General features: G+C 64.7%; 54 protein-coding genes and 1 tRNA gene (1 of these 55 only partly in view). 38 read left to right on the top strand and 17 right to left on the bottom strand.

The window, feature by feature from the left end; translation table 11 throughout:
- Positions 1-181, top strand: the final stretch of a protein-coding gene (locus tag AC3WJD_RS02850; protein ID WP_492744332.1) for a TetR/AcrR family transcriptional regulator. The gene continues 707 nt to the left of window position 1, outside the view; only the last 181 of its 888 coding nucleotides appear in the window; its start codon lies beyond the left edge, outside the window; it ends in the stop codon at positions 179-181.
- Between the two features lie 494 nt (positions 182-675).
- On the opposite strand, the gene AC3WJD_RS02845 is transcribed toward AC3WJD_RS02850, so the two are convergent.
- From AC3WJD_RS02845 to AC3WJD_RS02830, 4 genes are all read right to left on the bottom strand, one after another.
- Positions 676-1,230, bottom strand: coding sequence for a DUF4136 domain-containing protein (locus tag AC3WJD_RS02845; RefSeq protein ID WP_492744331.1), 555 nt, complete (start codon positions 1,228-1,230; stop codon positions 676-678).
- A gap of 91 nt (positions 1,231-1,321) precedes the next feature.
- Positions 1,322-2,872 carry a DHA2 family efflux MFS transporter permease subunit gene (locus AC3WJD_RS02840; protein WP_492744329.1) on the bottom strand — a complete coding sequence of 517 codons (1,551 nt, stop codon included), beginning with the start codon at positions 2,870-2,872 and terminating at the stop codon, positions 1,322-1,324.
- Positions 2,873-2,891: 19 nt separating this feature from the next.
- A complete protein-coding gene (locus AC3WJD_RS02835) occupies positions 2,892-4,052 on the bottom strand; it encodes an HlyD family secretion protein (RefSeq protein ID WP_492744327.1) in 1,161 nt (386 codons plus the stop codon).
- Positions 4,053-4,075: 23 nt separating this feature from the next.
- Positions 4,076-5,506 carry an efflux transporter outer membrane subunit gene (locus AC3WJD_RS02830; RefSeq protein ID WP_492744326.1) on the bottom strand — a complete coding sequence of 477 codons (1,431 nt, stop codon included), beginning with the start codon at positions 5,504-5,506 and terminating at the stop codon, positions 4,076-4,078.
- Between the two features lie 79 nt (positions 5,507-5,585).
- Here AC3WJD_RS02830 and AC3WJD_RS02825 point away from each other — a divergent pair, with 79 nt between their 5' ends.
- The 6 genes from AC3WJD_RS02825 to AC3WJD_RS02800 all read left to right on the top strand — a co-directional run bounded on the left by AC3WJD_RS02825 (position 5,586) and on the right by AC3WJD_RS02800 (position 9,323).
- Positions 5,586-6,251 carry a TetR/AcrR family transcriptional regulator gene (locus tag AC3WJD_RS02825; protein WP_492744324.1) on the top strand — a complete coding sequence of 222 codons (666 nt, stop codon included), beginning with the start codon at positions 5,586-5,588 and terminating at the stop codon, positions 6,249-6,251.
- A 317-nt stretch (positions 6,252-6,568) separates the two neighbouring features.
- Positions 6,569-7,183, top strand: coding sequence for a cell wall hydrolase (locus AC3WJD_RS02820; RefSeq protein WP_492744323.1), 615 nt, complete (start codon positions 6,569-6,571; stop codon positions 7,181-7,183).
- Between the two features lie 176 nt (positions 7,184-7,359).
- Entirely contained in the window at positions 7,360-7,704 is a 345-nt protein-coding gene (locus AC3WJD_RS02815) for a hypothetical protein (protein ID WP_492744321.1), read from the top strand.
- Positions 7,705-7,818: 114 nt separating this feature from the next.
- Positions 7,819-8,346, top strand: a complete 528-nt coding sequence (locus tag AC3WJD_RS02810; protein WP_492744319.1) for a hypothetical protein — start codon at positions 7,819-7,821, stop codon at positions 8,344-8,346.
- A complete protein-coding gene (locus AC3WJD_RS02805) occupies positions 8,343-8,681 on the top strand; it encodes a MarR family transcriptional regulator (RefSeq protein ID WP_492744317.1) in 339 nt (112 codons plus the stop codon). The genes AC3WJD_RS02810 and AC3WJD_RS02805 overlap by 4 nt, the downstream gene beginning before the upstream one ends.
- A 33-nt stretch (positions 8,682-8,714) precedes the next feature.
- A complete protein-coding gene (locus AC3WJD_RS02800) occupies positions 8,715-9,323 on the top strand; it encodes a TetR/AcrR family transcriptional regulator (RefSeq protein WP_492744316.1) in 609 nt (202 codons plus the stop codon).
- Positions 9,324-9,580: 257 nt separating this feature from the next.
- Here AC3WJD_RS02800 and AC3WJD_RS02795 read toward each other — a convergent pair whose 3' ends face one another.
- Positions 9,581-10,021: a hypothetical protein gene (locus AC3WJD_RS02795; protein ID WP_492744314.1), complete on the bottom strand. Its 441-nt coding sequence runs from the start codon at positions 10,019-10,021 to the stop codon at positions 9,581-9,583.
- A gap of 219 nt (positions 10,022-10,240) precedes the next feature.
- Between AC3WJD_RS02795 and AC3WJD_RS02790 the strand changes: the two genes are divergently transcribed.
- The 8 genes from AC3WJD_RS02790 (at position 10,241) to AC3WJD_RS02755 (ending at position 19,023) form a co-directional block, all read left to right on the top strand.
- Complete coding sequence (locus tag AC3WJD_RS02790; protein WP_492744312.1) at positions 10,241-11,167, top strand: LysR family transcriptional regulator; 927 nt, start codon at positions 10,241-10,243, stop codon at positions 11,165-11,167.
- A gap of 90 nt (positions 11,168-11,257) precedes the next feature.
- On the top strand, positions 11,258-12,058 hold the full coding sequence (locus AC3WJD_RS02785; protein ID WP_492744310.1) for an SDR family NAD(P)-dependent oxidoreductase: 801 nt from the start codon (positions 11,258-11,260) through the stop codon (positions 12,056-12,058).
- 150 nt (positions 12,059-12,208) lie between these two features.
- Positions 12,209-12,610, top strand: coding sequence for a hypothetical protein (locus AC3WJD_RS02780; RefSeq protein WP_492744308.1), 402 nt, complete (start codon positions 12,209-12,211; stop codon positions 12,608-12,610).
- A 264-nt stretch (positions 12,611-12,874) separates the two neighbouring features.
- A complete protein-coding gene (locus tag AC3WJD_RS02775) occupies positions 12,875-13,483 on the top strand; it encodes an outer membrane protein (RefSeq protein ID WP_492744307.1) in 609 nt (202 codons plus the stop codon).
- 77 nt (positions 13,484-13,560) lie between these two features.
- On the top strand, positions 13,561-14,166 hold the full coding sequence (locus tag AC3WJD_RS02770) for an NADPH-dependent FMN reductase (protein WP_492744305.1): 606 nt from the start codon (positions 13,561-13,563) through the stop codon (positions 14,164-14,166).
- Between the two features lie 1,038 nt (positions 14,167-15,204).
- Complete coding sequence (locus AC3WJD_RS02765; protein ID WP_492744303.1) at positions 15,205-15,747, top strand: hypothetical protein; 543 nt, start codon at positions 15,205-15,207, stop codon at positions 15,745-15,747.
- 383 nt (positions 15,748-16,130) lie between these two features.
- Positions 16,131-17,330 carry a glycosyltransferase family 4 protein gene (locus tag AC3WJD_RS02760; protein ID WP_492744301.1) on the top strand — a complete coding sequence of 400 codons (1,200 nt, stop codon included), beginning with the start codon at positions 16,131-16,133 and terminating at the stop codon, positions 17,328-17,330.
- Between the two features lie 64 nt (positions 17,331-17,394).
- Positions 17,395-19,023, top strand: coding sequence for a glycosyltransferase family 39 protein (locus AC3WJD_RS02755; RefSeq protein WP_492744300.1), 1,629 nt, complete (start codon positions 17,395-17,397; stop codon positions 19,021-19,023).
- Here the strand turns inward: AC3WJD_RS02755 and AC3WJD_RS02750 are convergent.
- The gene (locus tag AC3WJD_RS02750) at positions 18,987-20,186 is read right to left on the bottom strand and encodes a glycosyltransferase family 4 protein (RefSeq protein WP_492744298.1); all 1,200 of its coding nucleotides are present in this window, start codon (positions 20,184-20,186) and stop codon (positions 18,987-18,989) included. The genes AC3WJD_RS02755 and AC3WJD_RS02750 overlap by 37 nt on opposite strands.
- A gap of 237 nt (positions 20,187-20,423) precedes the next feature.
- Here AC3WJD_RS02750 and rfbF point away from each other — a divergent pair, with 237 nt between their 5' ends.
- The 7 genes from rfbF to AC3WJD_RS02715 are packed head-to-tail and all read left to right on the top strand — an operon-like array spanning position 20,424 to position 28,203.
- Positions 20,424-21,221 carry a glucose-1-phosphate cytidylyltransferase gene (rfbF, locus tag AC3WJD_RS02745; protein ID WP_492744296.1) on the top strand — a complete coding sequence of 266 codons (798 nt, stop codon included), beginning with the start codon at positions 20,424-20,426 and terminating at the stop codon, positions 21,219-21,221.
- Positions 21,218-22,567, top strand: coding sequence for a UDP-glucose dehydrogenase family protein (locus AC3WJD_RS02740; RefSeq protein WP_492744295.1), 1,350 nt, complete (start codon positions 21,218-21,220; stop codon positions 22,565-22,567). The genes rfbF and AC3WJD_RS02740 overlap by 4 nt, the downstream gene beginning before the upstream one ends.
- 10 nt (positions 22,568-22,577) lie before the next feature.
- Entirely contained in the window at positions 22,578-23,708 is a 1,131-nt protein-coding gene (locus AC3WJD_RS02735) for an NAD-dependent epimerase/dehydratase family protein (protein ID WP_492744294.1), read from the top strand.
- A gap of 4 nt (positions 23,709-23,712) precedes the next feature.
- Positions 23,713-24,954, top strand: coding sequence for a DegT/DnrJ/EryC1/StrS family aminotransferase (locus AC3WJD_RS02730; protein ID WP_492744293.1), 1,242 nt, complete (start codon positions 23,713-23,715; stop codon positions 24,952-24,954).
- A 5-nt stretch (positions 24,955-24,959) separates the two neighbouring features.
- Complete coding sequence (locus AC3WJD_RS02725) at positions 24,960-26,228, top strand: methyltransferase domain-containing protein (RefSeq protein ID WP_492744291.1); 1,269 nt, start codon at positions 24,960-24,962, stop codon at positions 26,226-26,228.
- A gap of 16 nt (positions 26,229-26,244) precedes the next feature.
- Positions 26,245-27,195, top strand: a complete 951-nt coding sequence (locus tag AC3WJD_RS02720; protein WP_492744290.1) for an NAD-dependent epimerase/dehydratase family protein — start codon at positions 26,245-26,247, stop codon at positions 27,193-27,195.
- Between the two features lie 9 nt (positions 27,196-27,204).
- Complete coding sequence (locus tag AC3WJD_RS02715; RefSeq protein WP_492744289.1) at positions 27,205-28,203, top strand: glycosyltransferase family 2 protein; 999 nt, start codon at positions 27,205-27,207, stop codon at positions 28,201-28,203.
- A 23-nt stretch (positions 28,204-28,226) separates the two neighbouring features.
- Here the strand turns inward: AC3WJD_RS02715 and AC3WJD_RS02710 are convergent, their stop codons facing one another.
- The 7 genes from AC3WJD_RS02710 to AC3WJD_RS02680 form a co-directional block, all read right to left on the bottom strand.
- Entirely contained in the window at positions 28,227-29,546 is a 1,320-nt protein-coding gene (locus AC3WJD_RS02710) for a pectate lyase family protein (protein WP_492744287.1), read from the bottom strand.
- 205 nt (positions 29,547-29,751) lie between these two features.
- A complete protein-coding gene (locus tag AC3WJD_RS02705) occupies positions 29,752-30,921 on the bottom strand; it encodes an outer membrane beta-barrel protein (protein ID WP_492744285.1) in 1,170 nt (389 codons plus the stop codon).
- A gap of 104 nt (positions 30,922-31,025) precedes the next feature.
- Positions 31,026-31,586 carry a polysaccharide biosynthesis/export family protein gene (locus AC3WJD_RS02700; protein ID WP_492744283.1) on the bottom strand — a complete coding sequence of 187 codons (561 nt, stop codon included), beginning with the start codon at positions 31,584-31,586 and terminating at the stop codon, positions 31,026-31,028.
- 33 nt (positions 31,587-31,619) lie between these two features.
- Positions 31,620-32,903, bottom strand: a complete 1,284-nt coding sequence (locus AC3WJD_RS02695; RefSeq protein ID WP_492744281.1) for an O-antigen ligase family protein — start codon at positions 32,901-32,903, stop codon at positions 31,620-31,622.
- A gap of 8 nt (positions 32,904-32,911) precedes the next feature.
- Complete coding sequence (locus AC3WJD_RS02690; protein WP_492744279.1) at positions 32,912-33,772, bottom strand: sulfotransferase family protein; 861 nt, start codon at positions 33,770-33,772, stop codon at positions 32,912-32,914.
- A complete protein-coding gene (locus tag AC3WJD_RS02685) occupies positions 33,769-35,025 on the bottom strand; it encodes a DegT/DnrJ/EryC1/StrS family aminotransferase (protein ID WP_492744277.1) in 1,257 nt (418 codons plus the stop codon). Before AC3WJD_RS02685 ends, AC3WJD_RS02690 begins: the two co-directional genes overlap by 4 nt.
- A 2-nt stretch (positions 35,026-35,027) precedes the next feature.
- Positions 35,028-37,043: a polysaccharide biosynthesis protein gene (locus AC3WJD_RS02680; protein ID WP_492744350.1), complete on the bottom strand. Its 2,016-nt coding sequence runs from the start codon at positions 37,041-37,043 to the stop codon at positions 35,028-35,030.
- A 487-nt stretch (positions 37,044-37,530) separates the two neighbouring features.
- Here AC3WJD_RS02680 and AC3WJD_RS02675 point away from each other — a divergent pair, with 487 nt between their 5' ends.
- The 10 genes from AC3WJD_RS02675 to AC3WJD_RS02630 all read left to right on the top strand — a co-directional run bounded on the left by AC3WJD_RS02675 (position 37,531) and on the right by AC3WJD_RS02630 (position 50,175).
- The gene (locus AC3WJD_RS02675) at positions 37,531-38,730 is read left to right on the top strand and encodes a glycosyltransferase (RefSeq protein WP_492744275.1); all 1,200 of its coding nucleotides are present in this window, start codon (positions 37,531-37,533) and stop codon (positions 38,728-38,730) included.
- Entirely contained in the window at positions 38,727-40,475 is a 1,749-nt protein-coding gene (locus AC3WJD_RS02670) for a sugar transferase (RefSeq protein ID WP_492744273.1), read from the top strand. Before AC3WJD_RS02675 ends, AC3WJD_RS02670 begins: the two co-directional genes overlap by 4 nt.
- Complete coding sequence (locus AC3WJD_RS02665; protein ID WP_492744271.1) at positions 40,447-41,373, top strand: methionyl-tRNA formyltransferase; 927 nt, start codon at positions 40,447-40,449, stop codon at positions 41,371-41,373. Before AC3WJD_RS02670 ends, AC3WJD_RS02665 begins: the two co-directional genes overlap by 29 nt.
- Positions 41,366-42,043, top strand: coding sequence for a PIG-L deacetylase family protein (locus AC3WJD_RS02660; protein ID WP_492744269.1), 678 nt, complete (start codon positions 41,366-41,368; stop codon positions 42,041-42,043). The genes AC3WJD_RS02665 and AC3WJD_RS02660 overlap by 8 nt, the downstream gene beginning before the upstream one ends.
- A gap of 8 nt (positions 42,044-42,051) precedes the next feature.
- Positions 42,052-43,083: an ATP-grasp domain-containing protein gene (locus AC3WJD_RS02655; protein WP_492744267.1), complete on the top strand. Its 1,032-nt coding sequence runs from the start codon at positions 42,052-42,054 to the stop codon at positions 43,081-43,083.
- Positions 43,080-43,796 carry an HAD family hydrolase gene (locus AC3WJD_RS02650; RefSeq protein ID WP_492744265.1) on the top strand — a complete coding sequence of 239 codons (717 nt, stop codon included), beginning with the start codon at positions 43,080-43,082 and terminating at the stop codon, positions 43,794-43,796. Before AC3WJD_RS02655 ends, AC3WJD_RS02650 begins: the two co-directional genes overlap by 4 nt.
- Positions 43,797-44,117: 321 nt before the next feature.
- Complete coding sequence (locus tag AC3WJD_RS02645; protein ID WP_492744263.1) at positions 44,118-44,798, top strand: LuxR C-terminal-related transcriptional regulator; 681 nt, start codon at positions 44,118-44,120, stop codon at positions 44,796-44,798.
- Between the two features lie 232 nt (positions 44,799-45,030).
- Complete coding sequence (locus AC3WJD_RS02640; RefSeq protein ID WP_492744261.1) at positions 45,031-47,400, top strand: GumC family protein; 2,370 nt, start codon at positions 45,031-45,033, stop codon at positions 47,398-47,400.
- A gap of 77 nt (positions 47,401-47,477) precedes the next feature.
- Positions 47,478-49,478 carry an asparagine synthase (glutamine-hydrolyzing) gene (gene asnB, locus AC3WJD_RS02635; RefSeq protein ID WP_492744259.1) on the top strand — a complete coding sequence of 667 codons (2,001 nt, stop codon included), beginning with the start codon at positions 47,478-47,480 and terminating at the stop codon, positions 49,476-49,478.
- A 154-nt stretch (positions 49,479-49,632) separates the two neighbouring features.
- Complete coding sequence (locus tag AC3WJD_RS02630) at positions 49,633-50,175, top strand: retropepsin-like aspartic protease family protein (protein ID WP_492744257.1); 543 nt, start codon at positions 49,633-49,635, stop codon at positions 50,173-50,175.
- A gap of 7 nt (positions 50,176-50,182) precedes the next feature.
- Here AC3WJD_RS02630 and AC3WJD_RS02625 read toward each other — a convergent pair whose 3' ends face one another.
- Together AC3WJD_RS02625 and AC3WJD_RS02620 are read right to left on the bottom strand one after the other, a co-directional pair.
- Entirely contained in the window at positions 50,183-51,070 is an 888-nt protein-coding gene (locus AC3WJD_RS02625; RefSeq protein ID WP_492744256.1) for a peptidylprolyl isomerase, read from the bottom strand.
- A 97-nt stretch (positions 51,071-51,167) separates the two neighbouring features.
- The gene (locus AC3WJD_RS02620; protein ID WP_492744254.1) at positions 51,168-51,698 is read right to left on the bottom strand and encodes a hypothetical protein; all 531 of its coding nucleotides are present in this window, start codon (positions 51,696-51,698) and stop codon (positions 51,168-51,170) included.
- Between the two features lie 117 nt (positions 51,699-51,815).
- On the opposite strand from AC3WJD_RS02620, the gene AC3WJD_RS02615 reads away from it, so the two are divergent.
- Both AC3WJD_RS02615 and AC3WJD_RS02610 read left to right on the top strand, forming a co-directional pair.
- A tRNA-Ser gene (locus AC3WJD_RS02615) sits at positions 51,816-51,906 on the top strand.
- Between the two features lie 158 nt (positions 51,907-52,064).
- A complete protein-coding gene (locus tag AC3WJD_RS02610) occupies positions 52,065-53,189 on the top strand; it encodes a tyrosine-type recombinase/integrase (RefSeq protein ID WP_492744253.1) in 1,125 nt (374 codons plus the stop codon).
- 90 nt (positions 53,190-53,279) lie between these two features.
- Here AC3WJD_RS02610 and AC3WJD_RS02605 read toward each other — a convergent pair whose 3' ends face one another.
- Entirely contained in the window at positions 53,280-53,615 is a 336-nt protein-coding gene (locus AC3WJD_RS02605) for a hypothetical protein (protein ID WP_492744251.1), read from the bottom strand.
- Between the two features lie 5 nt (positions 53,616-53,620).
- On the opposite strand from AC3WJD_RS02605, the gene AC3WJD_RS02600 reads away from it, so the two are divergent.
- Both AC3WJD_RS02600 and AC3WJD_RS02595 read left to right on the top strand, forming a co-directional pair.
- A complete protein-coding gene (locus AC3WJD_RS02600; protein WP_492744249.1) occupies positions 53,621-53,779 on the top strand; it encodes a sigma factor-like helix-turn-helix DNA-binding protein in 159 nt (52 codons plus the stop codon).
- Positions 53,780-53,877: 98 nt separating this feature from the next.
- The gene (locus tag AC3WJD_RS02595; RefSeq protein ID WP_492744248.1) at positions 53,878-54,798 is read left to right on the top strand and encodes a HEPN domain-containing protein; all 921 of its coding nucleotides are present in this window, start codon (positions 53,878-53,880) and stop codon (positions 54,796-54,798) included.
- A gap of 17 nt (positions 54,799-54,815) precedes the next feature.
- Here the strand turns inward: AC3WJD_RS02595 and AC3WJD_RS02590 are convergent, their stop codons facing one another.
- Positions 54,816-55,175, bottom strand: coding sequence for a polyketide cyclase (locus AC3WJD_RS02590; RefSeq protein WP_492744246.1), 360 nt, complete (start codon positions 55,173-55,175; stop codon positions 54,816-54,818).
- 303 nt (positions 55,176-55,478) lie between these two features.
- Here AC3WJD_RS02590 and AC3WJD_RS02585 point away from each other — a divergent pair, with 303 nt between their 5' ends.
- Both AC3WJD_RS02585 and AC3WJD_RS02580 read left to right on the top strand, forming a co-directional pair.
- A complete protein-coding gene (locus AC3WJD_RS02585; RefSeq protein WP_492744244.1) occupies positions 55,479-56,102 on the top strand; it encodes a hypothetical protein in 624 nt (207 codons plus the stop codon).
- Between the two features lie 161 nt (positions 56,103-56,263).
- Complete coding sequence (locus AC3WJD_RS02580; RefSeq protein WP_492744242.1) at positions 56,264-56,887, top strand: hypothetical protein; 624 nt, start codon at positions 56,264-56,266, stop codon at positions 56,885-56,887.
- Positions 56,888-56,919 lie beyond the last annotated feature (32 nt).

The following is a 56,919-nucleotide window of genomic DNA, read 5'->3' as shown; positions in this document are numbered from 1 at the left end:
ACAGGCGCTTGTCGCGCGGTTGCTCGAACTCGAGCACGAGGCGATGGTGGTGCCCGTAACGCAGGAGATGCTGACGATGCTCCTGTCCGGGCTCGGTCTGCCGCACGAGGCGGCTGAACAAAAAGCGGTGCGGATGACGAATGTCATCTTCATGCTGAAAGCGGAGCAACTGGCTGCGTAGTGCGGCTTAGGTGACGCTAGATTGGGAAGCGTCGCATCGGCTGCCGGTGCAAGGCCTTCTCCAAACCCTAAACGCTCAACGACTTTGGCCCGCAGAAATAGCCGTCGGCATTTCTCGCGTCCTCCAGCGGTGCGTGCATGCATAGGCGCGGCTCGATGTCTCCCCGCTTTCTAAATTCCCCGGCTTGCGGCCAGCGGGGAGCCGGCCAGGGTGATCAGGAGAACGAGCTCGAGCACAACTGCGCTCAGCCCATCACCAGTGGCGACTTGCAGGACGGAGAACACACCCAACAGCACTGTCACGACGACCGAAAAAAGAAGGAATGCTCGCATTGTCGGCTCTCTCAAAATCCGTGGAATCGCCGGTGGCATGGCCGGCGAACCGCTAAGGTCAAATCAGAATCGATAGGCGATGTCCGTAAACGCGCGGTGCCGCCGTCGTCGCCATGTGCGCATTGACGTAATTCCAGTACCACGCGTTTGGGCAACGCGATCCTAGCGCAGCGGCAGAGACTTGGTCATCTCGCGCAGCAGCGCGGTCAGTTTCTTCTCCGACGCATCCTTGCCGGTGACGCGCTTCTTTGACGTGGCGCGCCACACCAGGCGCCCGGTCTGGCGCTCGACCAGATCGAGCACCAGGGTTCCTTGGGTATAGTGACGCGTGTCGAGGCTGTAGTTGCTGGGTGCCGCGCAGACCGGAAAGCTGCAGCCCGCTCGGTCAGAGGTCAATTTCCCCTCCGTCTCGGGCTGCATGACGATGGTATAGGCGACGACCAGGTCGGCATCGAGCGGATTGGCGATCTGCCGATAGCCCTTCGATGTCAGGGCGGACTCGGTGATTGTGCGCAGCCGGTCCGCCGTGATCTCATTGGCGATCGCGGGATCGGGCACGCCCAGTCCGATGGCGCGCATGGAGGCCCAGGCGAACGTCGAGCCCTGGGCAAGCGCGGGGGAGGATGACTGGACCACCTCCACCTTGGCTGCGGCGGGAACGCCGCCGGCGACGCCGGCCAAAGCCGCGGCCGCGGCAATCCATTTGAATAGAGTCATTTGCTTTTCCTTTATGTAACGAGGGAGGAGTGGACCGCCATCCGGCCCCTCGAAGCGCGTTTGACGGTGCTTCGAGGGCGGTGCCGGCAATTTAGTGAGCGCCGCTGGTGTCGATCGGGCCCTTGGGCTTAGGCACCAGCCAGATGAGGGTCGCGGCAATCCCTAGGCAGACGGCGATCACGCCGAACATGTTCAGTGTTGCCAGCATCACGCTTTGGCTTTCGACGAGCTGGGAGAGCATCGTCCTCGCCGATTCAGCCGGCACGCCTTGCGCCGTCATCGCATCGACCGCCTGCTGCCCATGGGGCATCGCATTGGCGATCTCCGTGTTGTTGGCGCGCGTCGCGTCCGACCAGCGGCTCTGGATCAGCGAGGTGGCGAAGGCGCCGGCCAGCGTCCGCATGAAGTTCGAGATGCCCGCCGCGTTCGCCTGCTCCTCGGGATCGACGCTCGCCATGGCAAGCCCGGTTACGGGGACGAAGAACATGACCATGAACACACCGGTGATGAGCGTCGGCCACGCCATCTGCAGGAACGTGACGTCGGTGCTGAACGTCCACATTCGCCACAGCATGATTCCAGCGAGGCCGATGATGCCGAGGAAGACGATCATGCGCGGATCGAATTTCTCGACCGCCTTGCCGACCAGCGGGGAGCAAACAACCGCGAGGATCCCCATGATGCCGGTGGCGTAGCCCGCCCAGGTCGCGGTGTAGCCCATGTTGGACTGCAGCCAGAGCGGCAGGATGACGATGCTGGCGAAGAAGGCGCCGAACGCGACGGAGTAGGTGGTCGCGGCCCCGACAAAGCCGCGGTGGCGGAAGATCCTGAGATTGACGATCGGATTCTTCTCCGTGAGTTCCCAGATCACGAAGGCGACGAAGCCGATTGCGGCGACGATGCCGTACATCCGGATGTGCGGGTCGGCAAACCAGTCGTGGTTGCGGCCCTCGTCGAGCATGATCTGCAGCGCGGCTACCCAGATGATGAGCAGGACGAGCCCGACCTTGTCGATGAACGCCTGCGCCTTCGGGTCCGCCTGGCCGCGCATCAGCCACCACAGGACAACCCCGCCGACACCGGCGATCGGCACCTTGATGAAGAAAATCCATTCCCAGCCATAATTGTCGCAGATGATGCCGCCGAGGATGGGGCCGGCGACGGGTCCGATCAGCGTGGTCATCGCCCAGATCACGGTCGCGAGAGTGGCTTTCTCCTTGGGGAAGATGCGCAGCAGCAACATCTGCGAGAGCGGCATGATCGGGCCGCCGAACAGCCCGAGCAGCACGCGCATGCCGAGCAGCATGCCGAGCGAACTCGACATGCCGCACAGTAGCGACCCGACGGCGAAGGCCAGATAGCAGACTATGAAGGTGCGCTGCGCGCCGAACTTCATCGCCAGCCAGCCGGTTAGCGGTACCGTAATGGCCTCAGCGACCGCGTAGGACGTAATCACCCATGTGCCCTGCGCCGACGAAATGCCGAGATCGCCGGCGATCGTGTTGATCGACACGTTGGCGATCGTGGTGTCGAGCACCACCAGGAAGTTGCCGAGACCGATCAGGAACGCCGCAGCGTAAAGTTTGATGCCGGTCAGCGGGGCGGCGTCTTTGGCCGCCGCAAAAGCCTTCGTAATGGACATAACGCCTGCCCCTTGCTGATCAGTTGGAGACGTCCACGTCGACTTCCATCGACAGACCGACGCGGAGCGGGTGCTGCTTGAGCTCCCTGGGATCGAGCGTGACCCGCACCGGCAGGCGCTGGACAACCTTGATCCAGTTGCCCGTGGCATTCTGCGCCGGCACCAGCGCGAAGGCAGCGCCGGTGCCACCGGAGAAGCCGGCGACCTTGCCGTGGAAGACGACGTCTTCGCCATAGAGGTCGGAGGTCAGCTCGACCTTCTGTCCGGGGCGGACGTGCGCGAGCTCGACTTCCTTGAAATTGGCGTCGACATAGGCCGCCTGGACCGGCACGACGACCATCAGCATCGCGCCCGGCTGAACCCGCTGGCCGACCTGAACCTGGCGCCGTGAGACAACGCCGTCCATCGGCGCGCGAATGACGGTGCGCTCGAGATCAACACGCGCCTGTGCGAGCGCGGCGCGGGCGGCAAGCACTTCGGGATTGTTGTCGACGGTGGTGTTGGCGATCAGCGCACGGTTTGCGTCGCGGTCGCCGACAGCGGCGTTGCGCGCCGCGGCGGCCTGGGCGCGTCCAGCCTGGGCGGCGCGAAGGCCGGCCGCGGCATTGTTGAACGCGTTGCGGACCGCGGTCACCTCGTCGGCGGACACAGCGCCCGACTCAACCAGCGCCTGGCGGCGCTCGAGATCGATCCGCGCCTTGTCGAAGCTTGCCTTGGCGGCCGCCACCTCGGCTCCGGCGCGCGCTTCATCGGCGGCGCGGGCGCTGATCTGCGCGCCGAGCCCGCCGTCGGTCGCGACCAGGCCCTGGACCTTGCGGGTGGCCCTTGCGAGATCGGCCTCGGCGCGCGCGACCGCGATCGCCGCGTCGGTATTGTCGAGCCGCACAAGCACGTCGCCGCGGCGCACCTGCTGCGAGTCCTGGACGAGCACTGCGCTCACCGGGGCACCAAGCTGCGAAGTGACCTGCGCGACATCGGCGCCCACATAGGCGTTGTCGGTGACGGCATGCTTCGAGGCGACCAAAGCATCATAGGCATAACCGCCAGCCCCGATGAGCGCGATGCCGCCAGCAAGCGCGCCGAACAGCCGCTTGCGCTTGGCTTTCATGTTGGTGTCCGCAACAGCATTGATGGTAACTTCTTCGGTGGCACTCAGGGTGCCGGGATCTCTATCAGCCATTTCTAATCTCCTTGTTGAGGTGGTCACGCAGCCGAGAAGCCGCCGCCAAGGGCGCGGATCAGCTGGACGTCGAGTGTGAAGGCGCGGGTTTCGAGCTCGGCGACCTTGAGGCGCGCGCCGACGACGCTTTCCTGCGCCGTGAGCACGTCGAGATAGGTCGACAGGCCCTGCTTGTAACGCAGTTGCGCGAGGCGGAGCGCGTCCTCATAGTCGGCGAGCGCATCGCGCGATTCTGCCAGTCGCTTGCCGAGCATCTTCTGGCTCGTCGCGGCGTCGGCGGTCTCGCGCAGCGCCTGGATGACCTGGCGGTCGTAGAGCGCAACCACCTCGTCATACTCGCCGCGGCGACCGCGATATTCGCCCTGGAGCGCGCCGCCGTGGAAGATGGGCAAGCTTACCGCGGGCCCAACGCTCCCAAACGACGAGCCACTGGAAAACAGATTACCGAGGCCGAAGGCCTGCATCCCGATCAGCGCCTGGAGGCTGACGTCCGGATAGAAGGCGGCGCGCGCTACCTTGATCCGCTGCGCTGCGGCCTCAACCCGTGCACGGGCGGCGGCAACGTCCGGACGACGGCCGACAAGGTCAATCGACGCGGTGCCAGGAATGCCCCGCATCTGCAGCGAGGCGATGTCCGGGCGCTCAATGGTGAGCGCGCGGTCGGGACCGGCGCCCACCAGGGCGGCGAGCGCGTTCTTGGCGAGCGCAATGGCCTCGTCGGTGGCGGCCAGATCGGCCCGTGTCTGGGGGATGCGCGCTTCGGCCAACCGCAGCGCGCTGTCGTTGTCGAGGCCGGAAGCCACGCGCTGCTTGACGAGCGTCAGCGACTGCGTGCGGATGTCGAGCGCGGATTCGAGGCTGTCGCGCTGGGCGTAAAGCGACGCCAGCTCGGCGTAAGTCGACGCGATCCCCGTCGTGAGGGCAAGCCGCGCTTCGTCGAGCTCGAGCTCGGCGGCCGTTGCGTCGAGACGCGCAGCGCGCATCGCCGCGCGGTTCTTGCCCCACAGATCGAGGTTCAGGTTCAGGCTGAGCCCGACACTGCCACTGTCGTTCCAGCCGTCCGGGATCGCCGCAGCCGGCATGCTTCCGTTCTGGCTGGAATTGGATACGTCCGCCGAGGCGAAGGCGTCGATGGTGGGCTTGAGCGCCGCGCCGGCCGCCTGGGCATAGCCTTGCGCAGCCCGCATGCGAGCCGCCGCGGCGGCAAGGTCGGGCGAGCCGGCCAGCGCCTCATCGATGAGACGCGTCAGCTGCGGATCGCCATAGCCCTGCCACCAGCCGTCGCCGGGCCATTCGGCATGGGATCCGGCTAGCGACACTGACGACTGATAGTCGCTCGCGGCGTGCGGCACCGGCTTCGTCCCGAGATCGGGAATGGAGGCACAGGCGCTAGTCAGCAGTGCGGCTGTCAGCAGCACCGCGCAGCGCGACCGCGCAGTTCGATTCGATTTCATCTTCAAACCCTGTATCGGTTAAACGGTACCGTACGGTCTAGTCCACGGTATCGGGCTTGTCAATGCAAAAATAGACCGTATGGTACCGTTTAGTTTTGAGGGATTTGTGGCGATGGTGCGGACGAGATCAGATGAGAAGCGGCGCGAGATTATCCGAGTCGCGGCCGGGACATTCCAGGAGTTGGGCTACGAGCGGACGTCCATGCTCACGATCGCGGAGCGCATGCGCGGTTCAAAGCAGACTCTCTACAACTATTTTCCATCGAAAGAGGACCTGCTGCGCGCGGTGCTCGACTTCGACGTGGGCGATATCGCCGACCAGGCGATGGAAGAGTTCCTCGGCGAAAGGAGCCTGCGCAAAGGGCTGACACGCCTCGGGGAAATCTATCTGGCGCGCCAGCTCGGCCCGCTGGCGATCTCGAACATGCGCATTGTCGCAACCCAGCCGGCAGAGTCCGGCATCGGCGAGGAGTTCTATGAGAACGTCCTTTGCGTGGCGTGGAAGCGGGTCGCCGACGCCTTCAAGGCGCTCATGGCTGAAGGCAAGCTCCGGCGCGCCGATCCCTGGCTGGCCGCCATGCACTTTAAGGGCCTCGTGCTGCAGGATCTGCTCGAAAGGCAGCTTCTGAACGCGGCCAAGCACCCGGATCCCAAGGAAGTGGAAGCAGTCGTGAAACACGCGGTCGACGCCTTTCTCAGGATCTACGGCAATGAGGAGCCGAAGCCGAGAAAGGCGCGAGGCTAGCGCACTTCACGTTCCGCGCGCGCGAGGGCGCACGGGATTCATCCTGATTAGGCGACACGGCTGAATTGCCGCGTCTGAATTCCAATGCTGTCCGTCGCGACTCGCAGCGAGTCGACGGTACCCCTTCGCGCGAATCGGCAGCGCCTTGGGCCCTATCTGCCGCTATCGTCAAAGCAGAATATCGCTGCGAAGCAGCACCGTACGCCTTGGTCCATTTTTCAAATTGACACCTAATCAATAATAGACTAGACCGTACGGTACCTAATTCTCATGACAGGCTTCGGCATCCCGCGCGGCGGCTCTGACGCAGAGCCGCCTTGAACGTCGCGAACGAAACTTCGAAGTCAAATATGAAGCACAGAGTATGTGCCCGCGACATCGCCGCGGCCTCGCTTGCGTTTGCAGCGACTAGCGCTTCGGCCGCTCCTCCGGTGGCGGCCTGCGCCAATTTATTGCCCGTTGTTGCATCGCCGAGCGAAGCAAAGCCGACCTCTGGTAATCCGGTCGACCAGCCGCTTGAGGAGCTGGTTCGAGATCATGCGGCCGCGGTTGGTACGGACCAGGAGCTGGGGTGCCTCGCCGGCGCTGTCTATTTCGAGGCGCGCGGGGAACCGCTCGAAGGCCAACTGGCCGTAGCCGAGGTGGTGCTGAACCGTGCCGCGTCGGGCGAGTATCCGGCCTCGATCTGCGCGGTTGTGACGCAGCCTGCGCAATTCTCATTCGTCCGCAACGGCCTCTTCCCGCCGATCGACGAGAGCAGTGTCGCCTGGCGGACGGCTGTGGCGGTGGCTCACATCGCAGACGAGAAGCTGGCGAACAAGCTGGCGCCCGACGTGCTCTGGTATCATGCCGATTACGTGGCGCCCGCCTGGGGCGGCCGCCTCGCTCGCGTGAGTCAGATTGGGGCGCACATCTTTTACCGTCGCGGCTAGCCAGGTCGAATCGAGCGCGATTCGCTCGATAGGCGTCGATCCTGGTCCGGCGACCACGCTTGATCCACTCTAAACCTCTGCAAAGGCAGGACCGTACGGTACGGTCCATTTTTATGTTGACACATAATCCAAAAATGGACTAGGCCGTACGGTACAAGTTGAGAAAAGGACATCCGATGAACGCCGTTTCCACCATCGAACCACAGCGCCAGGGCAAAATGAGCTGGCAGGTTATCGACATGGCGCGCGACGACGGACCGCGCAGCCTCAATACTGACGGCATCGTCGCACGTATCGCCTGCAGCCTGTTCGGAATAGCCGTTCCCCGCCGGTTGGCGAACGATGGGCTGGAGGCGCCGCGGCGGTTCTCGGTTCGCGCCTGGTTCTGGGACTTCGTTCCCGCCACGGAAGTGCAGGATTTCCTCGATGCCGGATACACCGTGACCGACGCCAAGCGGATCCTCGCCTACGTCGCCCATCACCGCGGCTTCACTCCGTCGCTCCCGGTAAGCACGGCCTAAGGTTTACCGGCCTGGAAGATGTCCTCCCCTTCCTTCCAGCGCCGGATCGCTCTGCCCGCGCCGTTGCCCCTTACGGGCGCGGGCAGAGCCCCAAGACCACAAGGATTTGTGACGATGGTTAGGTCAGCAACAGAACAGGTTCCTCGCCGATCCCGGCTGCATTCGGACTCTGCGCATCGATCGATCCTCGCGATCTGCGGGTCGCTGATCGCGCTGCTGGGAGTCCTGCTGACGGGCGTTAGCGCCTTTTCATCTCTGGGCAGCGGTTCATTGCTCCTATTCGCCGGCTGCGGGCTGATCCTATCCGGGACTTTGCTGGCGAAGCGGCATGTGGCCGGAGCCTGGACCTACATGGCCGTTTTCGCGGGCACGCTGGCTTGGTCGCTTCAAGACGCCGGACTTGGTGGTTCATCGGTCCCATATCGGATTCTCGGGCCAATCATCATGCTTGTCATGCTGGCGCTGCTGATGCCGGCGCTTCGAGGCTGGTTTCGCGCACGCACCGTGAGCGGGCTCGCTGTCCTGATCATCGCGACGGTCCTTGTCGGGGGCTTGTCCGACGGCAGCGACGATCCGGCCGCAGACCCGGCCTTGGCTGTTTCCCAGTTCCATGACGCTCAGACGAAGGGAGTCTTGCAATGAGCAACGAACTGCAGCGCAACCTCCAAATCGGAGGACAGGCGCCAACCGCAATCCTGCCGCCCGCCATGATCGAGGAGTCCGCCTGGGACATTCTCCTGGCTCTTCATTCGGACCGCTGGTGCGACCTGAGCCTCGCCAAGCTCGCCTCGCTGATCAGCGTGACGCCATCGGCATTGACCCGCTGGCTCGCCGCCTTCGAGGACCGGCAATTCATCGCCGGCGCCCGGCACAGTTTCACTGGCGAGCTTCGGGCTGTTTTGACCCCGCCAACACGGCAGCTGCTCGACAGATATCTGTCGGCCTCGAGCGATCTGCAGGTTGGAACTCCCCACTAAATCTTTTGACAATAATCGCGGAGATGAATTCCAATGCGTGTGCGCACAGAAGAGAAACGTCTGGAAATTATTCGAATTGCCGCTGGGCTGTTTGAAGAGCTTGGCTATGAGCGCACCTCCATGTCCGCCATCTCGGCCCGGGTCGGTGGATCTAAAGCGACGCTCTACGGCTATTTCTCTTCCAAGGAGGATTTGCTTCGCGCCGTCCTGAACCATGACGTTAACGAGGAGGCGGACCGACTGCTCCATGAATTTCTGGCGGAAAAGGACCTGCGCAGTGGCCTTATCCGGCTCGGGATTTCCTATCTGTCGCGGCATCAGTCGCGGGCGGCGAGCATTCGGACCGTCGCCAACCAGCCAATCGCGCGGGAGTTCTACGAGACCGCGCTCCGTCCCGCGTGGCAGCGCCTCGCCGACCGTTTCGCGGTGATGATGAAGGAAGGGCGCCTCAACTTCGCTGACCCTTGGACCACGGCGATGCACTGGAAGGGCCTTAATGAATGGGACTTGCTCGAGCGGCACCTGCTCTCCGCGAAGGACGCCAGCGATCCCAACGACATCGTGACTGCGGCGACCGCAGCGGCAGACGCCTTCCTGAAGGTGTATGCGGCCGTTCCGGAACCGGGGGCGGCGACGCTGTGACCCAGTTCGCATGGCGATCGGGGACCGATCTTCTGGGGGAACTGGCTTCGGCGATCAGCGTCCGGAGGATTGTTCGGACCCGCGAAAATGCGCACCAGCACTATCAACTCATTGCGAAAGCGAGGACAGGGCATGAGCCAGTCGGTGGCCGTGAGCCATGGCTGGTCGATGCATTGAATGGACAGCCCCCAGATCAGAATCACAAAGTTTGAGGTGCCTTCGAACGTCCGGCAGAGGCATACGGATCCGACAGGGCTTTAGCGCAAGGCTTTGAGCTCGCTGCGGCATGCCTCGGCGAATGCGCGCAGGATGTCGTGAGCGGCGATGCTCGAGCTTTTCTCTTTCAACGTCGAAGGAGGCGCGTGGTATATTTCGATGATGCCTTCGAGAACCGCCTCGGCCGCGCGGATCGTCTCGGGTGTTGCAAAGAGACGAAGCTTGTTGATGGTCGCGTACAGCGGCACCAGTTTGGTAGGCTCGTCCAGCTTCTCGTGAGCTATCCCGTCAGCATAGTTTTCCGATGCCTGATCGACAAAGTCGCCGAACAGCCGCTCGCGACGCGACCCTTCCTGGCTGAGACGCTGAGCTCTGCTCTGGAAATGCTGCGTGAGCCAGGTGGTCGTGACCGATGCCAGGGCACCGATGCCGGAGCCAGCTAGCGCCGAGACAGCCGAGATGGTCGCGGGCTCCATCGCCATGATTACTCAACCTCCTATTTGGCCGGTCAGTTTGTGTGCGGAACAACGTGTTTGCGCCATGCTGATCTGTCCTGCGCTGTTGATCCAAGAGAGCTGTCGGCAGCCGCATGTGGGGGCAAATGGGGGCAGCGGCCGCCGACGCCGGCCGAAATGCACTTGTCGTGATACTTTATCAACGCGGCTTGAGTTCAACCAACATGTCCTGTAGGTGCATGATCTATGGATACGCTGTTAAGTCTCCGCGTGTTCTGCAGCGTTGTGGAGCTGAAGAGCTTCACTGGTGCTGCAGACCGCCACGATATGTCGCCGACCATGGCGAGCAAGCATGTGAGGTCTCTGGAGAGTCGGCTCGGAACGAGGCTTCTGAATCGCACCAGCCGGCACGTCAGCATGACCGAAACCGGTGCGCTGTATTTTAACCAGGCGAAGCAAACGCTCGAAGCGCTCGACGAGGTCGAAGCGGCTGTCGGCAACACCACCGTCATTCCGCGCGGAACGCTGCGGCTAGGCGCGCCTCTCTGGTTCGACAACACACGTTTCTCGGCCATGCTCGCCGAGTTCGATTCGCTTTATCCCGAGGTCCGTTTCGACATCGAGCTGAGCGGTAGGCTCATCAATCTGGTGGAGGAAGGATTCGACCTCCTGCTCCGTGCCACGGTCCCGGGATCACTCGATCCGGGTCTCATCGCCCGTCCCGTCGCCGACATGCCTTTTCACCTCGTTGCTTCGCCTGCCTATCTCGATCGGGTCGGACGGCCCGAGAAACTGGCCGATCTCAATGGACAGAAACTTCTGCTGTGCAAAGGCATGCACGTGGGCGCCGCTATTCCGTTCGAGGGATCGTACGGCCGCGAGGTCGTGAAGTTCCAGGCCGGGTTCGAAAGCGGCAATGAATCGCTTCTGCACCTGGTCGCGCTGGAGGGGATGGGCATGGCCCTATTACCCGACATCATGGTCGAGGACGATTTGGCCTCAGGGCGCCTTGAGGCGGTGCTGCCAGGCACCGCACAGATCGCCACCAAAATCTATGCGGTCTATCCCAGCCGCAAGTTTCTTTCCGCCAAGGTCCGCACCTTCATCGATTTCTTCAACGCCAAGGTTCAGCAAATCAACCGTGAGCGCGAAGCGCGCAATCGCGCACCATAAGGACAGCAACCATGAACCAGCGGGCGGTTGATCGCCGCTGCCGGCGCCATGACACTTAGCGCCCCGTTGGTTCTCAAAAAGGTTGCACACATGACTTACCGGGATTTCCCGTTCCAGACCGTTCGCGCCAGTGAAGAGCGGCTCCCAGTCCTTCAAGGCAAGACCGCCATCGTCACGGGCGCCGGCTCGGGCATCGGGCGCGCGGTTGCGCTTCTCTTTGCCCGGGAAGGTGCCAACGTCATCGTCGCTGACCAGGTCATTGCCGCCGGCGAGCAAACCGTCGCTGCGATCGAGTCGGCCGACGGACGCGCCAGTTTCATGGCCGGAGACATCGCTGACCCAAAATACCACCTCGGGTTGGTAACGTTTGCAAAGCACCGCTACGGCTGGCTGGACATTGCGGTCAACAATGCCAGCAACAGTTCGGCGCGTGCGCCGCTTGCGGGAATTCCCATCGAGACGTGGGACAAGTTTACCGCAATCAGTCTATCCGGCGTGTTCTATGCGTTGCGTGCGCAGATTCCGGCGATGATCGACGCGGGCGGAGGCGTAATCGTCAATTTGGTTACTTCTGCCGGCGCGGTCGCTGCGCCCGGAGTCGGAGCCTACACCGCCTTTATGCAAGGTCTGGTAGGTCTCACCAAGGGTGTCGCGCTGGAGTATGGACAGCAGGGCATACGGGCCAATGCAGTGGCGCCCGGCTACATGGACACGCAGCTGAGCAATCTCCGTTCATCCGAAGAGCACGCGAAACTTGCGGCTCACCCCCCAATGAATCATCTCGAAGAGGTGGCCGAGATTGCGCAGCTCGTCCTGTTCCTGGCCAGTTCCCAATCAAGCTTCATCAACGGCAGCTGTCTGCCGATGAATGGCGGAACACTGGTGCAATGAGAGAGCAAATGGTCCGTTAGCTGGTCCCGGCCGAGCAATCCCGGCTGGCTCGCCGTCGTGAACCAACCGGCCACATTCCATGCACCGGGCGGCCGTTGATCGCTTGGCCGCTCGAGGCGAGTACGGCCTCGAACATCAAGAACAGGATCCATGACCATGATTCAAGCGAATACCTGGCCCAAGACCACACGCATTGCTGGCGGGCGTGACCGGGCCATTCCGCTGGTCCATTACGGGCAACTCAGCGGCGCCGAGTGGGAAATCGTCGAATTGGCGCGCTGGGACGGTCCCAGGAGCTTGAATCCCGACGGATTGCTCGCGCGCCTGCAACGGATCCTGTTCGGCGCCGAGACCCCGCGACCACTCGCGAACAAGCGTCTGGAAACTTTGCGGCGCTTCTCGGTCAAGGCATGGTTCTGGAAGCGCCTCCGCGAAGAGGATGTGCATGCGCTTCTGGGTGCCGGTTTCTCGTCGAATGACGCAGTGCGGATTCTCGCGCATGTCGCGCGTCACCGCGGCTTTGCCCCTTCGGTCGAAATCTGGCCCGCCTGAGCAAGGCTGCGCCGTTCCTCTGTTGTAGCTGAGCGATAGCGAGCCATTCGAAGCCGCCGTCGGGCGGCTCCACCTTCGTCAAAATCCCTGAGAGGCTGGCAGTTCGCTGCTGGCCTCTCTTTGCTGCACGCAGCTCCCAAGATTGTGCACCATAAGGACAGGATGCTTGAACTACCTGACCGTTGATGAACCTCTGGGAAAGGCCGATGTCGCTGCCACCCGCTCCGATCGGAAAGCGGACAGTTCAAGAAACAGGAGTATAGAATGCGCCTCCCCACGACCGTCGTCACCTTCACCCTTCTCGGCACTGCTTTCACCGGCACGGCGTTTGCCGAGGAATTCAACGGGCCGTTTGTCGGCGTCCAGGCGGGGTGGAATTCGGCCGAGGTAACGAATCCTGAGACTCCGCTTGGCGTCGCCGCGATCGACGACGATCAGCAATCGTTCACTGGCGGCGTTTACGCCGGGTTCGATCACCGTTTGAATGAGCGGATCGTGCTCGGGGCTGAAGGCAGCTTCGATGTTACCAATGACGACAAGCTGCACGGGTTCAGCGGCGCCAGCTCTTACACGCTCGATCCGAAATACTCGTTCGATCTGACCGCGCGCGCCGGCTATCTGGTGACGCCGGACACGCTCCTTTATGCCCGCGGCGGCTATACCAACGCCCGGGTGAAAACCACGACGGCGAACATTGCCGGTACGCAATCCGAAACCACCAACCAGGATGGCTGGCTCGTCGGCGGCGGTGTCGAGCGTCAGCTTATGAGCAATGTGTCTGCGCGGATGGAGTATCGCTATTCGGACCTCAGCGAGGGTGACGGCAACTATGACCGCCACCGCGTCCTCGCGGGGCTGAGCTACCGCTTCTGAACCATTCAAGCGGGCGGAGGCCAAGGCTTCCGCCCCCTCGACTGTCTGAAAAATCGAGACATCCCCAAGGGAGCATCATGGCACTCAAACTGAACATCATCATCGGTTCCACGCGTCCCGGCCGCATGGGTCCTGTCGTCGCGTCATGGACTAAAGAAGCGGCCGTTGAGCACGGTAAATTCGACGTCCAGCTGGTCGACCTCGCTGACTTCGGTCTCCCGCTGCTGGATGAGGCCAGCCATCCGAAGGCCCAGCAATACGTCAACGAGCCCACCAAGCGGTGGAGCGCCAGCGTGGCATCGGCGGATGCGTTTCTCTTCGTCACACCCGAGTATGACTACTTCGCGCCTGCGGCCCTTGTGAACGCAGTGCAGGTGCTCATGCCGGAGTGGTTCTACAAGACAGCCGGTGTCGTCAGCTACGGCGGCATCTCGGGTGGGTTGCGGTCAGCTCAGATCCTTCGCCAACTCTTGGGCAATGTGAACGTGCATGCGCTTCCGCAAGTGATACCGGTTCCGAACTTCCCGCAGTTCGTCGGTCACGACGGCGTGTTCCGCCCGAACCAGCCGATGAAGGACGGGCTTAACGATCTGCTGGACGAGCTTCACAAATGGGCTGGCGCGCTGAAGACGTTGCGGCCTGCCGCGGCTCAAGAAGACGAATTGCTACTCCAGGGGGCCTGACGTCACCCTCCGTAAGCGAAGCAGCGCGATCGGCACCAGTTCGGTGGTGACCATCGCTGCCAGGGCCAGGCTTGCGCTGGCACCGAGCGGTGGCAGCGTTCCAACCGGGGCATTACCTAACCCCTTCTGACACAACGAGGAACCAGCATGAAGAAGATCCTCTTGAGCGCCGCTGCGACCATCAGCCTGGTCGCCTCCACCGCAACGGCCTCTCCCCCGGGACCGCCGTCGCCGCCCGGGCCGGGTGGCGGGTTCCCCGGCGGCAGCCTGCCAAGCCCGCCGTCCGGTTTCCCGCAGCTGTCGAGCGGCGGCGGTTTACCTGATCTGACTCGCGGCGGGCCCGCCCGGTCGGGTGGCGGTGCCAATGGGCCTCGTGAGCTCGCTCGTGAAGGGTCCGAGCGCCGGCGCGCCAGCAGCTTGGCTCAGGGAAGCGACGGCTTGCGCAGCGGCCGAAACGGAGCACAAACAGCAGGGTTTCGCAACGGCGGTTCCGCTGCCGGGACCGCCGGAGCGACCGGGGGGCGCAATGCTCCCGGCGTTCCCGGCGATCGCGAGGCGCGCGGTGGCTCGTCCCAGGGATATGCCCGCGGCAGGGACGCGAGCGGCGGGATAGGGGGCTATAGCAGCGGCAATCGTGGTGGTGCGGCCCGCTACGGCTCTGGCGATGGTGGCAGCGCTGTCGCCGGGTATCGCAACGGCCGTTCCGGCGCCGGCGCCGCCGGGGCGACTGACGGGAGCAATACCGCCGCGGTCGCCGGTTATGGTAACGGAAGCAGCGGCTCGTTCCGAGGATATGCAAACGGCAGCAACGGGTCCGGCGAGGTACGAGGCTATGCTAACCGCAATCGCGGCGGTGCGGTCGGGTACGCCTCTGGCAATGGCGGCGGCGGCGCTGTCGCCGGGTATCGCAACGGCAGTTCCGCGGCGGGCGCCGCCGGGGTGACTGACGGGAGCAATACGGCCGTGGTCGCCGGTTATGGTAACGGAAGCAGCGGCTCGTTCCGAGGATATGCAAACGGCAGCAACGGGTCCGGCGAGGTGCGGGGCTACAGGAGCGGCAGTAGCGGTGGTGCGGCCGGGTACGCCTATGGCGGTGGTGGCGGCGGCGCTGTCGCCGGGTATCGCAGCGGCAGCAATGGCGCGGGCGTTGCCGGCGTCAGCGACGGCAACGGTGGTGCAGTCGTCGCCGGCTATAAGGACGGCAGCAGCGGCGGCGCCGTCGCGGCCTATGACGACGGAAACGGGCACGCCGGGGTCGTGAGCGTGCAAGAGGGAAGCGGCCGCTCGCGCAGCTATTCGCGCAGCTATTCCAGCGGCACCAGCTATTCCTACCATGTCTATGACGACGACGATTACTATTACCGTCGCGGTTGCCGCCGCTCGACCGCCGTCGGAATGGCCGCGGGTGCGATTACGGGTGCCGCCGCCGGTGCCGCGACGGCGAGTGCCAGCAGTAGCGACGATGATAGCAGCGACACTTCGGAGACGCGCAAGAAGAACACCGCGAATGGCGCGACCAGCGGTGCCGTCGGAGGCGCGATCGGCGGCGCCGTCGGGGCAGCCGTTGCTGGCGATTGTTAGGCTGAACTTTACAACCTCGCTCATTCCAAGGGACGGGACTTATCTGCTGCCGATCAAGGTGGCGGTGCAAAGGAGCGCGGGGCTCGGGCTGGTGACAGGATCACCGTTGAATCTCCATTCGACATTGGACGCGATTGATAAAGGCTTGAAAAATCTTCGATCGAATCTGGTCTTTTGCGCGACCGACCAGGAAGCTCGAAATCGCGGTTTGACTACCTGTTCGCAGAGATTCGCGTCCCGGCGCCCTCGGCGGCGCCGGCGGCGACTGCGCAGGCCGGAACGTCTCGGGAGATTTACCCCGAATAGCCCCGATACCCTGCGCCTGCGCGGTGCTAATCTTCCTGAAGGCGCTCCGGTTGCGCCAACCATATTTGGGGGATTGGGTGGCGGACTATCCCATCACGATCTGCTTTCCGTTCGTCGGCGACGTGATCGGCGGCAATCACATTTCGGTGCTTGGACTGATCCGGAATCTGGACCCCGCGCGCTTCACCCCCCTCGTCGTCCTCCAGCACATGGAGGGGCCCGTGGCGCGGCTCTATCGTGATGCCGGGGTCCCGATCGTGGCGGATCCCGGCCGTCGCCACCTCGTCCACGGCCGGCGCGTTGGCGGTGCCGCACTGATGGGGCTGCTTCCCGATCTGCCCGCGCGAACGCGATTCCTGAAGGCGCATGGCGTCGCGATCGTTCATACCAATGACGGACGCTGCCACGCAGCCTGGGGTCTTGCGGCGCGGCTGGCGGGGGCCAGGCTGCTCTGGCACCATCGCGGCAACCCGACCGCCGCCGGGCTCCGCGTGGCGCCATGGCTGGCTGACCAGATCGTCGCCGTCTCGCGCTTTGCCGCGCCACGTTATCGCAAGCGGCCCGACGCCGTCCGTGTCATCTTCAGTCCCTTCGACACGCGCATCAGCGAGGATCGCGCGGCGCGGCGCAGGGCCCTGACCGATGAACTGGGCGTTCCCCACGATGTTCGCCTGGTCGGATTTTTCGGCGCGCTCATGGATCGCAAGCGGCCGCTGCTGTTTATCGATGCGATCGCGGAATTGCAGAAGATGCGGCCTGACATCCGCATCATGGGCCTGTTGTTCGGCGAACCGCATGACGGTGCCGAAATCGCCGTTCCCCGGCGCGCGCGGGCACTGGGCATTGCGGACTCGATCAGGTTGATGGGCTTTCGTCGGCCCGGGGCAGGATGGATCGCCGCGTGCGATCTGCTGATGGTGCCCGCGGTGGAGGAGCCACTGGGGCGTACGCTGGTCGAGGCGATGCTTGTCGGGACCCCCGTCGTCGCGACCGATTCGGGAGGCAATCGGGAAGCCATCGAGCATGGCCGTACGGGACTGATCGTGCCGGCCGAGGACGCGGTGGCGCTGGCGCGCGGCGCCGAACGCGTGCTGGCAGACTGGGGGTTGCGCAAGCGCTTGACCGCGGCCGCGGTTGCGCACGCGCGCGAGCATTTCTGCGACACGCGGCATGCTGACGCGATCACGGCGATCTACGAGCAACTCGCGCCGCGCGGGGCAGCGCCGCAACGCACCCCGGGGCATGGACGTGCTGCCGTTTCAGTCGAGGCACGGTGACGGTGGACCGCCAATCCGGTGATGCGATGCCGCCGATCTCGGTCGGGCGGAAAGGGGATGTGCGATGATTTCGGACATCCCCTATCCCGGCGACGCGCCCGGTGCGGCGCGGACCGTCCCGCGCGACGGCGGTCTGATCGTCACCGCCGCTGGCTTTATCCTACTCGCACTGCTCGGTATCGCGCTGTTCGGGCGGATCATGTCCTATCCGCTCCAGCACGACGAACAGATCCACATCGCCGCGGGCGCGATGGTTGCCGACTACACGCTCTATCGCGATCTCGGCTACAACCATCTGCCCAACATGGCCTGGACGTTGGCGGCGCTGTTCAAGCTGACCGGAGAACAGAATTATCTGCTCGTCGGGCGCTTGCTCGCGTTCGGCTGGTGGCTCCTCGCGTGCACTGCTATCGCGCTCACCGCGCGCCGCGTGACGGGCTCGCGGCTCGCAATGCTGTTCGCGGTCGTAATGCTCGTGTCGAACACGCTGTTCCTCGGTCAGCCGGGGCTGCTCGTCACCAACAGCTTCGCGCCGATCGCGCTGGCGCTGCTCGGCGTGCATTTCTTCGTCGCTGGGCTCGATGCGCCTCAACCGCACGCCTCCAGGATTGCGCTTGCGGGCATCTGCGTCGCGCTCGCGATCGGCTTCAGGGTCAGCTACATCTTCCTGATCCCGCCTTTCGCCGTTGCCGCTTTGGTGGCCCCTGCCGGGCTGCCGCTCGCGACCAGGCTCAGATCGGTGCTGCTGCCCTTCGCACTGGCGGGCATTGTCGGCATGCTGCCGACGCTGGTCTATTTGCTGAGCGACCTGCAGTCGCTGCTCGCGCATACCGTCCGCTACTTCACCGGACCGCATCTGAGCTATTGGCAGGTGCTCGATGTGCCCAAGGCGATATCGATCGCTGACAAGGTGCAGCTTGCCGAAGAGATCTGGTTCTCGGGCGCCACATTGCTTTCGGCGGTCGCGGCGGGCGCGATGCTCGCGCTCTCGGGCTTTGCCGGGCGCGAGGGCCGCTGGTCCGTGCCCCGGTTGACCTGGCCAATATGGATGGTGCTGGGACTGATCGGGTGCGGCATCCTGGTCTCGTTCGCGCCGACGCCCGCCTTTGCCCAATATTATGCGCCTCCCGTCGCGTTCCTGACATTGCTCGCGCTGTTTGCGCTGGGCAGGCTCGAGGAGTGGCAACGCCGGGGCGCACTTCCGCTTCTGGCGGTGATCGCGCTGCTTTCGCTGGCGTCGGGCGCGTCGCGGCTTGGGCAGGGTGCCGCAGCGTTCGCGGCGCCCGCCAAATGGGCGGGAGTTGAGGCACATGCGACGGGCGCGCGCATTGCTGCGCTGGTTGCCGAGCCGCATGCAGAAAGGCGGATCGCGACGCTGTCGCCTGTCCTCGCGCTCGAAGCAGGGTTTGCGGTCTATCCAGAGTTTGCTTCCGGACCGTTCCAGTATCGCGTCGCCGATCTCGTGCCCGCCGACGACCGGCGCTATTACCGCATTGTATCGCCGCGCGAACTGCCTGCTTTCCTCTCGCGCGATCCCCCGGTGGCGATCGTAACCGGGCATGAGGGCGCGCTCGACGCCCCCTTTGAGGCCTTTGCGCGCGAAAAGGGATATCGTGCCTTCGAACTCCCGGCGGATGAGCCGCTACGGCTGTTCGTTCAGCCCGCGCCCGTCAATCCGGCCCCGGCAGGCTGAGCGGTCCCGGGGCGCGTGTCGCGCGGCCGCTGCGGCCGTGCGATCAGCGAATCCCATCGCGCGATGATCCGATCAGGAGCGAAGCGCGCCGCGCTCTGTGCGGCGGCCGCGCCCAGTCGCTGGCGCAGCGCAGCGTCGCGCATGAGCCGCGCCATGGCGTCCGCCATCGCTCCGACGCGTCCGTCGGGAATCAGCAGGCCATCGACACCGTCGCTGATCATGTCGCGCGGCCCGAAAGCGCAATCGAACGCGACCACGGGCAGGCCCGCCGCCATCGCTTCGCCGAGCACGTTCGGGAAGCCCTCGAAGCGCGAGGACAGCGCGAAGATCGCGCTCCGTCCGATCCAGCCGCCGGGCGTTTCGCTCAGTCCTGGCAGAAGCACACGACCGTCAAGCCGCTCGTTGCGGATCTGCGCCTCGAGCGCGACGCGTTCGGGGCCCTCGCCATAGATGACCAGTGTCCATTGCGGATTGAGCTCGCCGATCCGGGCAAAGGCGTTGATCAGCAGGTCGAAGCCCTTTTGAGCCTCGAGCCGCCCCACCGCGACGATGCAATGCGTTTCCGAAGCGTTCGCGGTCATGTGTCCGTGCAACGGATTGGGGATGACGACGGCACGCTCGCGCGCGGTACGCGGCAGCGAGGCGAGGCTCTGTTCGGTCTGCATCACGATCGTTTCCGCGCGCCCGTAGAGCAACCCGGCGAGCTGCCGCCAGAGCGGGCTCATCGTCTGGCGATGAAGATTGTTGCGCTCCGAAATGATGACCGGCTGCGCGCGGCCGAGCGTGGCGATCAGCGTCAGGACGTTGATCTTGGTCAGGAAGGAGATGATCCGGTCGGGCCTGAGCTGGCCGAGCGTGCGCCGCAACAGCCAGGCGCGCCGTATGGCGTGGATCATGGCGATCGCGGTTCCGCCCTTGCCCGACGCAGCGCCAAGGCGAATGAGGCGAATGCGGTCGTCGAAGTCGTGATAGATCGGGTCGTCGGGGCTGTCGAAGGTGATGATGGTGACGCTATCGCCGCGCGCCGCCCATTGCGATGCCATCAGGCTGACCACGCGCTCGGCGCCGCCGGCACCAAGCGCCGCCAGTATGAAGGCAATGTGCATCGGGCTACGGCCGTTCCCGTCGCAGGGACCGGCCTGTCCGGCATCGACACGCTCCATTCAGAAGCTCCGCAGCGTTCTTCTTGCCGCCCAGACTAGCCAGGGGCGGTCGGCGATCAATCAATCTCCCGGATTACTATCCCTTTGCGATGGATCGTGCGGTGCACAATCGGGTCGCGATCTAGCCCAGTTTGCCTACCTCTCCTGCGCGCGCCGTTGATCGATGGGGCTCCTGTATAGTGGCGTCCAGATGCCGACTGACAAGGGCGCGGAGCGCGTGCCCGGGGGAGTCCGAACATGAAGACAGTGCTTCTCGCTGGTGGCCTGGGATCACGGCTGGCCGAAGAGACCGTGCGTATCCCGAAGCCGATGGTGGAGGTCGCCGGCCGCCCGATCATGCTCCACGTGATGGATATCTACAGCCAATGGGGGCACCACGATTTCATCGTTGCGTGCGGCTATAAATGCATGCTGATCAAGAGCTTCTTCCATGAACTCCACCTGATGAACAACGATTTCACGGTGGCGCTCGGCAATGGCGGGATGACGCTCAAGCCGACCAGGGATGTCGACTGGAACGTCTCGGTCGTCGACACCGGCCAGCACACCATGACGGGCGGGCGCCTGCTCAGGCTGCGCGACTGGCTCGACAACGAGACCTTCATGGTCACCTATTCGGATGGTGTCGGCAATATCGATATCGACGCTCTGCTCAAGTTCCACCGCTCGCATGGTGGCCTCGCCACGGTGACCGCGGTCCAGCCGCCCGCGCGCTTCGGCAATCTGGAGCTCGACGGCGACCGGGTCAGCGAGTTCACCGAAAAGGTGCGCAAGTACGAAACCTGGATCAATGGCGGCTTCTTCGTCTTCGAACCCGGCGTACTCGACTATCTGCCCGGCGACGACGAACCGCTCGAACAGTCGCCGCTCGCCAATCTGGCGCGGGACGGCCAGCTTTTCGCATACAAGCACAAGGGCTTCTGGCATCCGATGGATACGGTCCGCGACCGCGACCATCTCGACCGTCTGGCCCAAGCGGGCGATCCGCCCTGGATGCAGTTCGAGCGCCGGCTGGTGGAGGCCGCCGCTGCATGAACATCTCGATTATCGGCACTGGCTATGTCGGCCTTGTCACCGGCGCCTGCCTGACACGGCTTGGGCACAAGGTGGTGTGCGTCGATCAGCTGGCGCCGCGCGTAGCGATGATAGCCGAAGGCAAGGCGCCCTTTTTCGAGCCGGGCCTCGAGGAACTCGTCGCCGAGACGGTGTCGGCGGGGCTGTTGTCGGCGACGGCCGATCTCGAAGCCGCAGTTCTGGAGAGCGAAGTGACGCTGATCGCGGTCGGGACCCCCGATGCCGACGGCCATATCGACCTGTCGCAGATCGAGGCGGCGTCGGCTGCGATCGGCCGCGCGCTCCGGTCAAAGCTGGCCTATCACGTCGTTGCGGTGAAGAGCACGGTCGTTCCCGGGACGACCGACAGCGTCGTCGGGCCTGCCATCGAAGCTGCCGCGCGCAAGCCGGTGGGGCCCGAGATCGGGCTTTGCATGAATCCCGAGTTCCTTCGTGAAGGGACGGCGATCGAGGATTTCATGACGCCCGACCGGATCGTGATCGGCGCCTCGGACGCGCGCGCCGCGGGTGTGCTGCAGGCGGTCTATGAAGTGTTCGACTGTCCCAAGCCCGTGGTTTCGCTGCGCAATGCCGAGTTCACCAAATATGCCTCCAACGCGCTGCTGGCGACGCTGATCTCCTTTTCCAACGAACTTGCCGCGCTGTGCGAGCAGACCCCCGGCGCCGATGCCGAGATCGTGATGGACGGGCTCCATCTCGACAAGCGGCTTTCGCCGATTGTCGAGGGGCAACGCGTGCGGCCGGGAATCCTGTCCTATCTGCGCCCGAGCAGCGGCTATGGCGGCAGCTGCCTTCCCAAGGACGTCGCCGCCTTGCTCGCCTTTGCCCGCGACAAGCGCGTGGCGATGCCGTTGCTCAACGCGGTGGCCGAGGTGAATGCGGGCCGGACCGCAGCGGTGCTCGACCTCGCCGAGGAGCGTATCGGCGCCTTTGCCGGCCGTAAGGTCGGCGTGCTCGGCCTCGCCTTCAAATCGGGGACCGACGATCTGCGCCATTCGCCCGCGATCGACCTTGTCGAGCAGTTGCGTGACCGCGGCGCCGACATCACCGTCTACGACCCCGTCGCGACCGAGCTCGCCCGATCGCTGTTCAACGGCGATGTCAAATATGCGCACGATGCGATCGCGGCGCTCGAGGATGGTGATGTCGCGATTATCGGTACCGCCTGGCCCGAATGGGGCGAACTCGACTGGTCGCGCGTGCGGTCGGCGATGCGCGGGAACGTCATTTTCGACGCGCGCAACTCGCTCAGGTCACTCGATGTGCCGAAGGATTTCGTGGTCTGTCCGATCGGGAACGGCGGATGACGGCGCGTAGATGGCGTTGGGGGCAATGATGCAGTTCTACTCGACCGTGGTCGAACGTGACGTGAGGGATCTTCTGGACGATCTCGCCGACATCCTGCCGCGCTTCTCGGGCACCACTGCACTGATAAGTGGCGCCGGCGGCTTTCTGATGAGCTATATCGTCGAAACGCTGCTTGCGTGGAACGCCACGCGCGCCGGCGCGCCCTGCCATGTCATCGCGCTCGACAACTTCAAGACGGGGGTGCCTGAGCGCCTCGCGCATCTCGAGGGCGAGCCGCATTTTCGCCTGTTGCGCCACGATGTGTCGCAGCCGCTCGACCTCGACCAGCCCGTCGACTGGATCGTCCATGGCGCGAGCATCGCGTCACCCACCGTGTACCGGCAGTTCCCGCTCGAGACGATCGACGCCAATGTCGGAGGCACGCGCCACATGCTCGAGCTCGCGCGACGCCATGCTGCGCGGGGTGTGATCGTGATGAGCACAAGCGAAATTTATGGCGATCCCCATCCCGAATTCATCCCGACGCCCGAGGATTACCGGGGCAATGTATCGTGCACCGGCCCGCGCGCCTGCTACGACGAGTCCAAGCGCCTCGCCGAAACGCTCGCGGTCACCTATCACCGGCTCTACGGCACCCCGATCAAGCTCGTGCGGCCCTTCAACGTCTATGGCCCCGGGCTGCGGCTCGACGACCGGCGCGTGCTGCCCGATTTCATGACCTGCCTGCTCGAGGACCGGCCGATTGAGCTGCTGAGCGACGGCGCGCCGACACGGTCCTTCTGCTATGTCAGCGACGCGATCGCGCTGATGATGCGGACATTGGCCTCGCACTTTGCGGGCGACGCGATCAACACGGGCAATGACGAGGTCGAGATATCGATGCGCGCGCTTGCGGAAGCGGTGTCGCGCACCGGAGCAGAGGTACTGGAGCGTGCCCCTATTCCGGTTCGCTTCAAGGCGAGCGAGGACCGTGACTATCTGGTCGACAATCCCCAGCGCCGCTGTCCCGATCTCGGTCGTGCGCGGCACTTGTTCCCGGACTGGTCGCCCAAAATCGGGCTTGAGGAAGGCCTCACCCGGTTCACCCGTCATCTGGTTGAAAAGAACGGGGCTCGCATCCCCGTAAGCGCGGAGGTGTAGTGAGATGCTGGCCGTCACTGAAACCGAAATGCAGCCGCCCGAACGCTTCCTGCGCGTTCCCTATGCGCTGAGCGTCAGCGACGAGGAGGAGGTCGCCGCGGTCGTCGAGGTGTTGCGCACCTCGACGCTGCCCGGACCCAGGGTTGCCGAATTCGAGGCGAAGATCGCCGCGCTGTTCGGCAAGTCGCGCGGCGTGATGGTCAATTCGGGATCGTCGGCGCTGCTGCTCGGCATCGCGGCGATGGATCTGCCGAAGGGATCGGAGGTCATCACCCCGGCGCTGACCTTTTCGACGACGGTCGCCTCGCAGGTCCAGAACGGCCTCGCCCCCGCCTTTGTCGATGTCGACCCGCAGACGCTCAACATCCGGATCGACAAGGTCGAGGAAATGATCACGCCCAATACCCGGGCGATGGTGATCCCCAATCTCATGGGCAACATTCCCGACTGGGATGCGCTGCGTGCGATCGCCGACCGGCACAATCTGCTCGTGCTCGAGGACAGCGCCGACACGCTCGATACCAGGCTGCGCGGCCGTCCCACGGGCGAGCGTGCGGATATCTGCACGACGAGTTTCTATGGCGCGCATATCATCAACTGCGCGGGCAATGGCGGTATGCTGTGCACCAACAGCGAAGAGCTCGAACACCGCTCGCGCATCCTGCGCGGCTGGGGGCGTCGCTCGTCGGTCTTCGCCGAATCCGAAAGCGCCAATGCTCGCTTCGGCATCGAGATCGATGGCATTCCCTATGACGCCAAATATGTCTTCGACATGATCGGCTACAACTTCGAGCCGTCGGAGCTGGGCGCCGCCTTCGGGCTCGTCCAGTATCGCAAGCTGCCCGGCTTCCTGAAGGCGCGGCAGGCGACCTTCGACCGCCACAAGGCGTTCTTCAAGGCCTATGAGGAGTTCTTCCTGCTGCCCGAGATGATCCCCGGCGCGGACGTGACCTGGTACGCCTTTCCGCTCGTCGTCCGCGACGGCGCGCCCTTCACGCGCAACGAGATGCAGATTTATCTCGAGGAACGCGGCATCCAGACGCGGCCGGTCTTCACGGGCAACATCCTGCGGCAACCCGGCTTCAAGACGATCGCGCGGCGCGAGAGCACCGACGGCTATCCCGATGCTGATCTGGTCACGCGCGGCGGCATCGTCATCGGCTGCCATCAGGGGCTGAGCGAAGAACAACTGGCGCATGTGTACGAAACCGCGGCGTCGTTCCTCAAGACCAGGACGGGGAGCTGAATACCATGTCGAGCCAAGCCGTGCTCCAGCCCGTCGAGGGCCCCGCCGATCGCCTCGCGCAATGCCGCGCCTGCCTCGCGCCCGACCCCTATCTCTTCCTGCCGCTCGGCGATCATGCGCCCGCGCAGATGCTGATCAAGCCCGAGGATCTGGCGAGTCCCCAGCCAGCCTTTCCGCTCAATGCGCAGGTCTGCCTCGAATGCGGACTCGTCGAGGTGGCCGACCAGATCCCCGCCGACTTCTTCAGGCACTATCTCTACGTTCCCTCGGGCGCAGCGACGATGCAGAGCCATTTCCAGGGTTTTGCCGATGTCCTTGCCGGCATTGCGGGATCGACGGGGTTGATCGTCGATATCGGATGCAATGACGGGCTGTTGCTGGCAGCGTGTAACGCACGTGGTTGCCGGACGCTGGGCATCGATCCCGCGGCGAACATCGCCGAACTCGCCAATGCGCGGGGCGTCGACGTCCATGTCGCCTATTTCGACCCCGATACGGCGGCCGATGTGGCGGCGGCGCATGGCAAGGCGAAGATCATCGTCACGACGAATACCTTCAACCATATCGGCGACCTGCATCACTTCATGCGGGGCATCGACGTGCTGCTGGCGGACGACGGCCTGTTCGTGATCGAGGTGCCCCGCGCCAAGGAACTGATCGACCACAACGAGTTCGACAATATCTATCACGAGCATGTGTCCGAATTCAGCCTGCTCTCGCTCGTCAAGCTTGGCGCGTTCTTCGACATGGACGTTACCGACGTCCACCGGCTTCCCCATATCCATGGCGGATCGATGCGCGTCTTTCTGACGCGCAACGCTGCGGGCGTGGAGCGGGCGCCGATCGTGGATGAGATGCTCGACGAGGAAGCCGCGGGCGGTATGCTCGATGCTGCAACCTATCAGGCGCTGGTCGAGCGCGTCGATGCGATCGGCGCCGAGTTGCGCGCAATGCTGTCGGACATGAAGGCCAAGGGCCTGAAGATTGCGGGCTATGGCGCGTCGGCCAGGGGCAATACGCTTATCACCTATTTCGGCATCGGCCCGCAATATCTCGACTTCCTTGTCGACAAGAACGTGCTGAAGCACGGCCTCTACTCGCCCAACACGCGGATACCGATCAAGCCGGTCGAGGCGATCGAAACCGAAAAGCCCGACGTGCTCTTCGTGCTCGCGTGGAACTTCTTCGATGAGATCCGCGTCCAGCAACAGGCGTTCCTCGATGGCGGTGGAAAGTTCGTCGTGCCGCTGCCCAGACCGACGCTCGTCGAGTAGGAATGGCGACCCGCCTATGCAGACGCGCACGCTGATCACCGGAGCAGCGGGATTCATCGGATCCCATCTCGTGCGCCGGCTGATCGCGCGCGGCGACGAGCTGCATCTCGTCGTGCGCCCCGAAACCGCGCTGGATCGGATCGAGGACCTGCTCGACCGGGTGCATCTTCATAAAGTGCACCTCGCCGACAGCGTCGCGCTCGCCACCTGTCTGGCCGAAGCGGCTCCGGAACAGGTTTACCATCTGGCGGCGGAAGCGCGACGGACGGGTCAGGTCGATTTTCCCGCGGTCACGCTCTCGATCGAGGAGGACCTGCGCAATCTCATCGCATTGCTCGGCGTGCTCGCAAATCTGCGGCATCCGCCCGCGGTGTTCGTGCGCGCGGGGTCGATCGCCGAATATGGCACCGCCACTGTTCCCTATCGCGAGGATCAGAAAGAGGACCCGTCCACCCCCTATGGCGCGGGACTTGCCGCGGGCACCATGTACATGCGCGTGCTCGAAGGCGTGCTGCCGTTTCGCGCTACGACCGCGCGGCTCGCGCTCGTCTATGGCGCCGGACAGGCAGAGACCTTCATGATTCCTGCGCTGATCCGCGCCTGTCTGGATCGGCGCTCTTTCCATGTCGCACGACCCTGCGACCGGCGCGATCTCATCCATGTCGACGATGTCGTGGACGCGCTGATTCTGCTGGCCGAGCGTCAGCTGCCATGGTGCCATGCAATCAACATCGCGACGGGCGTCGCGCCGACCATGCGCGAGGTCGCCGAGCAGGTGATCGACCTGACCGGCGCCGATCCGGCACTGGTGCGGATGGGCGAACGCGCGCCCGAACTCGGCGCATCGGTACTGCTTGCATCCCCTGACCGCGCGCGGACAATGCTCAACTGGTCGGCGGGAACCGCATTGCGGGCGGGACTCGAGCGGACCGTGGTCGCGATGCAGCGCGCGCCCGCACTGGCATAGGAGGACAAGATGCCGGACATCCCGACAAAGGTATCGGTCCTCGTGCCCGTCTATAACGAGGACATGAACATCGAGCGCGCTTATGCCGAGATCGTCAAGGTCTTCGAGGCGCTGCCCCAATATGATTATGAGATCATCGTCACCGACAATCACTCGACCGATCGCAGTTTCGCGTTGCTGCGCGAGATCGCGGCGAGCGACCCGCGCGTCCGCGTCATCCGCTTCGCGCGCAACTATGGATATGAACGCTCGCTGCTCGTCGCCTATCAATCGGCGACCGGGGCGTGCGCGATCCAGATCGACTGTGACCTACAGGACCCTCCCGAGCTGATCCCCCGCATGCTCGAGCTGTGGCGCGAGGGGCATCAGGTCGTCTATGGCGTGCGCGAAACACCGGAAGAGGGCGCGATCATGCGCGCGACGCGGCGGCTGTTCTACAAGCTGATCGCGTCAATGAGCGATGACGACCTGCCCGTCAATGCGGGCGAGTTCCGGCTGGTAGACGCGCGCATCCTTGCCGAGCTGCGCCTGGTCGACGACACCTCGCCCTATCTGCGCGGGCTGATCAGTTCGATGGGCTTTTCACAGATAGGCTTCCATTATGTCCGCCGCATGCGCATCGCGGGCGAGAGCAAATTCCCCTTCCGCGCGATGCTCGCGCTTGCGGTTGACGGGGTGCTGAACCATTCGCTGGTCCCGCTGCGACTGGCGTCGGCGGTGGGGTTGCTCGTGGGCTGCCTCACCTTCCTGCTGAGCTTCGGCTACATCATCGGCCGGCTCGTCTTCGGACAGGACTGGCCCGCGGGCTTTGCCACGACCACGCTGCTGCTGCTGATGTCGATCTCCATGAACGCGATTTTCCTCGGCGTGCTCGGGGAATATCTCGGGCGTATCTTCATGCAGGCCAAGCGCCGGCCGACGCCGATCATCGAGCAGACGCTCAACATGGAGCAGCCGCGCCACCGACTTGTCTTCGACGCCGACCGGCAGGAGCGCGGCGCCCGCTGATCCGGCGCCACCTGCACGTGGTATCAGGTGACCGGACGGCCGCGCAGCACCTCGCGATGCGCATAGTCGAGGAACTCGTCGATATTCGCCCAGCCATTGCCGTCGGCATCGGCCCAGGCATCGTTGACCCCGACGCTCATCCCGTTGGCGCGTTCCCAGCTGTCCGCCATGCCGTCGCGGTCGCTGTCGGCATAAGGCGTGCCGCCTGCGATCGCGGGGAGTGTCCCGGGACCGGCGACGATCCGCCCCGTGCGTTCGCCGACATCGCGGACGATGCGAAGATCGACGCTGTCGCGCGGGAAGGCGCCCGACATTTCAAGCACCGTGGCATAGGCCTGGGCGGCGGTCTGGGGCGTGAAGGTCAGCGCGCAGGGGGGCTGGTTGACGAGGACGGGCGTGAGCAGCGCCGCCTGTGCGACCATCCGGCCATCGAAGCTGTTGCCCTCGACATAAACGCGCGCCGGACCTGTCGAGGCAATGATCTGCCGGTTGATCGCGGTCGCGGACCCCTGCGTGTTCGGCCCCGCCCTATAATAGTTGTTGACTACGCTCACCGGCGTGCCGCCATAGCTCTCCCAGATCTCCGTGAATTCGTATCGGGCATTGTAGAGCACATTGTTGGCGATCTCGACGCATGAGCCCGGCGGGAAGTTCACATCGGCATTGCGGTCACTGTTATGTGCGCACAGATTCTTGATGAAGCTGAAGCGTTGCGGACCCGTCGGATCGCTGGCGAGCAGCGCGCATTTGTCGTGTTCGGGAATACCCTCGGCAAAGATCGAGGCCGAAACGGTGATGTTGTCGTTCTGCGCGAAACCATTGAAATTCTCGTCGAGCGCCCAGGAGGCGCTGACATGATCGATGATGACGTTGCGGCTGCCCTCGATCGTGATCCCGTCATTGCTGCCGCGGTCTGCGCCCCGCCGATCGGTACGGATGCGCACATGGCGGACAATCACGTCGTGCGTGTTCTTGATGACGAGCGGTGTCAGGCCTCTGGCGCCGCCGCCATGCGTCAGCAATATGCCGCCACCCGGCGCGGTCTGCCCCGCGATGGTGATGTAGGGATTGCGGATGATCGGCCGCGTCGAGGTGAACCGGATCACACCCCCGACGCGGAAGACGCACACGCGCGGGCCGCTGGCGTCGATACAGGCACGCAGCGATCCCGCCCCTGAATCGGCCAGCGTGGTCACCTGGATGATACGACCGTCACGGCCACCTGCTGCGTGGCGTCCATGACCTTCGGCCCCGGGAAATGCGTCCGATCCCGTCGTCGCGGGCAAGCCGTCGGCTGTTCCCGAACAGCCCGGCAGGCAAATGGCAGCAGCCAGGTTTGCCATATGGCGCCAGTGGCGCGACCACGCACGCCCCCGCGCGACATATGGGTTGGCAGGTCGATGTGATGATGAGGTCATGCTGGTGTCCTCCGGCGCTTGCAACCGTGTCGCCTCGGATCGGTTCCGGATCTCGCCCCGATGCGCCCGCACTCCTACCCGATCGGGCCCACCCTTAACTCCCTTGATACAAAGGCCGTTACGGGCAGCGTCAGTAGCGGACGCGCAATCCGATCCCGACGCGGAACTTGTTGAATTCGTCCGTGGCCAGATTCGCCGACCGATCCATATAGGAAGCATCGAGCTTCACCGAGATCGAACGGTTTATGAGATATTCGCCGCCGATGGCCGCGGACCATGTCGTGAGGTTGCGGCTGCTCGCGCCGCGATAGCTCGTGTCGATGATCCCGACCTGTCCGTACATCAGCAGATTGTGTCGAATTTCCTGATCGACCCTCAAGCTGGCGATGGTGTCGGTACGCGCTGTCGCTCCGCCGCGCACAGTGGCGACGTCGCCGCTGGATATCTGCCCGGTGACCGCGGTGCGTACGCGCGGGCGCCATACGATACGCCCCTTTGCCGAAAAGCCCGTCCTGTCGGTGATCGTCGGGTCGTCATATTCCGCGCGGAAGGCGCCGAATCCGATATCGCCCTTGATCCGGTCGGCAATGTCCAGCTGCACGCCGATATTTCCGCCATAGGTCGTCGTGTCACGGTTGATGCCGTTGCGATCGACCGCGGTGCGCGCGTCGCGCGATGTCGCGAAACCCTCGACAAAGGCATCCATGCCGCCGCCTACCTGCATGAATGCACGGACCGCGCCCCGATAGGTCATGATGTCGCGATCGGCGTCAGCCACCGGCAGATAATCGACCTTCTCGACGCCAGCGGTGATCTGCGCGCCCAACCGGCCGGGGCGGTAGGCGTAGCTGAACTCGGCGTTGGCGAGGTCGATTTCGGCTGGCGGTCGCGCCAGGTTGAAGTCCGCTTCCGGATCGGTCCGACGCTCGTAACTGCGATCATATCGTGCCGATCCGGTCAGCGTGTGAACGTCGCGGCGGTACTGGGCGGATCCGCCGATGCCGTAGCTTTCGGTATCCTCGGAGCTGTTGTCCGCATAGCGCAGGATGGTCGCATAGGCGTCGAGGCGCAGGTTCAGGTGCGCCGTACGTTGAGTCGCGCGCACGCGCGGCGCCAGGCTGAAGACGAAGTCGTCGTCGGTCTGCGTCTTGGTCGCGAAGATATTGTCGTCGTAGAGCACGCCGAAATCGGCCTGGGGCGCGACAATGGCGCCGCCGACCCGCAGGTTGCGGGGCTCATAGCCCGGGCGCGGCAACTCCGCGATCGATTCATCCGAATCGACGCCCTGCGCCTGCGCCATGGGAACACCCACAAAGGTACCGACCAATCCGGCCGACAAGAAACGTACTGCCCATCGCATCGCCCGTTCACCTCCCCCTTTCGAGATGAAGCGCGTCACAGCGCTCAGAACCAGCTTTCAAATACGGTGATCGTATCTCCCGGGAGGACCGGCGCGTCGGGCCCAACCTTTCCTTTCACCATCTTCTGCCCGGACTTGCGGGCGACCGAGAATTCTTTCTTGTCCGCGCGGAAGGTGAAGCCGCCCGCGATCGACACCGCCGACGTCACCGAGAGGCCGGGCGAATAGGGATATTGGCCCGGCTTCTGCACTTCGCCCAATATGTAGAAGGGGCGGTATTTCTGCACCTGCGCGCTGACGCTGGGCTGGAGGACGAGTTGCTTGGCGACGATCGCGTCGGCGATCGCCTTTTCAACCTGAGCGGTGGTCTTGCCCTCGACCGAGATGGGGTCGATCAGCGGCAGCGAAATCGTGCCCCCGTCGCCCACCAGATAGGTGTTGGTCATCTGATCCATGCCATAGACGGTGACGCGGATCTCGTCCCCCGAGCCGAGCCGATAGGCCGTGTCGGTCACCTCGTACATCTTGGGTAGTTCCGCTGCAGGGGTTGCGCATCCTTGCAGCCCGCACAGAGCCACCGCGCCGATGATTGCCCAAAACCGCATGGCTGGCCTCCTCCCGTCTATCGACACCATAGCCTAAAATTCCTTGCGGGTCATGGGGTAATGGCTAGCGGGCGCGCTGCCGGCTTTGGGCCTCACCGCCTGGCCCATGATCGCGAAGACGGGTGCCATCGCCAGCAAGAGGGGCACGATCCACTGTCGAGCGTACATATGCGGCGAAGCACCGCAATAGATGGTGAAGATCGCGAACACCGCCAGCGCGAGTGCGCCGGCGAGACGCTCATATCTGAGCGCCGAAACCGCGCCCACGATCAATATCCCCATCATCCACAACCAGCCGAGCAGCGAGGGAAGCCCACCCTCGACCCACAACAGCAAATAGAGGTTGTGCACAGGCTGCTGAACCGCGCTCACATTGCGATACTGGTCGGCGCCGATGCCGACCACGATCGAATCACTGGCCAATCCCCACGCCTCTTCGATCAGTTCGACACGGCCGATAAAGGTGCCTGCCTGAGTCAGTTCGCCGCTTTCCAGCGCGGGTGCGATGCGCGCCTCGAAGGCGCGCGGCAAGGCATAGCCCGAGGCCGCAAGCAGCGCGACCGCGACACCCCCGATCACGAACAGCCGCATGGGCGGCCTGATGCGTCCCGCGACCAGAAATATGATCGTGGCCAGCACCATGCTGACTATGCCCGTGACCGATGCGGTAAGCGCCAGGCCAATGAGCAGTACCGTAATGACTGCGGCAAACAGCATTTGGCCGAGCTGGCCGGCCATCCTCAGATAATAGGCGAAGGGAATGGCCATCGCGATCATCGCGGCGTTCCAGTTGGCATCGGCAAGGAAGGCCGACAAGCGGCCGCCACCCGTCACGAAATCGGGTCCGAAACGCCGCAGCGGCTCCCACTGCCCGCCATAGGCGAAATAGAGCGCGCTGCCGAACAGTTCCATGCAGGCGACGCCGGCGACGAAAGCCTTCATGAAAAGATAGGTGCGCTGGCGGTCATGGCGCATCAGCAGGATCGGGAGCAGCGCGAGGCTGAACAGATATTGCCCTGCCAGCACCGCCCAGCGCGTCGGGTCGCCGTTGATGATGCTGCCCAGATAGAGCCCGCCGAGCATGACCGCGAGCGCGAGCAGCCAATAGGGGGTGAGCGATGCAAAGGGCCGCAGCGGCATGCGGTGGGCGAGCACGATCATCAGCGCGCCCGCGACGAAGAGCATATCGCTGACCGTGAACAGGATCGCGCCAGGACGCCAGGAGATGTAGGGCGCAAGGAACACCGCGAGCGCCAGCAGCGGAGCGGACAGCGACCACCCCATTGTCGCCGTATCGAGATGGGCGCGGGGCCGCATATGCGCCTTTATCCGTGCATGGTCCCGAGGGGCGGGCATTGCGTCCAGCATGTCAGGTCGCGCCCGATCATCGGCTTGAGCGCGTCGATCTCGGGAAGATAGAACTCATACAGGCGCGCGCGAAGATCCTCGGTCAGTGGCGGATAATTCACCGGTCTTGCCAGTGTCCCGCGCACCGCCTTGAACCAGGCATCGTCGCGATAGCGCCTTGCGATGTGCTTGAACGGGCGCGCGAGACGACGCACGCGAAGCGGCAGCAGCGGTGCCTCGCTGTCGTTCCTGCGGGTGCCGAGGCCATCGGGATCGATCCAGGGTTCAATCCCGATATGCGCCGAGAGGGACTGAAGCGTGTCCAGCGGCTGGATACGCACATCATCGTAGAGGATGACCTTGATCTGCGTGTGCGGGAACACGTCGAGAAAGCGCGCGAGATGCGTTGCATAGCGGCCATTTTCGAGAAAACGGCGGTTCTCGCTGCGGCCGGGATGCAGATAGCGCGCGGGGTCGCCCGACACCGTGCCCCGCCGAAAAAGCATGCAATAGTCGGAATAGGCGCGCTCGACGGGATCGCGCAGCTGCACGACCAGCCGTGCCTGAGGCAGCATGGCGCCGATGCGCCGCGCCGCCTGCGAATGCGAAAGATAGTCGGCGGATTTCTCGCCGATCAACACGCCAGGGCCCGCTGCGCGGAATTGATCGGCATACCATTGCCGGCCGCGCTCGAACTCGGTGCTGAAAAAGTGCGGCTCGGGCCCCGGCATGAATATGTCGGGATGCGCGCGCAGCTGATGCGCGATCCACGTCGTCGCGGCCTTGATCGCGCCTATGATGATGAAACCGGGCAGTCGATCGACGGGGCGTTCGATCATGCCGCACGCTCCTCGGCGGTCCCCATCGCGACGATTTCGCGCAGCGTGCGGCCCATCTCGGCGACCATGTCGTCGTCGAGCGTGGGATCGATCGGAAGCATCAGGCTCGTCTGGCCGAGACGGAGCGCCGCGGGTCGCGGGCTTTCGGGGCCCAGCCCGGATCGGACAAACGCCTGCTCACGATAGATTTCGGGGCATATGCCGCTCTGGCACGGTAGCCCGGCGTCGATCGCGGCCGCGATGATCGCGTCGCGCGACCAGCCCGGGGCCAGCCATTCGGGCCGGACAAAGGCGTAATATTTATAGTGCGCGGATGATATGCCTTCGGGCGGGGTGATCAGTCGCAATGCAGCCAGCCCCGACAGGGCGTCGTTCAGGATCGCGGCGTGCCGTGCGCGATCGGCGAGCCAGTTTGGCAGCTTCTCGAGTTGATGGAGCCCGATCGCGGCCTGCATCTCGGTCATCCGATAGTTGCTGCCAAAGGATTCGTGCAGCCATTTGAACGCAGCGCCGGGTGCCTGGCCGACCGTCAACGCGCGGCTTTTGCCATGGTCCTTGTACGCCCAGGCCCGCAACCAGGCGGCATCGTCGCGCAGCAACAGCATCCCGCCCTCTCCGCCGGTCGAGATGATCTTGTCGGTGCAGAACGAGAATATCGCCGCGTCTCCGAACGAACCGACCGGACGGTCATTGAAGCGCGCGCCATGCGCCTGCGCGCAGTCCTCGACGATCTTGATCCCGTAGGACTCGCTCAACACGATCAGCTCGTCCATCGGGCAGGGGTAGCCGCCGAGATGCACCGCCACGATCGCGCGCGTGCGCGGGGTCATCACGGCAGCGACGGTTTCGGCGTTGAGGTTTTGCGTATCCGGATCGACATCGGCGATGACGGGGACGGCGCCGCAGGCGACGGCGCAGCTGGCCGACGCAATGAAGGTTCGGGCGGGAACGATCACCTCGTCGCCCGGGCCGACGCCGAGCGTGCGCAGCGCGAGTTCGAGCGCCAATGTGCCGTTGGCCAGCGCGATCGCATGCGGCATGTCGCACATCTTGGCGAAGGCATCCTCGAATGCACGACAATGTTCGCCATGGTGCAGCGCGTTGACGCGGCCCGAACGCAGGATATCGGCGACCGCCTCGATCTCGTCTTCGGCATATACCGGCCAGCGCGAACGGATCGTGGTGCGGGGATGCGGCAGCGCTGCGGTCCTGACGGGGGCATGGCCGTTCTGCGGAACGCTCAGATAGTTCATCGCTATGCGCTCCTGACGATCGTGCCCGCGACGGGTATTGCGCGGCGGCCACCGGCGATCGCGGACAGGGCCGGCTGGGCGATTTCGACGGGCGCTGCGCGCGACTGGAGCACCTGCTCGAGCCGCGCCAGCACCGTGGCGGTGTCGCCCTTGCGCGTCGCGTCCGCGAGCCCGTCAAAGGCGCGGTTGAGCACGCTTAACGGGATCGATGGCGGTTCGGCCTCGAATACCCCGGGAACACTCGACGGCAGCTTGTTTTCGCTTTCATCGAAGAGTTCCTCGAACAGCTTTTCGCCGGGGCGCAGCCCGACAATATCGATCGGGACGTCGCGCTCGGGGACCAATCCGGCGAGGCGGATCATCCGCCGCGCAATGTCGAGGATCTTGATAGGCGCGCCCATATCGAGGACGAAGATGCGGCCACGGCCGAGATCGCCCTCGAGCGCGCATGCCGTGCTTTGCAGCGTGAGCTGCACCGCCTCGTGCACGGTCATGAAATAGCGTTCGACATCGGGATGCGTAACGGTGAGCGGCCGGTGCAGCTCGAGCTGACGCTGGAACAGCGGAATCAGCGATCCGCTCGAGCCCAGCACGTTGCCGAAGCGCACCGTCATGAAGCGCGCGGGATTGTCGGTCCGGCAGTTTTCAAGGTCGAGCGCCTGGCAATACAGCTCGCCGAGCCGTTTGGTCGCGCCCATCACGCCCACCGGATTGACCGCTTTGTCGGTCGAGATCTGCACCATCGCCCGTGCGCCCCATTGCCGGGCCGCGTCGGCGACGTTGCGCGTGCCGAGCACGTTGGTCATCACGCCCGCGCACGGATTCTGCTCGACCAGCGGGACATGCTTCAACGCCGCGGCGTGGAAGACGAGTTCGGGGCGGAACTGCTCGAAGGCGTCCATCACGCTCTGGCGCTGGCGGATCGAGCAGAGCACCGCCGAGCGCGGCACGTCCGGGAAATGCTCGGCCAATTCCATGTCGACCGAGTAGAGATTGAATTCGCCCGCATCGAGCAGGATCACATGCGCGGGATTCATCGAGGCGATCTGACGGACAAGCTCGCGCCCGATCGTGCCGCCGGCACCCGTCACGAGCACGCGCCGGCCGGCTATCGCCCGATTGATCGCGGCATGTTCGAGCTGGGTTTGCGGCCGGCCGAGAAGGTCGGCAAGGTCGATCGCCTGAAGGCTGAGCGGCGCCTGGCGCGCGGCACCGGGATCGGCAGGATGCAGCGAGCGGACCACGCGCAGCCCTAGGCCCTGTGCTTCCGACACCAGCCGGACGATGCGCTGCGGCGGCAGGCAACCGCCATTGCCCGCGATGATCAGGGCCTCGGGCCGCTGACGCGCCGCGTCGAGCTGCTGAACCGCCTGCTCGAGAAAATCAAAGGCGCCCAGGATCGGAACGCCGTGCAGCTTCAGGCTGACATCCCGGCCGGTCAGATCGAGGATGCCGACGGCGCGATAACCCGCCCCGGGCGCGATTTCGAGCTGGTGGAGCAGCACCTCGGCATTCTCGGGCGAACCGACAATGATCGTGCGCAGCGGCTGCGTCCGCGTCTCGTCGTCCCTGGGGGTTGTCAGAGCGCTCACGTTCAGGCGATCGCGTAGGGTGCGTCTGACGAAGCGCGCGCTGCCCAAGAACACGACGAGAATGAACCACTGCACGATCGGCAGCGACAGCGGCATCCATTCGGCGCGGCCGAGCACGACGATCGCTAGGGTGCTACACGCAATGGCGGCGGTTGCCGCCTCGACGAGAACCGCCATATCGGGCATCGAGGTGAAGCGCCACACACGGCGATGCAGGCCAGCGACATAGAAGACGAGCATGGCCGTCACGATCGTGACGGGCAGCGCGTCAATGAGGCCCTTCATCATGTGCGGCGGGATTTGCCCGTTCATCCGCAGCGACAGTGCCATCGCAAGCGCCGCGCCCGTGGCGAGGCTGTCAGCCGCCAATATGACCGCGTTGCGGCTGTAACGGCGAAATCTGGGTGTCGTCAGCAAGTCCAACACGAGCCACAATGCCCCCACCATTGATCATGCACGGAACGTTGTCCGGCATGCGGTTGATGTCGCGACCCACCGGCTGAAGTGTGGAGTGCTCCGGGCCGGCCCCGTTCGCTGCCTTTGCCGAATGAACGGTCGGCTCGCGGCGCGCTCCACAAGGTGAAGAATATGTTCATAAACGCGCAAATGAACGCGCTCATCGGAGCAAGCTGAATCGGAGTAGCGCTCCACCCCTTTTGATGTGCCAGCTATCCCAGAGGCCGAATTTGGCCGGAGAGTCGCCTCTGGGGGTAGTTTTCGTCATTCTGGCGGCCTGGTGTCGCGCTCCACGGCGATCGCGGATGCGCCGCACGGCGGTTGATGCGTGCACAGCCGCTTCGAAAGGATAGTGACCGGAATTTCCGGCCGCGCGCCATCGCTGGAACGCTAGCATTCAGGGCGTAGCTGCCGGGCGGAGGATCGGCAGGAGTTTGTTCGGGGGCGGTCGGGAATTATGCCGGAATTGACGCTGCTGCACGTGATCACCGCGCTCAATGTCGGGGGCGCGGAAACCATGCTCGCCCGACTCGTCGGCGCCGGTATGGACGAGCAGTCCGGCTTCACGCAGCGCATATTGAGCCTGATGACCCCAGGTCCTGTCGGCAAGCGGATCGCGGCGGGCGGCACCCCGATCGACGCCTTGTCGATGCGCCCCGGTCTTGGGTCGCCTGCCGCGGCGCTGCGGTTGATGCGCGTGGCGCGAGCTCGTCGCCCCGCTCTGGTGATGGGGTGGATGCACCATGGGCATATCGCGTCGTGGCTGGCGGTGCGCGCGGCGCATAGCGCCACTCCGTTGATCTGGAACGTGCGGCATTCGCTCGATGATATCCGCAACGAGAAATGGACGACGCAGCGCGTGTTGCGGCTGGGCGCGACGCTTTCGAAACGGCCCGCGGCGATCGTTTACAACGCGCACGCGGCGCGCGCGCAATATGAAGCGCTGGGCTATTGCCCCGAACGTTCGCTGGTCATTCCCAATGGCTTTGACTGTGGGCTGCTTCGCCCCGACCCCGATGCGGCAAGGCGCGTCCGAAGTCTGTTCGGCATCGGCGAGGAAGCCGTACTCGTCGGCATGGTAGCGCGCGCGCACCCGATGAAGGATTCGGACAATCTGGTCGAGGCGGTCAGCCGCGCGCGCGCGCTGGGCGCCGATATCCACCTGCTCATCGTCGGGCAAGGGATGACCTCGCCGGAGGCGTCGCATGTCGGCGCAGTGGCGCGAGCGCTGCCCCGCGACCGATACACGCTATCCGAAGGTCGCCCGGACGTCGCATCATGGCTCGCGGGTCTCGATATTCTCGCGCTGCCATCCGCCTGGGGCGAGGGCTTTCCGAATATCGTTGGCGAGGCGATGGCCTGCGGCGTCCCCTGCATCGCGACTGACGTGGGGGAAAGCCGGCGAATCATCGACGACACGGGTTATGTCGTGCCGCCGCGCGATCCCGAGGCGCTGGCCCGGGCGCTGGTCGCGCTGGCCGAGGCCGGTGCCGAAGGCCGGCGGCGTCGCGGCGCCGCGGCGCGGACCCGCATCGAACGCCACTATGCCCTAGCCGATATCGCGACTCGCTACGCCGATCTCTACCGCGACGTGCTCGACCGCCATGGTGCGGCCGCCCTGGGCCGCAAGCCGCATGAAAAGGGCGCGCTGGCATGAAGCTCGTCGTCGTTGCCAGCCTCGCCTATTCACTCGTCAACTTCCGCGGCGCGTTGCTGGCGGCGATGGTCGAGGCGGGGCATCAGGTCATCGCCTGCGCGCCAGAGGAGGATGCCGAGGTCGCGCAGCAGCTTGCCGCGATGGGCGTGGAATATCGCCGGGTCGCGATGCGCCGGACGGGCACCAATCCCTTCGCGGATATCGCCACGCTCATCGCACTGATCTCGCTGGTGCGTCGCGAACGTCCGGACGTACTGCTCGCCTATACGCAAAAGCCGATCATCTATGCGGGCATCGCCATGCGCATCGCCGGCCGCGGCCGGTTTTTCGCGATGGTCAGCGGGCTCGGCCATGTCTTCACGCCGGGCGCTGGATCGCGCTGGCTGCGCACGGTGGTCGCGCGACTTTACCGGATCGCGGTGGCTCGTGCTGCGGCGATATTCGTCTTCAATCGTGACGATCGTGCTGAGATGCTGCGCCATGGTATCATCGATGATGTGCATGTCGTGGTCCAGGTTCCCGGCTCGGGGATCGATATCGACCGCTTTGCCGCCCAGCCTGTACCCGCCGGCCCGCCATGCTTCCTGATGGTCGCGCGGCTGCTGCGCGACAAGGGCCTGTGCGAGTTCGTGGACGCTGCGCGGCTGCTGCGCGAACGGGGCGCGCAGGCGCGCTGCGTGCTGCTCGGCCCGCTCGATTCCAATCCCACGGGCATCGGCGCCGCCGAGATCGCGCGCTGGCATGACGAAGGACTGATCGAATATCTTGGCGAAACGCGCGATGTGGCGCCGGTGCTCGCGCGCGCCACGGTGTTCGTGCTGCCCAGCTATTACCGTGAAGGGCTGCCCCGCACGATCCTCGAGGCGATGGCTATTGGCCGCGCGGTGATCACCACCGATATGCCCGGGTGCCGCGAACCGATCGTCGAGGGCGTGAACGGATATCTCGTCCCGCCGCGCGACGCGGCCGCGCTCGCCGATGCCATGGTGCGCTTCATCGATGACCCCGGACTCGCCGTCGCCATGGGCGCCGAGGCGCGCCGCACCGCCGAGCAGATCTATTCCGTCGACAAGGTCAACGCGATCCTGCTCCGCACCATGGGGCTCGACGGCGGCCATAAGGTACTGCGCCCGGGTCGCAATCGCGTCGGACAACGGATCTGCGACGTTGTCGCGGCGTCGCTCGGCCTTGTCGTGCTGGCGCCGGTCGCGCTCTTCGTCGCGCTTCTCGTCGCGCTGTTCATGGGGCGGCCGATCCTTTTCACGCAGACGCGCAGCGGCCTTCATGGCCGGCTGTTCCGGCTGTTCAAGTTCCGGACGATGACGCAGATCTGCGGCCCCGACGGGCAACTCGCCGATGATGCAGCGCGGACCGCGCGCCTCGGCCGTATCCTCCGCCGCTTGCGGCTCGACGAGATCCCGCAGCTCGTCAACGTGCTGCGGGGCGATATGAGCCTGGTCGGTCCGCGGCCGATGCTGCCCGAATCAAAGCTGCTCGCAGGCGAGGCGGGTGCGCTTCGCGGCAGTGTGCGGCCGGGACTGACGGGCTGGGCGCAGATCAACGGCAATACGCTGCTGACCGAGGAGGACAAGCTTTCGCTCGATCTCTGGTATGTCAGAAACGCCTCAGGGCGGCTCGACGTCCGGATCGTGCTCCGCACGTTGGTCGTGCTGGTGCGCGGCGAGCGGGTCAATCATCCAGCGATACGGAGCGTGTATGCGGGCGATGCTCGTCGGCGCGGTTGAGAGCACGCGAATCGCACTTGAAGCGATCGCCGCGTCGCCCCAGTGGTCGCTCGCCGGAGTGATGACGCTACCAGCCGATCTGGCTGCACGGCATTCGGACTTTGTCGATCTCGGCACCGATGCAGAGCATGCGGGTGCGCGTGTCCTGCGCATCGCCAACAGCAACGGTCCCGAGGCGCTTGACGCGGTTGGCGAGGTGGCGCCTGATTGCACCTTCGTGATTGGCTGGTCGCAGATCTGTCGGCCGACCTTTCTCGAGGCCGCCGGGGGCAGGGTGGTCGGCTATCATCCGGCACCGCTGCCCCAGCTTCGCGGGCGCGCGGTGATCCCGTGGACGATCCTGCTGGGCTACAACATCACCGCGTCGACGCTGTTCTGGATGGATGACGGCGTCGACAGCGGGCCGATCCTCAACCAGCATTTCCTGCATGTCGGTGCGGCGGAGACGGTCGGGGCGCTCTACGCGCGTCACATGACCGCGCTGTCCGCCATGCTTGCCGAGAGCCTTCCGCTGATCGCGACGGGGCAGGCACCACGCGTTCTCCAGGATACGCAATATGCGAGCTGGGCGGCGCGGCGCACACCCGAGGACGGACGGATCGACTGGTGCCGCCCGGTGGAGGAGGTCGATCGGCTGATCCGGGCGGTCGGGCGACCCTATCCGGGCGCCTTCACCGGCAGCGGGACAGAACGACTCATCGTCTGGCGGGCGCAGCCATGGCCCGAGGCTACGCGCCATGTCGCGTCGGCGGGACAGGTCATCGCGCGCGACGCGACGGGCTTTGCGGTATGCTGCGGCGACGGTCGCGGCCTGTGGATCAGCGAGTGGGATTGCGCCGGAGGCTTGCCCAAGCTCCATGCGCGGCTGGGCGTTGAAGGGGGAGGGGTGCGTGCTTGAAGGGATCCGTCGCGCAATGGTGATAGCGCCGCACCCCGACGATGAGGTGCTCGGGTGCGGCGGAACGATCGCGCGGCTTGCCGCCGCGGGATGCCGGGTCAGCGTCGTGCTCGCGACGCGCGGCGGGCCGCCGCGCTACGCGCAGTCCGCGGTCGACGCGCTCGAGGCGGAAATGGCGAGTGCGCACGCGCGGCTCGGGGTTGCCGAGCGACACTGGCTCGACTTCCCTGCCGCCGAACTCGATCGCGTGCCGCACGCCCAGCTCAATGACAGGCTGAGCGCCCTCATCGCGGCCGAGCGGCCCGACGCCCTGTTCATTCCCTTTGTCGGAGACATCCATCTCGACCACCAGATCCTGTTCCAGTCGGCACTGGTCGCGGCGCGTCCATGCTTCGAGGCATTTCCCCGACTGGTGCTCGCCTATGAGACACTGTCGGAGACCAACTGGTATGCGCCTTATATAACCCCCGGATTCCAGCCAACGCTGTTCGTCGACATCGCCGATCATCTCGATGCCAAGCTCGAGGCGTTCCAATGCTATGCCTCGCAGGTCAGACCGTTTCCGCACGAGCGGTCAACCGAGGCGCTTGCGGCGCTAGCGAAGCTGCGCGGCGCAACGATGTGCAGGGCCGCGGCCGAGGCCTTCGTCCTCGTCCGGGCGCTGGGGTGAAGGCGGCGATGCGCGCGTTGCCTGCAGGACAGATCGAGGGCACCGCCCCGGTGCCGGGCGGCGCGGGAGGGCAGCGTATCGCCATGCTGATCACTTCGGCGGGCAGGCGCGTCGAACTGCTGCGCAGCTTCCGCTCCTCGGCGGCGACGCTTGGCGTGGAGCTGGCCCTTTTTGCGTGCGATCTACGCCCCGAATGGAGTCCCGCCTGCCATGAGGCCGACCGTGCGTTCGCGGTGCCGCGCGCCGATGATCCCGGCTATGCCGATGCCGTGTTCGCGCTCTGCCGGGACAATGGCATTTCGCTCGTCGTTCCGACCATCGATCCCGAGCTCTATCCGCTGGCGCTGGCGCGCGACAGGTTCGCGGCGATCGGGACGACCGTTTCGATCAGTGCGCCCGAGCTTGTCGACATTGCGCGCGACAAGCTGCTTACCGCCGAATTTCTGGTGCGGCATGGCATTCCCGCGCCGCGCACTGCCGCGCTCGACATCGCGGCGGAAACCGCGGACCAATGGCTCTGGCCGCTGCTCATCAAGCCGGCGCATGGCAGTTCGGGCCGGGGCGTCCGCATCGTCCGTGATGTCGCCGAGCTGCGCGCAATCGACACCGACGAGCCCTTTGTCGCGCAGGAGCTTCTCGCGGGGCGCGAGCATACCGTGAACATGTTCTTCGACAGGGCGGGGCAATTGCGTTGCGCGGTCCCGCACGAGCGTATCCAGATTCGCGCGGGTGAAGTCGAGAAGGGGATAACGCGGCGATCGCCCCAGCTAGAGCACATCGCCGCCGATCTCGCAGCGGCACTGCCCGGGCCGCGCGGCGCACTGTGCTTCCAGGCGATGGTCGACGATCGCGGCAACGCGAGGGTCTTCGAGATCAATGCCCGATTCGGCGGCGGATATCCCCTTGCGCATCGGGCGGGCGCTACCTTTTCCACATGGCTCCTCGAAGAAGTGATGAACAGGCCTCCGACCGCACATGACATGTGGCGCGAGAATGTCGCGATGCTGCGTTATGACGCGGCGGTATTTGTCGTGCCATGATCGCGCAGCCCTCACCGCAGGAGCGTGTCGAACGCGTTGTCGTCTTCGACCTCGATGACACGCTGTACCTCGAGCGCGACTATGTCGTGAGCGGATTTCGGGCGGTCGGGGCATGGATGCAGCAGCGGTTCAGGATTTCGGGCTTTGCCGAATGCGCTTGCGCGCTTTTCGACGCGGGATGCAGGGGGGACGTGTTCGACCGGACCTGCGCCGATCTCGGTATCCGCGCAACCCCTGAGCTGATCGGGCAGGCGGTCGACGTCTACCGGCGGCACTCGCCCGAGATTCGCCTGGCGCGCGATGCGGAGAAGCTGCTTGGCGCCGAACGGCCGCCGGGGCTGCGTCTCGCGCTCGTGACCGACGGGTTTCTGGTTGCGCAGCAGCAGAAGATACGCGCGCTCGGGCTCCCGGCGCAGGGGCTGTGGCCGTTGATCTGCACCGATCTGTGGGGGCGCGCCTATTGGAAGCCGCATCCGCGCGCCTTCGAATGCATCGAGGCACTTTACGGGCTGTCCGGGCAAAGCCTTACCTATATCGGGGATAATCCTTCCAAGGATTTCGTGATTCCCAAGCAAAGGGGGTGGCGGACGATTCGGATCGATCGGCCCCAGCGCGTCAATTTGGTCGAGCCGGTGCACCTTTCGGGCGAGACCGATCTGACCCTTGTGGATCTGTCACGGCTCGACTGGACAGAGATCTACGCCGAAGGATGACGTACGTAATAATCCCATTGGAAATGCCATCCGAATGGCATTAGCCTCTTCTTAACGCACTGAGAGGGTGTCTGTCACATCTGCGGCAAAAGGTGGCGGGTTTGCTGTATCGGCAATCCGAGTGACCGTCTATTGGTCCGTAGTGGGACAGAAGAATTTATTGTGCGTATATCTGTTGTCAGAGATGCAGATCTTTAATTGGCCGAATAAACAAGGCTCTTTGGCAACAAATATTAATCTGTTCAGGGACGAAAATCTTTTAAAGGTGGGGGTCGCATAATCCTTGTTCCATGGGTTGCCAGAAGCGCAATGGAGGGTGTTATGCGTGACAATATTCAGGTATCTATTCTCGGCAGAAACGAAATAGTTCGGGAGGGACTGAGAAGGATCCTTACCGAACAATCTTTCAACGTCCTCGACGTCGTCCAGGATGCCGAACAACTCAGCGGTGACAATGAAAACGGCAACCTGCATTGCCTGTTCATCGTCGATTCCACGTCGGACAAGGAAGGACTCGACTCCTGCCGGAAGCTGCGCCAGCGCTTCCCCGACTGTCGTGTCGTCATAATGGCCGACAATTATCGGCTCGACGCGATTGCGCGTGCGTTCGAAGCGGGCGCCGACGGCTATCTGGTCAAGGCGATCTCGTGCGAACCGCTCGCGGGCGCGCTCAATCTCATCGCGCTCGGCGAGAAGGTCGTGCCGACCCAGGTCGTGGAATCGCTGACCAATATGCACTGGCAGCCCGCCAGCGGCGACTGGGAGGCGAGCCGCGCCTCGGTCAACCTGTCGGATCGCGAGATCGAGATTCTCCAATGCCTCGTCTGCGGTGAGGCCAACAAGGTGATCGCGCGACGCCTCAACATCACCGAGGCCACGGTCAAGGTGCACATCAAGGCGATTCTCCGAAAGCTCAACGTGCTCAATCGGACCCAGGCGGCGATCTGGGCGGTCATGCGCGGCATCGGCGAGGAGGATCAGCAGATCGCCTCATGCAACTGAGCCCTGGGGCGGGCTGGCCGGCACCTGCTGCGGCGGTGTCGCGCCTAGCCCGATGCCCGCGCCCCTACTTCCAAAGGGAATTTGTCGAGTGCGGCGCTAATCTCCAGAGTCGCCGGGCTATCTATTTGATCTCTGGCCACGAGGCCGGTGTGCCATAGAATATTTGACCGGTGCCGTGCCGCCAGACCCGAGGCCGAGTGGTGCCCCGACCATTGGAGATGGGGGGAATGTAATGTCCGATCGCAAGATCGCCCGCATCGTTGAACCGCAACCGCTAAGACCCGTCGGGGTCGCCGAGCCCTGGCGCCCTAATTCGCGCACCGAGGCGGCCTATGTCGGCATGATCGAAATCTGGCGCATCATGATGCGCCATCGCGCGCTGCTGATCGGCGCGATGCTCGGAGTATTGGCACTGACCGTGCTGGCGCTTCTGATGACGCGGCCGATCTACACGAGTTCGGCGGTCGTCATGGTGCAGCCCGACAAGGACATTGCGGACGCGCAAGGCGTCAACGTTGTCGCAACCCCCGATGAGGAGCTGCGCATCTCGACGCGGATGGAACTGCTGCAGTCGCGTGCACTGGCGCGACGCGTCGTGCGCAATGCCAATCTGACCCAGGATCCCGAGTTCACGTCCGCGGTCCATCGCGACCTCAACCTGATGCAGCGCATCGGATTGCAGCCGCCCCCTCCCAAGCTCGAACAGAGCGCGCTGATGTCCGAAATGAGCGCGCAGGACGTCAATCAGGCTGCGGAGAAGGCAAAGCTGGAAGAAGTGACCGACGCGCTGATGCAACGCACGGCGGTGACGCGGCTCGGACGGTCGCACCTGATCGACGTCTCGGTAAGTTCAGGCGACCCCTACAAGGCGAGCCATCTCGCCAACCGGATCGTGCAGTCGCATGTCGAAGCGCAGCGCTCCGAAGAGCGCAATTCGCGCCGGCGGGCGATCGCCGATCTGTCCAAGCGCGTGAATGATCTGCGCGGCAAGCTGGAGTCCGAGGACTCCGCGGTGGCGGGTTACATGCGCGCGAACAACCTGTTCACCGCGCGTCCGGAGGAGATCAACAACGCGCTGCTGTCGCGCGTCGCGGGCGCCCTGTCCGAAGCCAAGGCGTCAAGCGCACTGAGCAGCAACCGCGCGAGCGGTGTGGCGAGCGCTTCCGCGGTGATCGCGAGTTCGCCCGTGCTCAACGAACTCAAGGGACGCGAGGCGGTGTTGGCTGCAAAGGTCGCCGATCTTTCGAGCTTTTACGGTCCCGGGCACCCCGATCGCGCCAAGGCTACCGCGGAACTCGCGCAGATCCGCGAGCGCATGGGTGAGGAAATGGCGCGTGCAACCGCGGCGACGACGCGCAACGCGACGATCGACAGCCGCGCCGATGCCGCGCGGACGGGTGCGCTTGCAGGCGATCTCGGCGCGTTGCGCGCGTCGAACGCGCGCGACATGAACCGCATCGTCAGTCTGAAGGAGCTTCAGCGCGAGGCGGACACGAGCCATCAGCTCTATCTCTCGCTGCTGACCCAGTTGAAGGAGCTGATCGCCAAGCCCGAGCAGGCCCGTCCGGACATGCGCATCATCTCGAGCGCCCCCGTACCCGTCCTGCCGAGCCATCCCGAGCCCAAGCGAACCCTGGCGGTCGCGCTGATCGGTGGCGTGATCCTGGGCATGATCCTCGCCTTCGTCGCGGAGAATGTGGATAGTCGCCTGCGCACCGCGGCGCACGTCGAGCGCGCGCTTGGCCTGCCGACACTGGCGATGATCCCCGACGTGTCGCGCCGCAATGCGCTGTCCGCCCCGCATGCGCTGATCGCCGAGCGACCCGGCTCGGTCTTCCCCGAGGCGCTGCGCAACCTCTATATCGAGCTGCTCGCGCGGGTGAACAAGACGGGATCGATGGTGGTGGTGATCACGTCGCCGCTCGTCAACGAGGGCAAGTCGACCGTCGCGGCGGGGCTTGCCGCCGCGGCGAGTGCGCTCGGGCACAAGGCTGTCACCGTCGATGTCGATCTGCGGCGACCGATGCTCAACAGGCCGCACGGCGAGGAGCCGCAAACCCCCGACGTCGTTGCGTATCTGAGCAACCGCGCCGGGCTTGACGAGGTCCTCGTGCCCGATCATCAGCTCAGCAAGTTCGTCAAGATCAGCGCCAATCAATCGGCTGCCGATGCGAGCGCGCTGATTTCCTCGCCACGGCTCGAAGAGATGCTCGAGCAGTTGCGCGATCGCTTCGACCTCATCGTGCTCGATGCACCGCCGATCCTGCCCGTGCTTGATGCCAAGATCCTTTCGGGTGTTGCCGACGCGACGATCCTGGTGCTCGATTGGGGTCGATCGCACCCCGAGGCAGCCCGCGTGGCGGTCGAAGTGTTCGGCGACGAGATCACCGGCGCGGTGCTCAACCGTGTCGATTATGCCGAACATGCGCGGCGCAGCTATGGCGACGCCATCCATTATTATTATCGCTATCCGAACCATTATCGCACCGATGATGAGACGATTGGCGCCCAGCGCGGGCTCCGGGGCATGGTTGCGCGGATTCCGGGCGCTTCGTCGGCCAGGGCCGCGGTTCGCCGCCTCTTCGGGCAACGCCACGACTGAACCACGCAGGGCGCGCGCGTGTCGCGCCCGCCACGGCGCGGAAAATGATCGGGCCGATCCGGGAGGAATGACTATCGATGTGTGGCATTGCCGGGTTCTTCGATCCTTCATTCAGTTCGGCCGAGGCTGTGGCGATCATCGGGGCGATGACCGATGCGATCGTGCATCGCGGCCCCGACGACGCAGGTCACTGGATCGAGCCGGACGCACGGCTGGCGCTCGGGCATCGCCGCCTGTCGATCATCGATCTCTCACCCGCGGGGCACCAGCCCATGGCGTCGGCCAGCGGGCGCTATGTGATCGTCTATAACGGCGAGATCTATAACCACGGGGCGCTGCGCACCCAGCTCGAGGCTCTGGGCGCCGCGCCGGGATGGAAGGGGCATTCGGATACCGAGGTGATGCTCGCCGCCCTCGAGCATTGGGGTGTCGAAGGGACGCTGACGCGCCTCAACGGGATGTTCGCCTTTGCATTGTGGGATCGCGAGGCGCGCGCGCTGTTTCTCGCGCGCGACCGGCTCGGCGAAAAGCCGCTCTATTATGGGCAGGCCGCGCGGGCGTTCCTGTTCGCCTCGGAACTCAAGGCGATTGCGGCCCATCCCGGCTTCGTGCCCGAGGTCGATCGCGGCGCGCTCGCGCTGTTCCTGCGGCACAGTTATGTGCCCGCGCCGCGCAGCATCTGGCAGGGCATGCGCAAGCTGCCCGCGGCGCATTACCTGATCGTCACCGATTGCGGCCGGACGGTGAGCGATCCGATCTGCTATTGGGATTTCACCGAAGTGGCACGGACGGGCGCCGCTTCGCCGCGCGCAGATGAACCCGCATTGGTCGATGAGCTCCAGGCGTTATTGCGCGACGCGGTGGCGCGGCGGATGGAAGCCGATGTCCCGCTGGGCGCGTTTCTGTCGGGCGGGGTCGACAGTTCGACGATCGTGGCGCTGATGCAGTCGGTCGCGGCACGTCCGGTGCGGACCTTCTCGATCGGCTTCGAGGATGCGGCGTTCGACGAGGCGCCCCATGCACGCGCGGTGGCCGAGCATCTCGGCACCGAGCATTGCGAAATGTATGTCAGCGCGGACGACGCGCTCGCGGTCATTCCGCAGCTCCCCGCGATCTGGGACGAACCCTTTGCCGATCCCTCGCAAATTCCGACCTATCTGGTCAGCAAGCTCACCCGGCAGCACGTCACCGTCTGCCTTTCGGGCGATGGCGGCGACGAGTTGTTCGCGGGCTATGCGCGTTATCACCGCGCGGCGCACATGCGTCGCTCGCTCGCGCGCGTGCCCTTGCCGCTCAGGCGTGCGCTGGGGCGTTCGCTCGAGGCTGCTGCGCTCTCAGGGATCGCGAGCCTTGCCGAACGTGCGCTCCCGCCCCATCTGCGCCGCCTCGCGCCCGCAGACCGGCTCGCCAAGATCGGCGGGCTGTTTCGCGCCGATTCCGATGCCGCTTTCTGCCGGGAATTCATGACAATCGGAAAGCCTGCGGGCCTGCTGGCGGCTGGCGGCAGCGACGACATCGCGACAGTCGATAGCGTCGCGGCGCCCTTTGCCGATATCCGGCAGCGGATGATGTATCTCGATACGCTGGGCTATCTGCCCGACGACATCCTCGCAAAGGTCGATCGCGCGAGCATGGCCGTGAGCCTCGAGACGCGCGTGCCCTTCCTCGACCACCGTATCGTCGAATTCGCGTGGCGCCTGCCGATGTCGGCCAAGGTCAGCGGCGGGCGCGGCAAACAGATATTGCGGCAGGTGCTCGACCGCCATGTTCCCGCCGCGCTGATCGACCGACCCAAGCAAGGTTTCGGCCTGCCCGTCGCGACCTGGCTGCGTGGGCCGCTGCGCGACTGGGCCGAGGCGTTGCTCGAGCCGAACCGGCTGCGCGACGAGGGATTTTTCGATGCCGCGCTCGTACGGCGGATCTGGGAGGAGCATGTGTCGGGCAAGCGGCGTTGGCACTTCTGCCTGTGGGACATCTTGATGTTTCAGGCGTGGCACGCCGGGCAGCGCGTGGCTGCGCCGCGTCAGGCAGCATGCGCACCATTGCAGCGATACGTCGAGCTCGATCTCGCGCGCTGACCCGCACCGCCGCGCGAGCAAAGCGTGTGTTTGTCGGCACCGGCGATTCGATTCGTCGCGCCTTGCTTGAAGCGGCGCTGCTTTGCGGGCATGAACCGCAGGCGTCGACCGGCGGGCAAGCGTCGGCGGCGCGGGGTCCGCAGGGGGTTGCGATATGATGCGGCTGGTTTTCCTGATCTGCCTCGGCGCGATCGCGCTGCTCGCACTCATGCCCGGCGGGCCGACCACGCCCGGGCTCCGGCCCGGTCAGACGGGCCAGGCCGCCAATGTCCTTGCCGATAACGCCGCAACCGACGTCGCGCAGCCGCGCGTCGAGCAGGCGGGCAACGGCCTCGCCGAAGTCGTTCTGCGCCGCGCGCCCGACAGCCATTTCTATGCCGAGGCGCAGGTCAATGGCGCGATGATCCGCTTCCTCGTCGATTCGGGGGCGAGCGCGGTGGTGCTGACGCGCGCCGACGCGCAACGCGCGGGGATCGGCTCCCAGTCGGGCGAATTCACGGCGCGCGCCATGTCCGCCAATGGCGAGGTGAAGCTCAAGCCCGTCAGGCTCGACCGGCTCGCAATCGGGCCGGTATCGGCAACCAATGTCGAGGCGATGGTCGCGGAAAATGACCTGGGCGTGTCGCTGCTCGGCCAGAGCTTCCTTGCGCGCGTCGCCAAGGTAGAGATCACCGAAGGCGAGATGCGGCTACGCTGAGATATCTTCAGGACGCCCGTCGGACCGGCACGGGGATATTGCAGACGTCCGCGCCGCCCGCGGGCACGTTGAAAAAGGGGTCGCGGCGGTTGGCGCGCGCGTCGCGATAGGCGACGAAGCTCTTCGACGCCAGATATTGGTGGCGCGACTTTGCACCGGGTTCGGCCTCGCGCATCGGTTTGATGCTGCCGATCGCGATGCGCTCGCGCGGATCGGTGTAGAAACCGAGATCGCCGGTGCCGCGGGGGCGCGAGGCGAGGAACTCCATGCCCTCAATCACGCGCCCGACAAGCGCGATATTGCGGTCGAGATGGCGCGGCGCCTGGCCGATGACTGCATAGAGCTCGGCGCCAGAGCCTGTGTCCGGCGCAAGGTTGCGGCCGACACCGACCATGCCGTAGCAATGCGTGAGCCAGACATTCTCGCCATCGCCGCCGACGGGCCAGCCCTTCCAGAAGCCCGTTCGCCGGGCATAGGGATCAGGCCATTCGATCCAGTCGGGCGACAGCCCCTTTTGCGCGCGGACATACTCCGCGGCGGGCCTGGCGACTACGCCTTTGGGGAGCGCCTTCTTCTCGGTCGCATCGCCCCATTGCGCGACATAATTGTCCTGCACGCGGTTGATGCTGGTGCCATCCCACCAGCGCGCTGCCGCGATCTTGCGGACATTGTCGACATGGACCGGCGCGAAGTCGGGGGCGAGCTGGATGACGATGCGGCCGCCCTCGGCGGTCTCCATGAGCAGCAGTTCGTCCTCGGGAATGTCGACCCAGTCGGTCGTGGGCGCGCCCGCCGCGATTTCGGCGGGACTCGGGGCGGGCGCATTGCCCGGCGCAAGCGCGAACCAGGCAACCGGAGCGAGTGCTGCGGCAGCGAGCAGGGCGACCTTTATCATCGGGGACCGCAGACTAACGGCCCGCATTCAAATGAAAAGGGGGCAATTACCTGAAATGCCCCGTGGTTATGCGCTGCCGGGCGCACGGGGTGAAGCGTTATTGCGCGCATTGCTTCTTGTCGCCTGACTGGCAGGCAGCGACGCGTCGGCGCCATTCGGCCATCTCGGCAGCGTGGCGCTTGTCGCTTTCGGCGATCGCCGCAGCACGCGCGTCGAGCTCGGCCTGATAGCCAGCCTCGGCCTGCCGCGCCGCGGCGTTGCGCGCATCTTCGGCGGCACGGAGCTGCTCCTTGGCGCTGCGCGCAAGCGTCGCGTTGAGCGCCGCGGTGCGCTGGCGTTCGGCGATCTCGGCCGCCATCGCCGCGGCGGCAGCGTCGGCGGGGTCGGTGTTGACGGGCGCCGGCGCATCGACGGTTTCGGTCGATGCCGCTTCTGGATTGGCGATATCGACGGAGTCGGTGTCAGGTGTCGGTTGGATAGGCTGCGCGACGGGCGTGGCTTCGGCGGGGGCGAGCGCGGGCAGGCTTGGCGGCAGCTCGATCGGCTGGACGCGGCCTTGTGCCAACGCCGTCGCTGGCGCCAGCAACGCGCCCGCCGCGGCGACGATGCACTGAAGGGTCTTGATCATGATGTGCTCCTGCGCCGATCCGTCGCTGCGTGCAACGCGCGAACATCGATGCCGATCCACGCCGGCCTTGCGTCCCGCCGCGCCGCGCGATAGGGGGCTTGGCCTTCCAGTGCATGCGGAGCGGTGGCCGAGTGGTCGAAGGCGCTCGCCTGGAAAGTGAGTATACGGCAAAACCGTATCGAGGGTTCGAATCCCTCCCGCTCCGCCACCGACTGATCCCTCCACCTCCATAGCGAATCGACAAAGCCCAGAGTTTCTGCCGCTTTGAACGTGATTCGCGTCCCCTGCGATCCACAAGCATCCGCTTCTGACCGATTTGGCGCGTGGGAAAAATTGTGAGAACTTAACACGATGGGAAGCCTCTCAGTGACAGCCGTACGTGCAGCCAAACGTCCCGGTCGCTTGAGCGACGGTGACGGGCTCTATCTGCTCGTTGGCACCAACGGATCCAAGAGCTGGGTATGCCGCGTTCAGAAATTAGGGCGGCGGCGCGACTTCGGGCTCGGCAACGCTTCGAAAGTCTCGCTCGCGCTGGCGCGCGAGCGTGCGCGAGAAATCCGCGCCTGGGTCGAGATGGGGCTCGATCCGGTCTTGGAACGCCGCAGGGCGGCGGGCATCCCGACATTCCGGGAGGCGACCGCCAAAGTGTTCGCGGCCCACCGGAAGACCTGGAAAAACGGCAAGCACCAGGCGCAGTGGATTCGTACGCTCGAGCAATTCGCGTTCCCTGCGCTTGGCGACGTTCGCGTCAGCGAGATCACCGGCCCGATGATCCGCGGCGTGCTGGCGGAAATCTGGCTCACCAAGCCGGAGACTGCGCGGCGCGTGCGCCAGCGCATCGGGACGGTGCTCGATTGGGCATATGCCTCCGGCTATCGCGAGACCGAGGCGCCAATGCGCACTATCACCAAGGGGCTGCCGCGCCAGCCGAAGAAGGACGGACATTTCGCAGCGATGCCCTATGTCGAAGTTCCCGCCTTCATGCGGAAGCTGCGTGAGCGCGAGAGCTTCTCGCGGCTTGCGCTCGAGTTCGCCATTCTGACGGCGGCGCGCTCAGGCGAGGTGCGTGGGGCACGCTGGGAGGAGATCGATCTGAAAAACGGGCTCTGGGCGATACTGCCCGGACGGATGAAGGCCAATCGCGACCACGTTGTGCCGCTCTCAGAATCGGCGCTGCGGATCCTCAGACGCTGCGCGGAACTGCGGATTGGCAATCATCTCCATATCTTTCCGGGCAGTCGTGGCGATCTGCCGATGTCGGATATGACGCTGACCAAGCTGCTGCGCGAAATGAAGGAAACCTGCACCGTTCATGGATTCCGGTCGTCGTTTCGCGACTGGGTCAGCGAGACGACCAGTTACCCTGGCGAGATCGCTGAAGCAGCGCTCGCACACCGCGTTCGGGATAAATCGGAAGCCGCGTATCGGCGCGGCAATCTGCTCGCAAAGCGGCGCACGCTCATGGACGAATGGGCCCGGTATCTGAAATGAAGACGTGGTGCGATGGCGCTTTTGCGCAGGTCATTACATTGGCTCCCGCCATCCACGCTCCCGCGCGGGTTTGTCTGTTTGTGCAACCGGTCACGTAGGTTTCACTTCAGACCGGTCAGCTGGGTGACAGTTTTGAGCAGGAGTATTGCGGCGTTTGCGCGGTTTGATGCGTATCAGCCTGTTGGCGCCTTTGATGTATCCAAGCAGCACTGGCCCGAAGCGAAGTTCGTATTCATCGTCGCTGGTTTCGAAGATTCCGATGCGTTTTCCGTTGAGCACTTCGGAGACGAACAGTTCGCGGCCCCGCCAGCGGATCGATCCGCTGCGGCGGATGGTGCGAACATGCGTGGCGCCCCAATATTCTGGTGACCGTAGCCTGCCGTCCCACAGACGCGGGCTGGGCGTATAGACCTTGGAGGGCGGCATCAACCATGCCCTTGTTCACCTACCAGGTCTTCATCCTCCACCGTCAGGACGGGCTCGACTATGCAACGATCGCCGCGCTGCTCCGGCTCGATGTGGACGATGTCGAGCAGCATATCGCCGCCGCGCTGCTGCACTTGGCGCGCACGCTGGGTGATGAGGACTGAGCGCATATCCGCCCTCCCCTTACACGGGGAGGGCGGACTCATTTCGGATCAGGCCGGCCTTGCCAAAGCGCTGGCACTCCACGAAAAGATTGCTGATCATGCGCAAGGACCTCGATCATCTTCCCGCCGCCAAGCAGCGCGACCTGGCCCGCGTGCTCCAGATCCTCTTCGAGGAATTCGAGGATGCAACCGCACTTGGGAACCATGACTGGAAGAAGAAGGGCCGCATCCTCAAGGTCATCCTCTATGGCAGCTACGCGCGCGGCGGCTGGGTCGACGAACCCCATACCGCCAAGGGCTACCAGTCCGATTTCGACCTGCTCATCATCGTCAACAACCAGAAGCTGACCGACCCGATCAAGTTCTGGGAGAAGGCCGAGGAGCGGCTGACGCGCGAATTCGCGATCACCAGGACGGTGAAGACCCCCGTCAATTTCATCGTCCACACCTTGCAGGAAGTGAATGACGGGCTCGCGCATGGCCGGTACTTCTTCATGGATATCGCCAAGGACGGGATCGCGCTCTACGAGAGCGAGGACAGCGAGCTTCATACCCCCAAGCCCAAGACGCCCGCACAGGCGTTGGCGATGGCCAAGGAGTATTTCGAGGAGTGGTTGCCGAGCGGGGCCGGTATGTTGGAGACGGCGCGCTTCAGTCAAACTCAGGGGCGATTAAAGGACGCAGCCTTCCTGACTCATCAATCGGCGGAGCGGTTGTATCATGGCATCCTGCTGGTGGTCACTTTCTACACCCCGCACGTCCACAATCTCGGGTTCCTGCGCACCCAGGCCGAGCGGCTCGACCGGCGGCTGGTCGATGCCTGGCCGCGCGAGACCAAGCGCGACCGCGCGCGCTTCGAGAAATTGAAGGACGCCTATGTGAAGGCGCGCTATTCCAGGCACTACCGCATCACCGAGGAAGAGCTGACCTGGCTCGGCGAACGCGTCGAGGAGCTTGGGCGTATCGTCCATATCCTCTGCTCCGAGCGTATCGCCGAGCTCGAGCGCCACGCCGCCTAGCCGTCGGCGCGCAAGCGTCAGCGCAGCGTCTCGACCAGCGTCTTGAGCGCGGTCAGGTCCTTCATGATCCACTTGGCATCGGCCGAGAATTTCTCGTCATCCATGCCCGGCTGGCGATAGAGCGTCAGCATCACCTCGGCACCATCGCCATTCTGGACGACACGCAGCGGGATATGGACGGGGTCGCCCGACCCTGCGTCCACCCAGTGATCCATCACGCCATGGTCGTTATGCGGGCGGAAGGTGATGCGGATCGGACCCTCGGCACCCGTCGCGATCCATATGTCCCCTTCCTTGTGCAGGTCCGCGACTTCGATTGAAATCCACTGAGCAGTCCGCTCAGCACAACATCCCCGCACACGGAGTCGGATCGCCAACCTGCTTCACCGCAGCGGCCGCGACAAAGTCCTGAACGCATGGTTTCACGCGAGATGTGAAAGTTAACATCAGGTGGAATCTTTATAAGCCTTCGCGGAGTGCTGTCCCATTGTGGGAGACGGGAGACGCCACAGAATATTTATTCCGTGTTAACCATTGCCTTAGCGAAACGCATTTCATAGAAAGCCTCCATTAACAATTTCTTAACCTTATCTGTTGGGCGACCAGACGCGCAGCTCCAGAGGCTCAAGGAATTGCCGTAACGCTTTGGACGTGCGGTGGCATTGTTGTGTGGGGGGTCTATGCGTTCAAGAATCGGTGGCTCGTGGCTCAAGTGCGTTCGTCGCACCGGAGCGCATCTGAACAATGAACGGGTCGGCCTGACAGCGGCGATCGTGATCGGAATGGCCCCTTCCGCAGCGCTCGCGCATTCCGAATCAGTATCGATCGACGTGACCGCGCGAATCAAGCCACGCTGCGGCTTCGCAGCGAGCGGGCCGGTCAACGCCTCCACAACTGCGGATCTGGAAAGCGCCGCCAGCTTGCGTGTGACTGTGGGCCTCGACTGCAACACGCCCTATGCGCTTGGCGTCACCGCCGAGAAGGGCGCGCTCGTCAATCTCGACGCTTCCGAGGATGGCTCGGGTTTTGCGTTCAGCAAGGTGTATGGTGCCTCGGTGGCGCTCGAGACCAACAAGGGGATCGTGCGCAGCAGTAAATGCGCGTCCCGCGATCTGGTTACCGGCGGGCGTTGCGACTTTGCGAGCTCCGATCCCGGAAAGGGCCTGACGTCCGGCCCCGGAATCACCATCGGCGGCAACGCCGTGCTCACCATCGACTGGCCCGCCCAGTCGACGCTGCCGAACCGGCTCGCGCCGGGGCGCTACAAGGACACACTGATTCTGGTCGTAGGGCCCCGCGGATGATCGCGGTCCTGCGCCCTGAAGACCAGCGCACGCGTCGTGTGCTGTTTGAACATCGGACGCTCCCGTTCCGGGCGCCGATGACGCCGAGGAGGCCGTCGGCCTCATTTCACCTGCGCCCCCCGGGGTTTTCCGGAACCGCAATCCCTGAAGGAGACAACATTGTGAAGCGTATCATTCTCGCGGCCGCGTCGGCCCTCGTACTCGCCGGCACTGCCGGCACTGCCTCTGCTGAAACCGTCAGCCAGACGATCAACATCAACGCGCAGGTCGACAGCAAGTGCGGCATCACCGCGCAGCAGTCGGTCGTCACGCTGGGCGACCTCACCGATGGTGCCGCCAAGGTTCGCTCGACGGTGACCCAGGACATCGCGACCGCGCTGAACGGCGCCAGGGTCGTGGCGTTCTGCAATGGCCTGAACAGCAGCGTGAATGTCGAGCGGGCCGTTCTCGCCCGCGTCGGGTCGACCGGCAACGGTCTGGCCGATGGCGGCTTTGCGCAGTTCATCCGCTACAATCTCGACGCCTCGGTCGGCGGCCTGTTCCTTGATTCGACCGGCACCAACGGCGCCTCGACTGTCGCGCAGCGCTTCGGTGGCCATATCAGCCTCAGCGATCCGAACACGCACATCAAGTTCGATCCCTCGGCGTCGAGCGGCACCGCGGTTGCATCGTCGAACGGCGCCACCCCGACCGCTGCCACGGGCTGGAGTTCGCTCACCGATCGTAGACTGGCCGCTGGCAACTACAGCGGTTCCGTCACCGTCACGCTGACGCCAGGCGCCTAAACCGTCTCGGGGTTCGGGCCGCGCCCGAATCC

The organism is Sphingobium sp. FW306-1B-F04DB (assembly GCF_058781925.1).
This window is presented reverse-complemented; position numbering and strand designations above follow the sequence as displayed.

Coding starts and splice junctions, on each gene's coding strand:
- AC3WJD_RS02845 (WP_492744331.1), bottom strand. CDS start 1,230: ATGACTCTATTCAAATGGATTGCCGCGGCCGCGGCTTTGGCCGGCGTC.
- AC3WJD_RS02840 (WP_492744329.1), bottom strand. CDS start 2,872: ATGTCCATTACGAAGGCTTTTGCGGCGGCCAAAGACGCCGCCCCGCTG.
- AC3WJD_RS02835 (WP_492744327.1), bottom strand. CDS start 4,052: ATGGCTGATAGAGATCCCGGCACCCTGAGTGCCACCGAAGAAGTTACC.
- AC3WJD_RS02830 (WP_492744326.1), bottom strand. CDS start 5,506: ATGAAATCGAATCGAACTGCGCGGTCGCGCTGCGCGGTGCTGCTGACA.
- AC3WJD_RS02825 (WP_492744324.1), top strand. CDS start 5,586: ATGGTACCGTTTAGTTTTGAGGGATTTGTGGCGATGGTGCGGACGAGA.
- AC3WJD_RS02815 (WP_492744321.1), top strand. CDS start 7,360: ATGAACGCCGTTTCCACCATCGAACCACAGCGCCAGGGCAAAATGAGC.
- AC3WJD_RS02810 (WP_492744319.1), top strand. CDS start 7,819: ATGGTTAGGTCAGCAACAGAACAGGTTCCTCGCCGATCCCGGCTGCAT.
- AC3WJD_RS02805 (WP_492744317.1), top strand. CDS start 8,343: ATGAGCAACGAACTGCAGCGCAACCTCCAAATCGGAGGACAGGCGCCA.
- AC3WJD_RS02800 (WP_492744316.1), top strand. CDS start 8,715: ATGCGTGTGCGCACAGAAGAGAAACGTCTGGAAATTATTCGAATTGCC.
- AC3WJD_RS02795 (WP_492744314.1), bottom strand. CDS start 10,021: ATGGCGATGGAGCCCGCGACCATCTCGGCTGTCTCGGCGCTAGCTGGC.
- AC3WJD_RS02790 (WP_492744312.1), top strand. CDS start 10,241: ATGGATACGCTGTTAAGTCTCCGCGTGTTCTGCAGCGTTGTGGAGCTG.
- AC3WJD_RS02785 (WP_492744310.1), top strand. CDS start 11,258: ATGACTTACCGGGATTTCCCGTTCCAGACCGTTCGCGCCAGTGAAGAG.
- AC3WJD_RS02780 (WP_492744308.1), top strand. CDS start 12,209: ATGACCATGATTCAAGCGAATACCTGGCCCAAGACCACACGCATTGCT.
- AC3WJD_RS02775 (WP_492744307.1), top strand. CDS start 12,875: ATGCGCCTCCCCACGACCGTCGTCACCTTCACCCTTCTCGGCACTGCT.
- AC3WJD_RS02770 (WP_492744305.1), top strand. CDS start 13,561: ATGGCACTCAAACTGAACATCATCATCGGTTCCACGCGTCCCGGCCGC.
- AC3WJD_RS02755 (WP_492744300.1), top strand. CDS start 17,395: ATGATTTCGGACATCCCCTATCCCGGCGACGCGCCCGGTGCGGCGCGG.
- AC3WJD_RS02750 (WP_492744298.1), bottom strand. CDS start 20,186: ATGGAGCGTGTCGATGCCGGACAGGCCGGTCCCTGCGACGGGAACGGC.
- rfbF (WP_492744296.1), top strand. CDS start 20,424: ATGAAGACAGTGCTTCTCGCTGGTGGCCTGGGATCACGGCTGGCCGAA.
- AC3WJD_RS02740 (WP_492744295.1), top strand. CDS start 21,218: ATGAACATCTCGATTATCGGCACTGGCTATGTCGGCCTTGTCACCGGC.
- AC3WJD_RS02735 (WP_492744294.1), top strand. CDS start 22,578: ATGGCGTTGGGGGCAATGATGCAGTTCTACTCGACCGTGGTCGAACGT.
- AC3WJD_RS02730 (WP_492744293.1), top strand. CDS start 23,713: ATGCTGGCCGTCACTGAAACCGAAATGCAGCCGCCCGAACGCTTCCTG.
- AC3WJD_RS02725 (WP_492744291.1), top strand. CDS start 24,960: ATGTCGAGCCAAGCCGTGCTCCAGCCCGTCGAGGGCCCCGCCGATCGC.
- AC3WJD_RS02720 (WP_492744290.1), top strand. CDS start 26,245: ATGCAGACGCGCACGCTGATCACCGGAGCAGCGGGATTCATCGGATCC.
- AC3WJD_RS02715 (WP_492744289.1), top strand. CDS start 27,205: ATGCCGGACATCCCGACAAAGGTATCGGTCCTCGTGCCCGTCTATAAC.
- AC3WJD_RS02710 (WP_492744287.1), bottom strand. CDS start 29,546: ATGGCAAACCTGGCTGCTGCCATTTGCCTGCCGGGCTGTTCGGGAACA.
- AC3WJD_RS02705 (WP_492744285.1), bottom strand. CDS start 30,921: ATGGCGCAGGCGCAGGGCGTCGATTCGGATGAATCGATCGCGGAGTTG.
- AC3WJD_RS02700 (WP_492744283.1), bottom strand. CDS start 31,586: ATGCGGTTTTGGGCAATCATCGGCGCGGTGGCTCTGTGCGGGCTGCAA.
- AC3WJD_RS02695 (WP_492744281.1), bottom strand. CDS start 32,903: ATGCGGCCCCGCGCCCATCTCGATACGGCGACAATGGGGTGGTCGCTG.
- AC3WJD_RS02690 (WP_492744279.1), bottom strand. CDS start 33,772: ATGATCGAACGCCCCGTCGATCGACTGCCCGGTTTCATCATCATAGGC.
- AC3WJD_RS02685 (WP_492744277.1), bottom strand. CDS start 35,025: ATGAACTATCTGAGCGTTCCGCAGAACGGCCATGCCCCCGTCAGGACC.
- AC3WJD_RS02675 (WP_492744275.1), top strand. CDS start 37,531: ATGCCGGAATTGACGCTGCTGCACGTGATCACCGCGCTCAATGTCGGG.
- AC3WJD_RS02670 (WP_492744273.1), top strand. CDS start 38,727: ATGAAGCTCGTCGTCGTTGCCAGCCTCGCCTATTCACTCGTCAACTTC.
- AC3WJD_RS02665 (WP_492744271.1), top strand. CDS start 40,447: ATGCGGGCGATGCTCGTCGGCGCGGTTGAGAGCACGCGAATCGCACTT.
- AC3WJD_RS02655 (WP_492744267.1), top strand. CDS start 42,052: ATGCGCGCGTTGCCTGCAGGACAGATCGAGGGCACCGCCCCGGTGCCG.
- AC3WJD_RS02650 (WP_492744265.1), top strand. CDS start 43,080: ATGATCGCGCAGCCCTCACCGCAGGAGCGTGTCGAACGCGTTGTCGTC.
- AC3WJD_RS02645 (WP_492744263.1), top strand. CDS start 44,118: ATGCGTGACAATATTCAGGTATCTATTCTCGGCAGAAACGAAATAGTT.
- AC3WJD_RS02640 (WP_492744261.1), top strand. CDS start 45,031: ATGTCCGATCGCAAGATCGCCCGCATCGTTGAACCGCAACCGCTAAGA.
- asnB (WP_492744259.1), top strand. CDS start 47,478: ATGTGTGGCATTGCCGGGTTCTTCGATCCTTCATTCAGTTCGGCCGAG.
- AC3WJD_RS02630 (WP_492744257.1), top strand. CDS start 49,633: ATGATGCGGCTGGTTTTCCTGATCTGCCTCGGCGCGATCGCGCTGCTC.
- AC3WJD_RS02625 (WP_492744256.1), bottom strand. CDS start 51,070: ATGATAAAGGTCGCCCTGCTCGCTGCCGCAGCACTCGCTCCGGTTGCC.
- AC3WJD_RS02620 (WP_492744254.1), bottom strand. CDS start 51,698: ATGATCAAGACCCTTCAGTGCATCGTCGCCGCGGCGGGCGCGTTGCTG.
- AC3WJD_RS02605 (WP_492744251.1), bottom strand. CDS start 53,615: ATGCCGCCCTCCAAGGTCTATACGCCCAGCCCGCGTCTGTGGGACGGC.
- AC3WJD_RS02600 (WP_492744249.1), top strand. CDS start 53,621: ATGCCCTTGTTCACCTACCAGGTCTTCATCCTCCACCGTCAGGACGGG.
- AC3WJD_RS02595 (WP_492744248.1), top strand. CDS start 53,878: ATGCGCAAGGACCTCGATCATCTTCCCGCCGCCAAGCAGCGCGACCTG.
- AC3WJD_RS02585 (WP_492744244.1), top strand. CDS start 55,479: ATGCGTTCAAGAATCGGTGGCTCGTGGCTCAAGTGCGTTCGTCGCACC.